Genomic DNA, 49,995 nt, shown 5'->3' with positions numbered 1-49,995 from the left:
TCGGTTATCGATGTGCGTGTGGTAACCACACCGATACCGGAGGTCCTCACCTATTTCCTCACGCCACGCCGTTCACAACCTGCCTGGCCATTACACCTAGTCGCCGAATACGCCGATGTCTGGAACAGCGTCACCGAGGACGCTGAACTCTTGAAGCACAAGATGGAGGTCCTGCAGCGGCACTGCGACACTGCCGGACGCGACCCCGCCGAGATCCGCAAGACCGTAGGCCTCGGCCATCACACCGAACCCTTCACCGACACAGCGGCATTCATGCGCACCATGGAGAGCTACGCCGCCCTCGGCGTCGACATGGTCAACATCGGCGTGTTCCCCGACGTCGCGGATCCCGTGGGATACGTTGCCCGCCTCGGCGATCAGATCATCCCCCAGCTGTCGTCACTGAGTTGACGACACAGCCCGGTATCCCCTGAATCGTCCGCACCCCCGGCGACCCAAGCTGCAAGGAAGGAAATCCTTGCCATGCGCTTGACCTCTCCCGGCGAGTCCGCAGGCCGTGTTCGTTGAATCACCCCGCTCTTGGTGGGGTGCTTTGTGATCGTACTGGAGCTTCTCGACGGCCTCGGGGAGAAGTCATCGAGGTACTCGTGCGGACGCTCGGTGTTGAACCAGACCACCCACTCGGCGGTGGCCAGCTCGACCTGGTTGACGTCGCGCCACGGGCCTTGCCGGCGGATCGCCTCGTTCTTGAACGACCCAACGGTCGTCTCGCAGCTGCCCACCCGTCAACGCTCGCTGCCATGCCGGGGCAGGGGTAGGGCCCGGCACGTCGGCGCCTTTGGGACGTTGGCGCGCCGGCGACAGCACTCGCGGGGAGGTTCGACGGTAAAGCCATCATCGTCCTGCGCACCCGCTGGTTTCCTCGCTTGCCGAACGGAGACGGCTCACCGCCGGCCTCTCGAAGCAAAGCCGATGCGCAGGCGAGTGTGGTTGAGCGTCAAGGGAAGCGGTTGGGCGGGATCGAGCAGGACGTTCGTGCCGTCCGGATGCCGATCACCCAGCAATGCCGCGAGGAAGGTGACGCCGAGTCGTAGCGCAAGGTCGGCCCCTGGGCATCGTTGAGGTCCATGGCTGAAGAAGTTGAATGACCAGGATCTGTCTGCAGCATGGTCGACCCACGCGGTGGGCTCGAAGCGGTCGGCATAGGGGATGCGAGACTTATCGCGGTGATTGAAGGTGTTGACGATCATGACCTGCGTTCCTTCAGGAACCGTGCGTCCGTTCCACTCGATGTCGCGGGTAAGGGTTCGTGCCAAGACGGGAGTGCTGGGCCACAAACGCATGGCCTCACACAAGCAGCCCGTGAGGTAGCTGCGGCTGTCGCCGGCGTCGACCCGCATGTGCGCTGCCGAGAGCATGTCGGGGTGATTGGCCAACAGCGCCAGGCAGCGCCAGAGATTGATGGCCAGCGTGTCTCCCATGGCGAACAACCAGTGAATTACCTGATGAGTGGGATGTGTTTCCTCGGTGACGGGTATCCGGTGGAAGAGTCCGACGAGGCTGCCCGCTTCCCCGACGTGGACGTAGTGATGCAACGACTCGAAGAACCGCCCGTATAGCTCGGGATCGCCTTTGCCGGGTGGGTTGGCCTTGCTCATCAGCGTGGCCAGTTGGGTCGAGATGTCGTCGTCGTGCATTGCCACGTCACCGAGGATGATTCGCCGCGCCATGCGCTGCACCAGGGCGTTGAACTGGTGCCAGTCGACCTCGCGGGGAATTGCGACGGCTGCGTCTGCCGCCACGGTGCGGATGCGGCCTTGAATGGTGGTGTCGGCCGCAGCAGTGGACAACACGGCGTCGGTGAACCGGCGGCGATCCGACCAGTGCTCACCGCGAGAGATGGTCAGTGCGTGGGGTTGGAACTTCTCCATGCCCGACCGTTTCGGCTCGGGGTCCGAGGCGAAGGGTTCTGGCGCGTGAGACAGCGCAAACTGGATTTGGTCGGGGCCAAAGACCAGCAGCGTCTTCTTGCCGGCGACGCTCACCCACATCGGTCCGTCGCCGTAGCGGCTTTGCAGTGCCGCAAGCAGGCGGTGAGCGCGATGGGGAACGCCGATCCCGTCGAGCAGGACGCTCACCGCAGGCCGGCGGCGGAATAGGCCTTCGGCGAGATTCGGCAAGGCCACCAGCGCCGTGAATCGCCCGCTCTCCGAGCGAGATGCCTGCCGAAGCTCGCCGGGCTGTGTCATTCGACGAATCTAGGCCGAAAGGGGCCCGTGACGGTTGTGCGGCGATACAAGAGTCGGCGGCCCGCGGTTGTGCCCACCACCAACGACGCCGGATAGCGGCGCGTGTGCGCCGGCGCAAGAACCCGCAAGTGCCCACTCGAGCCCTTCGTGCGCCGCCACAGCTTTCACACATGGTCGATTCACCCCATGGTCAGGGCTCGGTTCCGCATCACCCACCACCCCCGGTCAACTACACCCGTTGTGCGTCAACACAACGCGCACAGCACCGGTGTTGGTACGGGTTCCATTGTGGCGGCGCACGTGGGTGCCCACGCTAGTGATCATGACTTCTCCAGGTAGCAAGACCATCGTGTTGATCCATGGACTGTGGATGACGCCATTGGCGTGGGAAGGCTGGGTGGCGCGCTACGAAGCCCAGGGATACACCGTCCTGACCCCCGGCTACCCCGGCGTCGGCGAGGGCACCGCCGGCGTCCAGGCCCTGCGCGAGGATCCCTCGCCGTTGGCCGATCTCGGTGTGCGCGACGTCCTCGATCACCTCACCAAGGTCATCGGCGCCCTACCGGCGCCCCCCATCGTCATGGGCCACTCCTTCGGCGGTACCTTCGCGCAGATGCTGCTCGGCGCCGGTTACGGCAGCGCCGGCGTGTCCGTCGACGGCGCAGCCGTCAAGGGAATCAAGGCGCTTCCCTTCAGTGAGATCCGGGCGACGTTCCCGGTGCTCAAGAATCCCGCCAATCTGCACCGCGCCGTGCCGATCACCCCCGAGCAATTCCATTACGCCTTCACCAACAGCCTCACCCAGGCCGAGTCCCAAGCAGCCTATGACCGGTACGCGGTGCCGGTCCCGGCCCGCATTCTGTTTCAGGGTGGCCTGGCGAACTTCACTCACGACGCGGCCACGACCTATGACTTCGCCAACGACGACCGCGCCCCGCTGTTGTTCATCGCCGGCAGCAAGGACCACATCCTGCCTCCCCCGGTTCAGCACGAGAACTCTGAGAAGAACGCCAAACACTCCACCGCCATCACCGCCTACAAACTCTTCGAGGGCCGTGACCACTTCACCTGCGGCGCGCCGGGATGGGAGGCAGTCGCCGATTTCGCCTTGAACTGGGCGCTCAACCCCCGTGCCGGCGAACTCGACTGACCCCGACATTGCAACGAAAGCGAGTGCCCCTTCATGACCACTGTGCGTGAGGCCATCCTCGACCTGTGCCGCGCCCACGGGTTGACGACGTGGTTCGGCAACCCGGGCTCTTCGGAACTGGCGTTGCTGGAGGACTTTCCGTCCGATCTCCGGTACTTCCTCGGCTTGCAGGAGATGATTCCGGTCGGCATGGCCGATGCCTACGCCCAGATCACCCGCCGACCGGCTCTGGTCAACCTGCACACCGCTCCGGGTATGGGCAACGCCCAAGGACAGCTGTACAACGCCTATGTCAACAAGACCCCGTTGATCGTCACCGCGGGAAACCAGCGGCGCAGCATGCAGAATCAGTACTGCTTGCTCACCAACCACGAACCGACCGTCACGCCGCGCCCGTTCGTCAAGTGGGCCGCCGAGCCGGCCACTGCCAGCGAAGCGCCTGCCGTCCTGGCACGCGCCATCCACCTGGCCACCACACCGCCGATGGGACCGGTGTTCGTCTCACTGCCCATGGACGACATGCCGATCGAATTGACCGACGCGCAAGCCGCCGAGACCGCCGTGGTGCGTGAGCGCACGGTCATTCGCGCCGCCGGTTTTCCACCGGAGCTGGCTGCCCAGATCGGCGCGCAGCTCTCCAACGCCGCCTCCCCCGCCATCATCGTCGGCGGCGACGTCGACCGTTATGAGGCAACGGATTTGGTCGTCGGGCTGGCCGAACGGACCCAGTCCAGCGTCTACACCGCCCCGCTGACCGGCTGGAGCGGATTCCCCGAGAATCACCCGCTTTACCAAGGTGCGCTCCCACCGGGTGCCGGGTGGATATCGCAGATCCTGGAGGGGCACGATCTGATCCTTGCGATCGGCACGTCGGTCTTTCGGTACTACCCATTGGTACCCGGGCCCTACCTGCCCGCGGGGGCGCAGCTCGTCCACATCACCAACGACCCCGACGAGGCCGCACGCGCGCCCGTCGGTGATGCCATCGTCGCCGACGTGCGCAGCGCCGCCTCGGCGCTGCTGGCCGCGGCCGAGCCAACACAGCGGCCCGCACCGGCGCCGCGTCCCGCCGCTCCCGAGGTCGAGCCGGGTCAAGCGCCGCTCAAACCCGAAGCACTGTGGGCCGCGGTGAACCGCGCCGCCAACCCGAATGCCTTGTGGGTCAGCGAAGCCGGCAGCAACGAGGTGGCCATGACCCACAGCATCCGCCCCAGCCGACCGATGTCGCATCTGTCCGCCGCCGGCGGCGGGCTGGGCTGGGGACTCCCGGCCGCGGTCGGCGCACAATTGGCCGCGCCGGACCGTCCCGTCGTAGCCCTGATGGGTGACGGATCGATGCACTATGCGATCACCGCCTTGTGGACCGCGGCCCGCTACGACATCCCGATCACCGTCGTGGTGGCGTCCAACGCCGAATACGGCGTCGTCAAACAATTCGGCGTCTGGGAGAAGACACCGGAGGTGCCCGGACTCGACATCCCCGGCCTCAACATCGTCGAGACGGCCACCAGCTACGGCGTGGACGCCCACGAAGCGCACACCACCGACGAGGTCACCGAACTGGTCGGGGCCGGCATCGCCGACCGCAGCCGACCCACCCTGATCAACGCCCGTACCCAGAAGGTACCGCTGGGCTTCAGCGGCTAACGGCGCTCTCCGACTGACGTCCCCCCGACACCGAAGGACCCCTCCATGGACGAAGACCTCGTATCCGCATTCACCGCCGCCGTGAGCGGCCCGGACGCCGTCGTCACCAACTCGGCCGAATTAGTCGACAACGCCAAGGACTACTGGGGTTTCGGGGAACAGCCCGGTCTGCTGGTGCGACCACGCACCCGCGACGAGGTCGTCGCCGTCGTGCGCGTCGCCGCCAGGCACGAGGTCTCATTGGTCACCCGAGCCGCCGCCTCCAACTGCAGCGCCGGTGTCATGGCCGGACCGGACCTGGTGATGATCGATCTCCGAGGTATGAATCAGGTCCTCGACATCAACCCAACGGCGCGCACCGCCCGTGTGCAGCCCGGCGTCGTCAACTTCGATCTACAACAGCAGCTCGCCCCGCACGGTCTGGTGTTCTCCCCCGACCCGGTCTCAGCCCACCTGGCCACCGTCGGCGGCAACATCATCGAAAACGCTGGCGGCCCACACGCCCTCAAATATGGAGTCACCTACAACCACGTCCTGCGCGCCGAGGCCGTACTCGCCGACGGCACCGTCATCGAACTGCACGCCACCGACGACGGACCCGACCTGCTGGGCGTGCTGATCGGCTCCGAAGGCACACTGGCGATCCTGACCGAGGCCACCGTCGCGCTGCGACCGATTGCACCGATCACCCGTAGCCTGATGGGCAGCTTCGCCACCGCCCAACGAGCAGCCCAGACCATCGCCGCGATCATCCAGACCGGTACGGTGCCCGCAGCCGTGGAGTGGCTCGACCGCGCCGGCATCAACGGCCTGCAACAATTCACCGACACCGGCTATCCCACCGACGTGGACGCCATCGTGCTCGTCGACGTCGACGGCACCGCCGAGGAGGTCGAGCGTGACGGTGCGATCGTCGAGAGCGTGCTGCGCGAGCACGCCATCGAGGTTCGTCGGGCCGACGACGACGACGCCCGCGCCAAGCTGTGGTACGGCCGCCTGCACGCCCCGGATGCCGTGTTGCATAGCGGCAAGGGCTTCTTCATCGGCGACGTCACCGTCCCACGCCAACACATCCCCGAGATGCAGCAAGCGATTCAGGACGCCGCCAAACGGCATTCCGACGAATTGTCGTTCATCATGGTCGCCGGCCACGCCGGTGACGGTGACCTGCATCCGACCACGTTCTTCGACCAGGACAATCCCCACGCTGCGGCCGCGCTGGAGGCGGCCAACAACGAGATCATCGAAGCAGCACTGAGTCTGGGCGGAACCATCACCGGGGAACACGGTGTCGGCACCGAGAAGCGCCAATTCATGACCAAGAGGTTCACCCCGGTCGAGATCGCCGCCCGACGCGCGATCAAACGGGCCTTCGACCCGACCCAGCAATTCAACCCCGGAATCATGTTGCCCGACCTCTCACCTGCAGAACCCGCCGTGAACGACTTCGAAGCAGCCGTCAGTGCAGCCCTGGCAGCACACACCGGGGCACCGACCGGCCCGACCACCGCGACGGCGACGGTTCCCGCCACCGACACCACGGTGGACGTCAACACCGCCAACTTGAATCTGGTCGTGGGAGCCGCAGTCACACTGGCCGATCTGCTCACCCAGCTCAGCGACCGCGGGGTGAGCTGCCCCGCCATCCCCACCACGACCACCGACCGCACCGTCGGCGAGGTGATCGCCACCGCCACCGGGGAGGAACGCCTTGCGATACGCCACGCGCTCCTGGGTCTGGACGTCGTACTGCCCGACGGGCAGGCCCACGCCCGCTTCGGTGGCCAGAACATGAAGGACGTCGCCGGCTACGACACCAAACGCCTGTTCATCGGAAGCCGTGGCATCTTCGGCACGATCACCAGCGCCGTGTTCAAGATCTCGGTCATCCACCAACCCGCCACCTAGGCCCTGCAGCGCACCTCGGCGACCCGCCGATCCGAACACGGGCCCGACCACGACGAAGGGATCCATGACGACCAGCGCCATCGACGGCCGACGATGGGTGACGGCCTGGCAATCCCCACCGACGGACGCCGCCACACCCGGTGATGCCAGTTTGACACCGCTGCTCGCCGGACCGTTTGGACAAGTACAGAGTTTCCGGGCCGTGCTGTCCCCTCTGGGGGCCGGGCATCAGATCCGAATCCATCTGTCCAACCGCTTCGGCGCGGCGCCGGTGACGTTGACGTCGGTATCGGTGGCTCAGCGCCTGCGCGGGCCGGTCATCGACCCGGCCACCAGCGTGCCCGTTCTCTTCAGCGGCGGCCCCACCGTCACGATCGGCGCCGGACTCGACGTCTTTAGCGACGGCGTCGACTTCTCCGTGGCGCCCTTCGACGACATCGCTGTCACCCTCGACGTCGCCGAACCCGGCAACATTCCCACCCATCACTTCACCGCTCGCCAGACCTCATATGCCACCGTGCCCGGGGTACGTCCCGGAGTCGACGCCGCCGCGTTCACACAAACCACGACGCTTCGGCCCTACGTCATCGGCCTGGACGTTCTGTCGGACGAAGCGTCGGCCGTCGTGACCCTGGGTGATTCCATCACCGACGGCTTTCAGGGCCCGGCCTCGCTGCTGCCCCAGGACACGTCCACCATCGACCTCAATCAGCGCTACCCGGACTATCTCAAGCGTCGCATCGACGCAGCTGGCCTACCGTTCTTCGTCGCCAACGCCGGGATCAGCGGAAACAGGGTGTGCACCGACGGGGACGTTCCCGCTCTCGGCCCGGCCGCAGGCAGGCGCCTCGACACCGACGTCTTGGCACAATGCGCCGTCGGCACCGTCATCTGGTTGGAGGGCATCAACGACATCGGACTCACCCACGGGCTGACCGTCGACGACTTGGCCGCGGGCTACACCTCCGTCATTGGCAGATTGCACGACCGCGGCCTGACGGTGCTGCAGGGAACACTGACCCCCTCGGGGGGCAACTCGCGGCCCAGCTACGGTGCGCTCGGTCAAGATCTACGCCGCGCGGTGAACCACTGGATTCGGACCCAGAGCCCCGCGGACGCGGTCGTCGACTTCGAAGCCGCGGTCGCCGACCCAGCCAACCCCGATCACCTCGACGCGCGTTACGACGGCGGAGACGGCCTGCACCTCAACCCGTTTGGCTATCAGCGCCTTGCCGAAGCCGTCGACCTCGACCTGCTCACCGGCGCTCCGTGACGCCGCGCCACCACAGCTCAGACGGGCCGCCCAGCGCTGCGCGGGGTTGTGGTGGCGCTTCGAGGCGAGTCCGTGTGCCACCGTGCCCGGTTCACGGAGCCCGGGGATGACGACCACGACATGGGTTGCCGTCGCGGCGTTCTGCATCTCCCTCTCGACGTTGATCGCCAACGTCGCGCTCACCTGGCTGAAGTGGCCGCGCATCGTCGTCGAAGTCGCCGCGCGCCACGACGGCGCCTCCGACGAGGACGCCTCAGATCTGCTGCGACACTTCGCGGGTGAGGTCTTCCTGCTGACAGTGGTCAACAATGGGTCCGAGCCGGTCACGGTCAAGAGCGTCGGCCTCGTGGCCGCCGGACCTGCGGCACACCGTGTCGATTATCTTCACACCTGGCGCGGCCCGAGCACCGAACGGCTCCCCCGTGCCCACGGTGTCGAGGAGTTGGTGATGCCGTGGCGGATCACCGGTCACGAATGCCACGTCTTCGAATACGGCACCGACATCCTCGACGAACTCCCCCGAGGTGTGCTCTACCGCGGGTACGCCACTAGATACCAGGCCTTCCGACTGTGGCCGAACCACCCGCTGGTCCGCGAAACACGCTCCAAACAAACCGTGACGCGACGCTACCGCGACTAACCGGACAGATCACCGCGGCATCCCAATGCGCTGTCACCGACGCTGGCAAGCGCAACACCCCAATGACCGCACCGCCAGGTCTGATCCGACCCGTCCGACAAAACATCCCAATCCAACTCGCAGTAGATCGTCACGGTTGTACAGGAAGACAACGAAGCCGGTGCTGCGCTGTAATCGTGACAGCACTTGCCTGCCCACTGGACAGCCACCGACCGCCGTCGTTTCATAAGAGCTGGCCGTTCAGGGCGGACGGCGCTCACGGGGACGTGTCACGAAAGGCGGAAGGCCCAGATGCATCAAGAACGACGAATGGCACCCGCGCCGGAACGCTCCCCACGGGCGCACGCTCAAACGCCCCCACTCAGATGACACCGTGTTCGGCGGCCGCCAAGGGTGGAAGCTCCCGGAGCGCCTCCGCAGATGACTGCGTCGGCGTCATGTCGCGCGCTCACCTCCACCCGATACACGGCGAGCGACGATGACCATGCAGGGCGAGGGACTTCTTGCTTCCCCTCAGGAAAGCGACGAGCAGGACGAGCTACGTTCGGTCAGCGCGACATTGGCTCGACACGAAGAAATGATCGCGTCGAACATGGCCTCGGCGGTACGCACCCAAGTCGACTGCTATCGCCACGATTACTCCCTGAGTTATGAGACGTTGCTGGACGGTTGCCGCTCCACGGTCCGCTTCGTCACCAGCGGCATTCTCGGGGACCAGTCGATGTCGACGAGCAGCGCATCGGCCATCGGTGAACAACGGGCCAGGGCCGGAATTCCCTTGCACGGCATGGTTGCAGCCAGCCGTGTTTCCTACAACGAGATCCTGCAATCGCTGCACGCGGCCCTCGCCAGCCACCACGGGCTCACACAGAACGTGCCCCTGGTGGCAATGCAACGCATCGGGCACGCCCATTACCTCTACGTCGACAGCGCCGTGCTCGCCCATCGACAGCGGACCCTTCTGCAGGCCGTCGATGACGAGGCGGAGCGTGCGGCGCTGGTCGAAGCGCTCTTCCTCGGCAGGGCCTCACCGGGACGCAGCCTGTGGGAGATCGCCGAAATGCTCCGCATCCCCCGCCGAGGACCGTACGTCGTCGTGGCAGCCCGACATCCCGATCTCGGCGAAGGGTACGCGGCTGACCTGTCCTCGCGCCTGCGAGGGCTCGACGTCTACTCCGTGTGGCGACGCACCCCCGACTTCCTCGTCGGCATCGTCTGCGTCCCCTCCACGGCAGCTCGCACGCTCCTGCTGGGCGCGCTGCCGAAGTGGGCACCGCATGGCGCGGGCGTCAGCCACGACATCGACGACCTGGTCGACGTGCCTACGGCGTTGCACTACGCGCGCATCGTGGCAGCGCGGGCCACCAAGGACGAGCCGGTCGTCGTCGCCGGAAATGCCGCACTGGAAATTGCCGCCCTGGTCGATCCGCAGATCAGTCGGCGCCTCGCCATCCGCGTTCTTGGAGCCCTCAACGACCTCCCCACCGACGAGCGCGACGCGCTGCACCGAACCTTCACGACGTGGACGACACACGGTGGATCGATTCCCGAAACCGCCGGAGCCTTGTTCTGCCACCCCAACACGGTGCGCTATCGATTGCAGCGCATCGAACAGCTCACCGGCCGATCAGTACGGGCCCCCATCGAACTGGCCGAACTCTGCCTGGCCTTCGAAGTCGCCGCGAAGCTGCCGCTGACACCGTGACGTGATTCGGGCATGATGTCACCGGGGTCGCCTGGCCACCCTGCGTCGGCCGTTTCTTCCCATGTCGCACAACCGAACTCACAGGTCAAAACGGGAGCTGCCCGATAGCGTCTCGATGCCGTGTCCTTCCGGGGTGTGTGCGTGCACCTCGAACGCCAAACACAGCTCGGCAAGTTGCTTGGGCACGGCCAACGATCGCCCGGTCCGCTCTTCGATCCGACGCAAGCGATGACGGACCGTGTTGGGGTGCACGTACAGCGCGGCCGCCGCCGCGGTGAACGAGCCGCCGGTGTCCAGCCAGACGCGAAAGGTGTCGAGCAGGATCTTGCGTTCGGCATTGGCCATGTCGTCGAAACCGCCGAGGATGAGCGCGGCGGCCTTGCGCGCCACATCGCGGGCAGACACCGCGGCAACCGCCAACACCGAATCCTCGAAGACGGTCACCACACCATCCCCGCGGGCCTGCATCGCGGTGCGCGCATAACGCAGATTCTCCGCCGTCAGACTCAGGTCGCCGAAAAGTGGACTCATTCCGACCCGGCTGACGGCGACGACTTTCAGCACCTCGACCAGCAGGGCGTGATCTGCCCGAGACGCGATGTGAACGATGCCCACATGGACATCGGGCAGCAGTCGCCATGCCGAAAAGATGCTTCGGTCTCCCAACGCCGCAGCCACGTTGGGCAAGGCCTCTCGACCGACCTCAGCACATTCGGCGGCTACCACGACATATTCTCCGGTCAGAGGTAGGCCAAGCTGCTCGGCGACCTCCCACAAACTGATGTGGTCGAACACCCGCCCTTCGATCAACGCTTCCGTCAGCGCCGCCCGCTCCGATGCATCAGCAACTGCTCGCTGGACCGCCTGCTCCCGATACGCCGCCGTCATTGCGTCGGTGTAAGCATCTTGGACGTCCCACAACACGGCAGTGACCGCCAAGACCTCCCCAGAGCTGATGTCGGGGTGCGACGCCGCGAGCTCACTCATCTCCGCCCACAACGCGTGCACCGAGACGCGGTACGCCGCCATCACCGCCGACAGCGGAACGCCGGCATCGGCACGCCGCACACCGGTCGCCGTGGGCGCGGCGGTGTCGAGCGGCGCTCCGGTGCTCAAGCTAGAGAACAACATCCGAAAGTTATCGGTGACGCTGGCCAACAGATCCGCGTCAGTGACCACGGTCGTCTCGCGATAAAATGCGACGCTGCCGAGAATCGTGTCGGTTACCTCTCGGGCCAACTCGATAGTCCGCAGCTCCAAGATTCGTCCGATCCGCGTGACCGCGGCCGATGCTGGGTCTGTCATAAGAATCATGGTGCCGCTCATCACTGGAAAACGATGCGAGACACAGCTGGCAGACCGAACCTGTTGCCGGTCGCGTATCGGCCGACGAAGAATTCCACCAGCGTTGCGCCAGGGAGCGTGCACATCGCCCAGCGCACGCCCACAGGTGACAGCACGACGTCGGATCTCCTACGACTCGACTACTCGTCGTCCCACATGGTTGTCCAATCTGATCCAAATATGGACACATCAAGGTCTCCGGACTCGGCGGGGCGGTTCAGCTGCCCGATGCGCCGTGTGCTTGACGCCGAACCGAGCGACCGGTTGTCAGGCAAGGTGGGGCTTGCCGATCGCCTGGTGATAGGTCGTGCCGTCGCTCATCCCTATCAACCGGGCGAAGAGGGGCTTGGAGAGTGCCAAGGCGACGAAGTCTCCGACGCGCGGTGAGACGGCTTCGCCGAGCAGCAGCAGATTGGCCACGCGCGGCAAGACAACGCGGGGTGTTCCGCGACGCGCGGCTGACACGACTGCGCGCCCGACCTGATCGGGGGTTAGTGGGGTCATGTGCCGAAACGGCAGCGGCATCTCCTTCTCGTCCACCGCACGGAGGAGGTCTGTGGCGATGAGTGCGGGCTGAACGACCGACACTCTGATGCCGGTGCCAGCCAACTCTTGACGCAGTGCGTCTGACAGGGCCACCACGCCGTGCATGGTGATCCCGTAGGAGCCGAAACGCTCGAACGACTTGCCCCCCATGACTGAGGACATGTTGACGATGGCACCCGATCCTTGCTGCCGCATGAAGGGCAGGACATGCCGGCTGACCCTGATCATCCCGAAGAGGCTGGCCTGCATCGTCTGATGAACGTCGTCTTCGAAGGTCTCCGACTCGACACCGCTAACCTTGCCGATGCCGGCGTTGTTCACCAAGACGTCGATGCGCCCGAATCGCTTGTGCGCCGCACTCACTAGCTGCTGCACCGAGTGTTCCGACGTAACGTCGGCGGTCACCGAGATCGCCTCGGTGCCGAGGCGATGCACCTCCTCCTCGACTTGCGCCAGCCGATCGGCCGAGCGGGCCGCGAGTACCAGCTTGGCGCCCTCCCGGGCGAAGGCCAATGCGACACCCCGACCGATCCCCTGGGATGCGCCTGTCACGATCACCACTTTGTTCTTCGAGTCTTCAGCCATTGGGTTTCCGTTCTCTCAGTCAATGCTCGTGCGACCGGTGCCGCGGCCACGAAACGTTCGGCGTTCCCTCGGTGGGTGGCGGTGTTCTCGGTTCGAGTCCCAGCTTGACACCGCAGGTCTGCGGGTCATCGGCCTCGTGCAGGGGTGTGCGCGCCGCGACTACTTGTGTGCACGGGTGCAACACCTTTGGCTGGGCGGCTGACTCTGCTGCGAGCGCTGGGAACACCCGCCGCCGTGAGACCCGCAGAACGAGGAGTGGCCGATCGTCTCGATCTCGCGTGGGTCATCGGACACCTGGTTGGATTTAGGTGCGTGTGCCGATGGCGCTGTGGATGGCGCGTACGGCGCTGGCGCCTTCGCCGACGGCCGCGGCCACACGTTTGGCAGATCCGAGGCGCACGTCGCCGGCGGCGAAGACGTTGGGGATGCTGGTTTCGAAGGGCAGTGGGTCGCGCCCGAGGGTATGCCAAGTAGCGCCGAGCTGGTCGGAGTCAAGCCGTAGGTCGGTCCGGACGGAACCTGCTTCGTCGAGTTGAACGTCGTGAAGCCAACGAGTTTCGGGTTCTGCGCCGATGAAGCAGAACAGGCCGCGGCACGCTCGCCGGGCGGTGGTGCCTGCCACGGTGTCGGTCAGGGTGATGCGTCGTAGCGCGGTGTCTCCGTCGAGCCCGGTGACCTCGGCGTTGACCATGATCGTGACTAGCGGGTGAGCGCGAAGCCGGGTGAGCAGATAGGTCGACATTCCCAGCGCGGCGTCAGCGCCCCGGATGGCTAGGGTGACCGCACTTCCGCGGGCGGCCAGGAAGAGTGCGGCCTGTCCGGCGGAGTTAGCACCGCCGATCACGGTCACGGGTTCCACTCCACAGGCACGGGCTTCGAGTTCGGTTGCGGCGTAGTAGATTCCGGCGCCCTCGAAGTCGTCCCAGCGCGGGAGTGGAAGTCGCTTGTAGCGCACTCCGGTGGCGATGAGAGCTGAGCGCGACACGATCTCGGCGCCGTCGTCGAGCGTGAGGATCAGGTGGCAACCATCGGTGCCCAGGTTCACGACTTTGCACGGGCTCGCCAGTTTGGCACCGAATTTCATGGCTTGCAGTGCGGCGCGTTGGGTGAGTTCGTGCCCGCTGATCCCCGATGGGAAGCCCAGGTAGTTTTCGATGCGGGAGCTGGCTGCGGCCTGTCCCCCGATGCCGACTGAGTCCAGCACCACCGTGGAGAGACCCTCGGACGCGCCGTACATGGCGGCCGCGAGCCCCGCGGGCCCGGACCCGATGACGGTCACGTCGACCAGGGCGGTCTTGGTTCGGCGGTAGCTCAGTCCGAGCAAGTCGGCCAGAAGTCCGGGGGTGGCGCGTTCGACGACTCGTTGCGGAGTGATGAGGGCGGGCAGCGCCGAGGGCGAGAGATGTGTCGACTCGATCAACGACGCGCCGGCGGGGCTGTCGACGTCGAACCATTGGTGCGGTAGCCGCTGGCGGGCGGCGAACGTCCGCAGAGCCAGGCTCGCTGAGGACAACTCGCTGCCCAGGATCGTCAACGTGCGCGCGGCGGCGTTGGCGCGCAGCAGATCACGTCGCGTCAGGAAGGTGCGCAGGAGGATGTCGGAGAGTTCTGGATCGTCGGCCATCAGATCACGGAAGCGTGCCCGGCTGAGGCGGTGAATGCGGCCGGCTTCGGTGACGCGGGCAGTCAGGTAGGCGGTCTGCCCGGTCAGGAAGTTGAGCTCACCGAGGAATCCTCTCGGGCCGTAGCGCGCGACGACCGCTTCGGGGTCCTCCTCGGAGGCGGGGGTGAGGATCTCGATCCAACCGGATTCGATGACCACCAGGTCGTAGTCGATGTCACCGGGACGAAACACCACCTCGCCGACGGTGACGTTTTCGGCGACCGCGTAGGCCGCGAGACGCGCCAGCTGGGCTGTGGTGAGCTGGCCCGGCGTCTCCGCGGCGTCCGGCATGTGGCGTCTCCCTAGGACTGGCGGTCGCACCTCAACTGTGCGGAACCGCGGTAGTCACTGAGGCTAGGGACGAGCCCAATGAGTACGCGCCGAGCCTGTGAAGTCGTGCACGTCATGACGATTCCCGTGCACATTCAGACGCGTAGACCACGGCACCTACGTTCCATGCCGTTGTCACCAGGTCTTCACGTCTGCGGCGATTGCCTCGGCCACCGCGGCTGCCCGGGCCGGGTCGAAGCGTGCAGTGATCATCAATCCCATCTGCGCCGCACTCAGGAGTTCGGCCTTGACCTCGCTGTTCTGAATGCCGTCGACCGCTTTGAGCGCATGGAGGAGGGCCCGGTGCCGACGATCGCGATATGCCCGAACCGCCTCGGTGGCCGTCGCGCCGAGGATGGTCAGCTCCGAAGCGGTGTTGGCCATGAGACACCCCCGCGACGCCACCGACACCGGCCCGCGCAGATGATGAGCCAGGGCGAGGAAGTAGGCGATTATTTCGTCGCGTCCGGCCCCGTCGGCTTCCAGCGGTTCGATGATCGGCCACATGAAGTCGTCGCAGTAGCTTGCGACGGCGCGGTCGAATAGCCCCATTTTGCTGCCGTAGGCCTGGTAGAGACTGGAGCGGCTCAGTCCGGTTGCTACCTCCAGATCGGCCAGCGAGGTCGAAGCGTAGCCGCGTTCCCAGAAGACGTCTCGTGCGGCACGGGCCACCCCCAGGTCGTCGAACTGTCGGCGCCGTCCCATGGTCATTTACTCGATCCTAGCGGTTCGGTTGACAATGTGAACCGATCGGTCCAGTATAACCATCAGAACTGATCGGTTCAGAAATTTATGGAGGTCGACAGGCCATGTCGCTCATCGTCGACACCCGCCAAATCCCAGCAAACGATCGGGCTGAGGCCGTCACCCAGGTCGTCCACGACACCTTGGTCGCTGTGGACATCGAGTTCGCCGAGGGCCTTCCCGTCACCGCGGCCGGCACCATTCACGAGCTGGGTGACCTGAAGAACTTCTCGGTGCAGTCCAATGCGCTCACCGTGGAACGCACTCCTAGTCAGGCCCGTGACGACTTGCGTCCGAGCGTGTTCCTCGGAGTTCAACGCTCCGGAACTAGCATCGTGGTCCAGCACGGCCGCGAGGCGCTGCTGCGGCCGGGTGAACTGGTGCTCTGGGACACGACGTCGCCGTACACGCTGTTCGACCCCGACGGGATTCGGCATCATTTCTTCCGGCTGCCGATCGAGCGTCTGGCGTTGCCGCACGATCTGATCACCCAGCTGTGCGCGGTCACCCTGAGCCCAGGGCACCCCGTCGCCGATCTCGCTGCGACCTACTACCGGCGCCTCGCGGCCCGCCTTGACGTCTTCGACCTTCCCGACGCCGACGCGATCGCCGCGCCCAGCATCGAACTGGTCCGGGCGTTGATCACCACCCACCTCGATGCCACCGAGTTGGGTAAGGACGCGATGCACGCAACCCTGCAAGTGCGGATCCTGGAGTACCTGCGCGCGCACCTGCACGATCCCGACCTCAACGCCACGCAGGTCGCCGCCGAACATCACATATCAGTGCGGCAGCTCTACAAGGTTCTCGGCGCCGCCGGGGTGACCCTGGGTGACTGGATCCGCGCCGAACGCCTGGCAGGCTGCCGACGCGACCTGGCCAACCCGGCGACGCACGCCACCTCCATCGCCTCGATTGCGCGGCGCTGGGGGTTCACCGATGCGTCGAGCTTCGCACGGATGTTCCGCACCGCCTACGGCATCTCCCCACGCCAATGGCGCGACACCCGGGGCCACGCGCAGCGCTGACTGAGGCGGCGCGCCGACCAGGCCCTTGCCCACCACGTTGCCGCCGAACACCCTGCGGCACAACCGAACTGATGCCTGCGCCCGATAGCGGCGCGCCGGGCAGTGGCCTACGGGCGGTATCACCAACTCGCGACGTCGGCGGCGATGGTCTCGGCCAGATTTGCCGCCGGAATCGGGTCATAGCGCGCCGAAATCATTAGACCAATCATGGCTGCAGCCAGAACTTCGGCCTTCTGGTCGGTGTCGTCGATGCGATCGGCGAGCGGGGCAAGGCAACGCGCGAAGGCGCGATAGACGCGATCACGGAAATCGCGGACCACCTTCGCTGTCGGTTCGTCGAGCACGTTCAGTTCTGAGGCGGTGTTGGCGATCATGCAGCCGCGGGCGGCAACGTCGTACGGGGAGTCCCTTAGATGTCGCGCGAGCGCCGAGAAGTATTCGACGACCTCGTCGCGGCCAGCCCCCTCAGCCTCCATGGGCACCACGAGGGGCCAGATCACGTCGTCGCAGTAGCTGGCCAACGCACGGCCAAACAGGCCCTGCTTGCTGCCGTAGGTCTGATAGAGGCTGGACCGGCTCAGGCCGGTCGCCGCTTGCAGGTCGGCCAGGGACGTCGATGCGTACCCCCGCTCCCAAAACAGATCGCGGGCGGCCCGTACGACGCTGGCGTCGTCGAACTGTTTGGGGCGCCCAACGGCCATGGCCCTACCGTCGCCCATACTGAGGAGGCCGGCCCACCGCCTCACTCTACCCGCGCAGACTCATCGGTTCCCTTCGAAAGGAGAGCGGGAACGCTTCGACGACCGGTCGATGCCGCCGCGCAGGGCTTGGGCGCCGCACTTCACCCCACGGCTCGGGCAGAACATTCGTGCGCTGGGCGGTCCCCGCGGTGGCGTCAGGGTCGAGTGCTTCCACGATCTCTAACCGCGGGCACTGCGTGTTCGGCTGCTGTGCGGTCGTTACATCGTCATGTCGTTTCCGGTGTGGCATCGGGCACGACCGGCTATTCGGCACCGTCGACGGTCGGTGGACTGATTCGTGATTGATCGCGCCATTCCCGCGGTGAGAGCCCGAAGCTGGTGCGGAACATGCGGGCGAAACTCGACGGATCGGTGAAGCCCCACTGACGGGCGATCCCGGCGATGGAGGACCGCTGCGCGGCGGGTCGGCTCAGGTGATCGCGGCAGGCCTTGAGTCGCTGGGCGCGGATCCAGTCACCCAAGGTGATGTCGGCGGCGCCGAGCACCTTGTAGAGCTGGCGCACGGAGATGTGGTGTTCGTGGGCGATCTGGTAAGCGCTCAAATCGGGGTCGCCGAGGTGGGCGCGGATGTATTCGAGGATCCGAAGCTGCAGCGTGGCGTGCGCCGACTCCTTGGCATCGACGCCTTCGGCGTCGATATGGGTGCTGATCACGGCCCGGAGAAGTTCGACGCTCGGCGCGCCCATCCGCTCACTAGTGGCGATTTCCAGCGCACGGAGGTCTGACACCAAGCGGTAGAAGTACGCGGCCGCCAACTCGGCGACGGGATGGCCTGGGCACAGTTTGGTGGCAGTGATCTGTCGGATGACAGTGTGCGGCAGCGCCAGGTCGGCACTACGAACCAGGACTTGGCCGTTGCAATAGCCCTCTTCGTCCAGAATCGTGTAGGGCGAATCGGACCGGTAGACGACCAGGTCCCCACGTCCGAGGGCGACTTCGCGATCGTCCTGGATAAGCAGGCTCTCGCCACGCATCTGGAGGGCGAGCATCACGCTCGGTGGATAGTCGTCCTCGGTGCGCCTGCTGGTGCGGCTGACGTCGACGGAATTGGTGTGGTAGCGCGACAGCCGCATCGCTCCCACGTCGATGACCGCGCCCAGCACGAGTGGATCATTGCCGCCATAATCGGTGTCGACCGGGATGACGTCCTTACGGCCCTGTTCGGCGATCGCTTCGCGCCGATCTTCGGCGGGAATCAGACGGGAGTCGATCGTCTTCAGTTCTGGCATCGACGGACCCCTCGAACGGTTGTCACCAGCGGGACGCGAATCGCCAGCGATTCAGCGTATTGCCCGTGAGCAAAGCGCAATCCGCAGCGCGCCACACTTCCACCGGTCGCACCGTGCACAGCGCGCATGCCACTATGCACAGTGTGCACAGTCTCGCGCCGCTGCCGGTGGTTGATTGCTGACCCGTTCGGTAGGTCTGTTCGCCAGCCCGGGCTCACAAGGTCCCCGTTCGCAAGTCGGCGCTTCCTTTGAGGATCGCGCTGTCCAGCGTCCAGTTCTCTGGTTGAACGCGGTCCCACAAACTGCCCTTTCCGAGATCGCGGCCTCGTTGGTCTTCGCGTCGGAACCATTGTTCGGCGCTGCGGATGCGGGTGGGGTGGATCTCGTCGAGCAGTGCGTAGTCGCGGGTGATAATGCCGTACTTCCACAGGTTCCAGAATCCGGTGAAGTTGTCTCGAAAGGTCATGGTGGCCTTGTCGTCGGGGTCGGCGTTGTACCCGGCGGGCTGATCCGCCAGGCCTTCGAGGGGGCCGTTCCAGTAGTCCTCGAGGCTGGTGTCGACGTAGCGGGCGGGGTGGCCAGTGACGGTGGTGAAGGCTTCGGCGATCTCGACATAGGTCAGATCGGCGATGGCGACTTCCAAGTTGACACCGTTGGACCGTTCGGGGTGATCGAAGATCCAGCGTGCGTAGTATCCGCAATCTTCCAGTGAGACATGGGGAACCGCGCCGTCGCCCAGTGGTACCCGCCAGGTCGCCACCCCGTCTTCGATGGTGGGTGTCATCGCGGTCAGCGGCGAGACCACCATCTCCATGTAGGGGCCGGAGGTGAACACCGCCGCGCCCATCCGGTCACTGTTGTCCTGGTTCTGGAACAGGATCCACTCCCCCATGCGGCCCTTGCCGTCGTAGTGACCGCTGCGGAAGGTGGAGTCGTACCCCGATTTCTTCAGGCCGTAGTCCAGGTTACCGTAAACGAAGAACCTGATGCCTTCCTCGATCGCGATCTCGTAACTGCGTATGGCCCAGTAGGTTTCGGTCTTCTCACCGGTGTTGAAGCCGTCGATGTTGACGTAGGCGCCGTCGCAGCCGCGAAAGCCGGCCCTCAGGACGGCCTCGTCGGCGAAGGAGCCCTCCACCAGGGTCACGTTGCCCAGGGCGAGCAGGGCTTGGGCGCGGGGCGAGGTCGCGTCGCGGGTCAGGACGCGCACGGAGTACTTCTTGTCGGCGACGAGCGCGGCGACGATGGGCATCCCTTGGGCTCCGGTGCCCCCGATGAAGAAGATCGAGGAGGTGGTGTGGGTGGTGGTCATGGTGGTCGGCTCCTGGCAGTGCGGAGGTGGATGGTGTGGGTGGCGGAAAGGTCTAGATCCGCAAGCGGCGTCTGATCCGCGCGAACCGGGCTGATCGCCGCCCGAACGGGTAGGAGGTCGTCGGGCGCTCGACGTCGTCGGCGTCAGGGGTGGCCGTGCCGGCGCAGGTGCAGTGTCTCCCGCCGTCGGGGCACCGTTCGTCGCCGAGTGCGGGGCGTCGCCACTGATGTCGACGGTCGGTGTCCTTGCGCATCAGATCCTCACCCAGCGGGTCCTCTGGCTGCGGTGAGCAGCTCGTGGCTTCGACGCTAAGTCGCCGCGGACGGGCTGGATATGGCGCCGCCCCGGTCGTGCACGCTGTGCACGGGGTCGTGCGCGAGGTGGCCCGTGGTCGGCCCGACATCAGTGAATTCACCGGCTGTCACAACAGTTTCAGGACACGGAGATCGCTGACGTATTTGTCGATCAGCGCTGCGGTGAGGTGGGGGATGTCCCCGTCGGCGCCGATTCCCGCTGCGCGAACCGCGCCGCGGTAGACCGCGGTCGGGGCGGTGGCGCCCAGCAGCGGTGGCTGCGGGACGCGATACACCTCCAGCAGCGGCAACGCGGATTGTTGGCGGGTGCGGTCGGGCAGGGCTTTGAGTGCGGTCTGGAAGCGGGAGAACCAGTCCGGGTGGGAGTCGATGCGCACGATGGGGTGACCGGCGTCGACGAGCCAGTCGACGAAGACGTCCAGGGAGATCCCGTCGTCGTGGGGGTTCATCACGTCATAGGAGGTGAAGCCGGTCCTCGCGGCGCGACCCAGGACGGTGATCGATTCGGCGACGAAGTCCGCGGGCAGTCCCGGATAGTGGGCGCGCTGACGGTGGCCGTCGGCGTCGGTCTGATAGAACGAGGCTGGCGCGATGCCAGTCTTGAGCACACTGAAGATCAGCCGGGTGAAGGCGTCGGGGACGTTGAGCTGACCGACCAGGGTGCTGTGGGCAAGGATCTCATCGGAGCGGAACACCGCGACCGGCACACCGCACAGGTCGTGGGCCTCGCGCAGGAGCACTTCACCGGCCCATTTGCTGTTGCCGTAGCCGCTGGCGTATCCGCCGTCGAGGGCACGTACGGCACTAATGGTCCGGATGTCGCCGTCCTCTTCGAATACTGCGGGGTCGACGGTCATCGACACCGACACCGTCGAGAGGTAGGTGATGGGTGTGATGCGGGCCGTGATGGCCAGGCGGATGATCTCGGCGGTGCCCACGACGTTGGGTCCGAACATTTGTCGGTAGGGCAGCACGTGGTTGACCAAGGCGCCAGAGTGCACGATGAGGTCGACGCGGTCGGCGAGGCGGTGCCAGGTCGTCTGGTCCAGGCCGAGATGGGGTTCGCCGAGGTCGCCGGCGACGACGTCGAGGTGCTTGTCGGCGAGCGCACGGAACTCGTCGAGCAGGTGCGGATCGCCGCTGTCGAAGGCGGCCTCCAGCCGTGCTCGGGCGGTGTCGGCGTCGGCCCCTCGGATGACGACGATCAGGGTGCCCCCGGTCACCTCGAAGCGGCGCAGCCATTCCAAGGCCAGGAAACGACCGAGGTAGCCGTTGGCTCCGGTGAGCAGAACGGTGTGGGGGTCTGCGGTGCTTGTGTGGGGCAACGTCTTTGCCGCGTCGAGTGTGGCGGTGTCGAGGAACTTGTCCAGGGTCAGGTCGGCGGCGTGGACCTCGGTGGCGTCGGGGTCGTGCACCGTGGCGAAGGTGGGCCGCCGGGTCTGGGCGGTTTTCTCCTCGGAGATGTAGCGGGCCAGTGTCGACAGGTCGGCGGCCGGGCCGATGATGACACCGACGGGCACCTCGACGCCGAACACGTCGGCGAGCAGGTTGGAAAACGTCAGCGCCGACAGCGAATCGCCGCCCAGGTCGACGAAGTGGGCGTCGGGTTCGACGTCCTCGGCGGCGGTCTCGAGCAGGGCCCGGGCGGCTTGGACGACGGTGTCGACAACGGGTTGGTCGGCGGCGGCGTCGCGCAGGGCGCGTAGTTCGTCGACGCGGGCGTCGGCGAGGTCGGTGTAGAGCTGTTCGAGGCGTTCACCGTAGTGCGCCTTCAGTTGTGGTCGCAGAAGTTTCCCGACACCGGTGAGCAGACCGTTGGCGGTGCTGAACGGCACGGTCTCGACCAGGACGTCGGCGGGTACCTCGTAGGACTGCAGTTCGGCGGCGACGGCGCTGCGTTGCAGCGCCGTGCGCAGCGCCGCCTTCAGTCCGTCGAGATCACCGGCGTAACTGCGCTGCGCGTCGGCGGTGGGGACGACGACGGCCAGCAGGTAGGCGCGTTCACTGTTCCCGTAGACGAAGATCTGCTGGATCAGTGGGGCTCCGGAGAAGATGGTCTCCAGGCGTGAGACGGCCACGAACTCGCCTTGGGACAGTTTCATCACGTTGTTGCGGCGGTCCAGGTAGGTCAGCTGGTCGGGTTCGATCTCGGCCACGACATCCCCGGTGTGGTAGTACCCGTCGGCGTCGAACACCTCGGCGGTGACGTCGGGGCGTTTGTAGTAACCGGGTGTGGCGGTCTCCGACCGCACCAGTAGTTCTCCCCGCGGGTAGGGCTTGTCGGTGCGGAAGTACCCGAGTTCGGGGACGTCGACGAGCTTGTAGTCGATGACCGGTGGGCGCAGAATCGCCCCGTCGGCGCTGATGCCGCCCACCTCGGTCATGCCGTAACCGTCGACGAGGTGGACCTCGAGTCGGCTTTCGAGGAAGTCCTTCATCTCTGCTGACAGCGGCGCGGTCGCGACGAATCCGCCCATCAGCCGCCCTCCCAGGATGTGTTCGCGCAGCTCGGTGGCGGCTTCGCCCTCGGCGAGGTGGACCTCGAGGCCGGCGTCGACGCGGCGGTCGACCCCTCCTCGGTATTGCTGGAAGAGCAGGTCGACGACCCTGGGCACCAGTGCCATGTCGGTGGGCCGCACCAGCGTGAAGTCCTCGAACAAGGTGGACAGGTCGGGTTTGGCGACGAAGTAGCTGGTGCCGCCGGCGACGAACGCCGATCCCAGGGCCAGCCGACCACCGAGGTGGTTGAGCGGCATGAAGTTGACGTTGATGACCGGGGTGCGGGCGGTGTCGGCGAAGGACTGCGTCCACATCATCTTCACCATCGCCTCGGTGTACATCGCGCCCTTGGGGGTGCCGGTGCTGCCCGAGGTGTAGAAGATGACGGCCAGTCGCTGGTCGGTGTCTGCGGTGTAGAGCTCCACCGGGGGCAACGCCGCGCCGCGTTCGGCGTCGGCCGACAGCGTGCCGATGGCGGTGGTCATGCCGGCATCCTGCAGGCGTTGCCGCGCCCGTTCGAGCTTGTCGCGGTGCTCGTCGAGTTGGGGGTGAGCATCCATGACCACCACCCGACGCAGCGTGGGACTGCCCAGCGCGGCTTCTACGGCCAGGTCCAGGTAGGCCGCGGCGACGGCGAGCACACGGGGTTCCACCTCGGCGATGATCGGACTGAGCGCGGCGACTGAGGCGTTGTGCTGCAACGGAACCGACACCAAGCCGAGGTAGGCGCAGACCAGGTCAACGGTCAGGTAGTTCGGGCTGGAGAAACCCACGGTGACCACGAAGTCTCCGGCGCAGACGGGGTTGGTGGGGTTCTTGCTCCAGGCGGTGGCGACGGCGGTCACCCGGTCCCACAGTTCGCGGTAGGTGATGGTGTCGAACTGCGGCAGCAGCCGGCTGTCCACGCGGCCGGTGGCTTCGTCGGTGAAGATTTCGTGGCGGCGCTGCCCGAGTGCGGGTCGTTCGGCGTAGCCGTCGACCAGGGCCGCCAGTGTCGGGGCCAGCCGAAGACCGGGACGTCGGGCCGCGTCAAAAACCTCCGGAATGCGTTGTGCGGCAGCGAATTGCGGATCGGAGGCGGTGAGGTCGGCGATGCGGCGGGCCTGGCGGCGCAGCCGGTTCGCCTCGGCGTCGGTTGGTGCGGCGGTAGGGGTCGTCATCGGTCGGTGCTGCCGGCGAGCAGTACTGCTGCGGCGTCCACGCCCAGCAGGGACAGCAGGTCGCTCACCTTGCGATCCAGGCCGTGGCCGATCTCGGTGATTCGGGGATCGCGCAGACTGGCGAACAGGGTGCTGGGTCGGTCCAGGGAGAATGTCGCCTCGCCGTGGTCACCCTCGTGGACCAGAATGCGCAGCGGCGCGTACAGCAGTGCCAGCGGGTCGTGGCGGAACATCTGTTCGGCGACGACGTGGTTGCCGAGCAGGTACTCCGTCGCCCGGGCGCGGTGTCCGGCGGCGGCCATCAGGGGTCCGGCGTCGATGGAGGTGAAGATCATCAGCCCGTGGGGAGCGTTGGCGTTCACCGCGGCGCGCACGTCGTCCCAGGATCCGCCGCCTGCGGTGATGCGCGCGACGACGGCGCTGTCGAAGACCGGAGCCAACGATTCGAACGCGTCGCAGAAGCGGTCGAAGGGCATCCCGGTGGGGATGTCGAGCCGGGACACGACGTGTTCGGTGGTGGTCGCGGTGCGGGACATGGGTGGCCTCCGTGAAGTGCTGGGCGAGGTGGGCGGGGTGTGCGACGCGCGGGTGGGCGGCGTCAGTGCAGGTGGCTCTCCCAGTCCAGCGGTACCGCACCCTGGGGCCCGGGAGTGGGTTGTGATCGTGGGTGCGTGGTGGGTGGCCGCAGCTGGGGGCCCTCGACGTACTGTCCCTGGGGGTAGTCCCAGAACCAGTCCTCGTCGGGTTCGTAGGACTGGGCGACGGGGTGAGCGTGGGTGTGGGCGTGGCGGGAGGCGTGTTGGCTTGGTGAGGTGTCGCAGCACCCCACGTGCCCGCACGCCGCGCAGCGGCGTAGGTGCAGCCACCAGCCGTTGCCGGCCAGACATTCGACGCACCCGTCGCCGCTGGGCGCCGGGCCGAGGTCGGCGACCGCCGCTTCGGCAGCGGGGCCGTGCGTGAGGTGCTCGGAGAGCGTGTCTGGTGTCGGCTCGGACGGGACAACCGGATTCTCCATGGTCGTGTCTTCCTCATTGCCGGGGCGTGTCGATGTCGTTGACTTCCAGGCTATTTCGGTGTCGGGAGTCCCGGTGTCCTCCGTAGGCCGGTCGTGCACGTCAGGCACAGCAGTGAGCACGTGCTGAGGCTCGCCCGGGGGCTGTCACCGTGCGTCGGGGTTCTCCAACACCAGCGCCACGCCTTGTCCGGACCCGACACACACTCCGATGACGCCGTAGCGTGCGTGTCGTTCGCGCAGTTCGGTGGCCAGCGTCAGGACGTAGCGGGTTCCGGTGGCACCGAAGGGATGTCCGATGGCCACCGCACCGCCGTTGGGTGTCAGCTTGTCATCGGGTATGACGAACCCGCCCAGCTGATGTGGCAGTTCGCGGAGCACGCCGAGGGCTTGGGCGCTGAACGCTTCGTGCACCTCCCACACGTCGACCTCCTCGGGGGTCAGTCCGGCGCGACGCAGGGCCGAGGGGATCGCCCAGGCGGGGGCCAACCCCATAAAGAGGGGGTCGATGCCGTGCACCGCCGAGGACACGATCCGCGCCAGCGGCGCGATGCCGAGTTCGGCGGCCCGCTGCTGGGAGGCGAGCACGATGGCGCTGGCCCCGTCGGTCAGGGGCGTGGAGTTGGCGGCGGTCATCTGGGTGGTGCCGGGTTGCGCGGACAGGGAGGCCAGGTTTTCGGCGGTGGTGTCGTCGCGGATGAATTCGTCGTGCTCGAAGAGCCTTTCGGGGGTCTTCTTCGTCGCCGGGATCCTCACCGCCATGATCTCCTTGGCCAACCGACCGGAATCACGGGCGGCCTTGGCGTTGCGCTGGGACCGCAGGGCGAAGGTGTCGATTTCTTCGCGGGTCAGGCCGTACCGGTCGGCGACGTTCTGCGCGGTCTCGATCATCGAGATGTAGGCGTTGCGAGCCAGCAGCGCCGGGTGGGGTGGACCACTGGCGCCGGCCCACATCGTGTCGAGCATCAACACCGGCCCGCGGGGGCTGAATGCCGCGTCGCCCTTCATCAACGCCCAGCCCGACCGTGACATCGATTCCACTCCGCAGGCGATGCCGACGCCGAGATCGCCGGCCTTGATGGCGTGCGCCACCGCGATGGTGGCCGAGAGCGACGATCCGCAGAACCGGTTCACGGTGGCGGCGGCGACGCTGTCGGGGAACCCGGCGGCCAGCGCAGCCCATCGGGCCACGTCGCCGAGCCCTTCGTGGGCGGGGTTCACGCACCCGGCCATGACGTCCTCCACGGCGCCGGGGTCGACACCGACCCTGTCGCAGGCGCCCGTCATGGCCATGCCGAGCAGGTCGTCGGTGCGGATGTGGGACAACGTACTTCCGTAGCGCGCGAATGGTGTTCGCACACCGCCGAGGATGAATGCCTCTGTCATCGTTGCCGCCTCCTGATCGTGAGTCGTGGGTGCTGGGTGGTGTTGCCGAGGGCGTGGATCGAGGCGAACACCGCGATGGCGGCGACGAAGGCGGTCGCAGCCGTGGCGATGATCCACGTCGCGTAGCCCGCGCCGACCCACTCGGTGGCGCCCAGTGCGCGGATGGTGAGGTTGCTCGAGGCCGCCACTGGAAAGGTGAACGCCCAGAATCCTTTGTTGAAGGCCAACGTGCGGTATTCGGCGACCAGGACGAGCTGCACGACGAGCATGAGGGCGAGCACGCCGAGCAGCAGATTCTCCACTGTGTCCAGGGCGGCGCCGTCGAGCAGGAACCATGCGATGCCGGCGGTGGCGGGTGCTGAAAGCAGCACCGCCAGGGTCGGTTTCACACGGTCGGGCAGGGACGCTCCGGTGAACAGCCGGTTGAAGATGAGGGTGCCGATCGCCAGCCAGAAGAACAACCCGATGCCGAACGCGCCCAGGGCGGCGTGGTGCCAGCCGTTGAAGGACAGCCCGATGCTGGCGATGAAGGGCCCGGCGACGGTGGGCAGGAAGTATCCCGGGTGCAGCGCCTCGGCGGGGAGGTTGCCCAGTAGCCAGTGGGCCAGCAGTTGGGTGATCAGGTAGGCCAATGCGGCCACGAACACCGCCACCACGTACCGCGCGGCGGGCAGATACTGCACGTAGTGGGAGGAGACGAGCAAGCCGACAACCGGCAGGTAGGCGGCGAACGGTCCGATGACCGAATGGGTGCGGTCGACGGTGAACCCGCCGCGCGTGCGGCTGCGAGTCAGCAGGTAGGCCACCGACAGGGCCAACCAGGCCGCGGCGCTGACGGCGAACAACGCCTCCGCGGGCCAGCCCGGGGCGGTTCGTGTCTCCCGCACTGCTTGCCACATTCCGGCCGCACCTGACACACCCAGCGGTATCGCGAACAAGCTGAGCAGGTCACTGGGCAGTGGGTGCGATGCGGGGGTCGCACGCACTGCGCCTCGATCCACGGGGTGGACTCCGTCACCGCCGGATCCGGCAGCATCTGCGATGCCCGTGGGGGTCGTGTCCTCCCCGGGCCCCGTCACATCCCGCACCGGCGTAGCGGGTTCGCCAGGGCCCGGCGTGCGGTCACGGTGGGTGTGCCGGTGGCGCACGGATGGTCTCCTCGTCGTGAGCCGTCACTCGTGACTGCGGCCTCGTAGGTCGGGCGCGCGGCCCGCCACCACCGCGGCGTGACCGCGGGTCGGTGGTGGCGGGCTGGCGGTCGGGCGGGGCTCAGAAACCCTTGTGGGCCAGCCACTGCAACGCGACGTCGGCGACGTCCTTCCATCCGTTGTCGATGGTCAGGGAATGTCCCTTGCCCTCGAACTCGTGGAAGTCGGTGACCGAGGGCCCCTTGGCGTAAAGGGCGACGACTTCCTTGGTGACCTTGAGGGGCACGACGTGATCCTCGGTGCCCGAGGTGAGCAACAGTGGGCCGCGGTCGGCGACGTGAACGTCGACGGTGGCCGCGGAGTGGCGGGAGAAGTTGGCGCCGGCCTCCTCGAACAGCGGACGTCCCGCACCGGGAATGGCCCACTTGTCGTGCAGCGTGTCGGATTCCTCTTCGGTGAGGGTGTTGCCGAACGCGTAGTGGAACTGCTTGGCGGTGAGCGCGACGGCGCGATGACGATTGGCGGGGTTGCCCAGGACGGGGAACGCCGACTTCAGTTGCGCGATGGGCAGCGCCTTGGCGCCCTTGATGGCGGCGGGGTCGATGGCCACGGCCGCAGCCGCATGCCCGGTGGCCAACAATTCCTGGGCGATCAGACCGCCGAAGGAGTGCCCGACGATGATCGGTTTGACTGCGGGTGTGCCGATGATGGCCGCGTAGTGGTCGACGATGTCGGCGATGCCGATGTCGTTCATCGCCTCGGGATTGGCCCGAGTCTCCTCCACGGTGGGCGAGTCACCGGGCCATCCCGGCGCCGACACCGAATAGCCGTTGTGGGCGAACAGGTCCAACCACGGCTGCCACGCGCTGGAATGAATCCACAGTCCGTGAATGAAGATGACCGGATGGGCCTTGGTGGGTGAGGTCATGAGATGCCTTTCGGGTGAGGTGACCGGTTCGGTCATGTGTTGCAGCAGAACTGATTTCGGAGATGTGTGCGGTCAGGGGATCGGCGTGGCGGACTGTCGGGGCGCGAACTGGTCGAGGTGCAGGCGGACGAAGTCCTGGATGTTCATCGGCGCGACGCCGGTGATGTCCTGCACGGTCGTGTTGGTGGGCTCGAAGACGCCGTTGATCAGGTCGTTGGCGACCGCACCGATGTGCTGGGCGAAGAACGACCCCAGATACGGGATGTCGGTGACGATGGCCTGGAACTCCGCGATCGGCATCGGGTAGTAGGCGATGCTGCGTCCGAGGACCTCGCCGACGGCCTCGGCGATGCCCTTGCCGGTCATCACCTCGGGCCCGTTGAGGTAGTACACCTGGCCGGCATGCGGCGCCGGATCAGTGAGGATGGTGGCGATCACCCGGCCCTGGTCCTGGGAGGAGATGGGGGAGAATTTGCCGTCGCCGAACGGCAACGCCAGCACGTTGGCGTCGACGATGCGGTCCACCTGCCCGGCGTAGAGCAGCCAGTCGGCGAAGAGGCTGGACCGCAGATGGGTGGCCGGCACCTCGGCGCGTTCGAAGATCTGCTCGCTGATCCAATGATTGAGCGAGGCATGACTCTTCGCCTCACGTCGGGCAGGGCGCTGCGACATGTTGACGATGGCGCCGACACCGGCCTCGGTGGCCGCTTGCGCGAAGTATGCGGTGGCGTCGATGAGCCCGGGGTGCACCGGGTAGACGAAGTAGGCGGCGTCCACGCCGTCCATGGCCGCGGCCACGCTGTTCATGTCGAGGAGGTCACCGGTGACGATCTCGGCGCCCAACGCGCGCAGGGGATCCGAGCGGGCGTCGTCGTTGTGGACCAGTGCGCGCACCGACACGTCGCCTTCGTACAGCGATTGGATCGCGGCCAGGCCGGTCGCGCCGGTCGCTCCTGTCACCAGTACCCGGGTCATCCCTTGGTCCGATCGTTGTCACTGCGGAGGTGGCGGCGTTCGGGCTCACCCTGGTGGTTGTCGGGTGCCCGCTGGGCGCCACCCGATGCTGGGTCAAACATGTTGCCGTTGACTGTCATTCGTCCATCCCCTCTCGGCGGGTTGCAAGCCGCCGCTGCCTGCAGGGCTCTGACTTGACGGTAAGTCGAGCGGGGCCCGATGACCCCCGCTGCGGTCGAATCGTGCGCAGGGCGCACGAGACCGAGCACGGGGTGAGGCACGGTGAACTCGCCTGCACCACGGGAGTCATGGTTGCGGCGTCCACCGCGAAACCCCCCTCGACGCTGGGAAACTCGAGAACTCCGACTCCACCGTCGGGGACGTGACCGTGATGACGGGCGGGTGGACGCGGACGTACTCCTCGACGCGGCCGTTCGGTCCCGCCGCCGTGGTGAAGATGCGTAGCAGCGCTGCGGCATCGGCCTGGCTGGCGTGCGCGCCCAGGGCCCGAAGTTTGTGCGTCCAGAACGCGGCGACGTCGATCGCGGTGGTGATGTCGTCGTCGGCGACGGCCATGGCCTCCGGCGGCACCCAGGTGTCCTCCCCCAGCGTGGCGCGCGCCCAGTCCGCCACACCGCGCAGCCGTGTCCGTGACAGTGCGATGTGGTAGAGCTGCGGGCCCCACGCCGTCGCCGGCGACGGATCCGACATCGCACTCTCGGCTTGGGAGTTGGCGACGACGTTGGCGTGGGCGGCCGATACCAGGTCGTGGGTGCGTATGTGGTCGGGGTGCCCGGAGAGGCCGTTGGGCGGGTAGGTCACCAACACGTCGGGTCGGTACATCCGGATCAGGCGGACCAGGCGAATCAGCATGGGGCGCATGGGGCGTGTACTGAATGCGGCATCACGATCCACGGCGGCCGCTTCGAGGCTGACGCCGGAGTCGGGGTAGCCGAGTGCGACGACGTCGTGAACGCCCAGGGCGGCTGCGGCGCGGTCGAGTTCTCCAGAGCGCGCAGCGGCGACGAGGCGCGGGTCGTGGCCGGGATCCCCGGGTTTGAGTCCGTCGGCGGTATCGCCTTGCCCGCCGTCGGTGCAAGTGACCAGCACGGTGCGCCACCCGCCGGCGCTGTATCGGGCCAGGGTGCCGCCGGTGAGGCTGGACTCGTCGTCGGGGTGGGCGTGCACCATCATCAGGACCGGCACCCGGTGGTGCCCGCAGGTCATCGGCATCCCCTTGGCGGCGTCGGGCGGCGATGCGCCGAGGGCGGCATCCTGCGTTGCCGGTGTCCGGTGCCGTTCACATGGACTGCAGGAGAGGGAGTTTCACGGCAGGTGACGTGACGGTGTCGCGGGTGGGTCATCGGTGCTCGGCGAGGAACTTGATTGCTGCCAGGTTGCGTGTCATGCCCTCGCGGAAGTTGCGTAGCCGGCCGGCGACGATCGCCGACTCTTGGTTGGGGCGCGACGCGATGGCCATGCTCACCCCAGATCGACCCGGTCCCATCTGCACCCACTGGGTCAACCGGGTTCCGCCGCCGTCGGGGCCGAGGGTGAACCGCCAGATCGCTCCGGGGTGCTCGACGTTGCCCACGGCCCAGGCGAACACCTGACCGGGTTCGTAGGCCACGACGTAGGACACCGTGGACCATTGCCCATCGCCGTGCTGGTTGTAGCCGCGGAACGCTGCGCCCACCGCCGGCCCCGTGGCCGGCTCGAGCCACTCCACCGAGCGCAGTTCGTCGCTGAGCGTGGGCATCAGTTCGATGTCGGCGACCAATGACCACACCACCTCAGGCGATGCGTCGATCCACGTCGACGCCTCGGTGGTCGGTTTGTCGGCATACCGCGTACGCGTCATGTCGTCGACGGCACGTCCTCCCTGGTCGTGGGACTGCGACAATCGGCCCCCGGCGCTGTCACGCCGGCACCCCGGACAACGTGAACGACGTCCCCACCGCGTTGGGGACGAACGCCCCTGGCAACGCGCCGGCCAGCCGGTGCTGGGCCTTCCAGCCCGTGCAGTGCGCCGGCACCAGCAGGTCCGGGGCCATGGCGGTGAACGCGGTGACCGTGGGTTCGATGACGGGTTCGAAGGCGGCGCCGCTGAGATGCAGACCTCCCAGGAAGGCGTGCAGTCGATCCACGCCGGTCAGGCGCATGGCGTGGCGGGCGATGTTCACCGCGCCGGCGTGCCCGCATCCGGTCAGTACGACCAGTCCGCGGCCCTTGAGGTGAACCACCAGTGCTTGTTCGTCGAGGATCAGCGGGTCGGGTTCCCAGAGTCCGTCGCGCCACGCCTCGTGGCCGGGCATGCCGCGCTCGAAGTCGGTGGTGCGGTCGACCTCGCCGGTGATCAGGATCGAATCGTCCATCAGCAGTGAGGGTTGGCGCCGCTCGATGACCTCCAGGCCCTCAGCCTCCAGTCCCCGTCGGGTCAGAGTCGGCATTTGCCAATGCATGTCGTTGGGCAGCGCGACACGTCGGCGGCTCCAGACCAACGGATGCACGATCAGCGGCATGCCGTTGCGGCGCCGAAGCCTGGCCAGGCCGGGGAACCCGCCGGCGTGGTCGAAGTGTCCGTGGCTGAGCACGACCACTTCGATCGCCGCCGCGTCCAGGCCGAGGCGCTCGAAGTTGGCCGCCATACCGTCCGGGGACACCCCGGTGTCGAAGAGGACAGTGTGCGAGGTGTTTCCGCGCCGAGTGGTGACCAAGGCGGAGAAACCGTGTTCGGCGATCAATCCCGGTGCGGTGCAGCCTTGGGTGAACTGCGGCGCCGCGACGGTCGGTGTTGCGGGGAACGTCGTTCGGTGGGCAATGGCGGTGTCCCCGAGCAGCGCGTCGTAGGCGTTGTCCATCAGGGTGGTGACGACGACTTCGTCGACCGGCTCCAACTCGATGGGGTCGACCGCGGCACCCCCGGCGACGCGCGGCTGGGAGGCGGTCGCCTCGGTGTGTGATCCGCAGCCGTCACACATCGGTGGGGTCGGGACGTAGCACAGCTGGCCCGGTGACCGTCTCGATCCGCCCGGTGGCGACGTCGTAGACCATGCCGCTGACCCGGAACGCCCCCGGGATGTGCGGCGATGCCCGCAGGGCGGCGACGTCGCCCTCGATGGCCGCGCGCGGATCACCGACGTGCTTGTCGCTCAGCGAGGTTGGGTCGATGTCGAAGATGGCGGCGAGCTTGTCGGGCGGGTCTTGCAGCCGCAGGATCCCGCAGTCGGTGTGCTGCAACACGATCAGATCCCAACCCGGGCCCAGCGCCCCGCCCAGGGTCTTGGTCAACGTCACCAACAGTGCGATCTCGGCGATGACGTCGGGGGTGACCCGGCCGCCGATGTTGCGGATCACCGCGACCTCCCCGAGCTGCACGCCCAGCACTTGTGCAGGGTCGACCCGTGGGTCGACGCAGCCGATCAGCAGCGTCTTCAATTGCGGCACGATCTTCAACCCGGCGGTGAACTCGGTCTCGGCGAAGTGGGTGTTGCGGTCGGTCAGGTTCTCGATGGTGCTCATAGTCCGTGGCTCCCTTGGATGGCGGTGTGTCAGGCGGTGGGCTTGTGGGCGAATTCAGCGCTGTGGGCGCGGGCGAAGTCCTGAACGCTCATCGGGGCGCTGCCGGTGAGCTGTTGCACGGTGTCGTTGGTCTCCGAGAGCAGGCCGTCGTTGAGTTCGGCGACCACCGCGCCGATGTGCTGGGCGAAGAAGTCCGACAACTCGGGGATCGTCGCGGCGACGGCCTGGAAGTCTTCGATGGGAAACGGGAAGTAGGTGATCGGCCGACCCAGCCCTTCGCCCAGAGCGGCGGCGACTCCTTCTCCGTCCAGGACGGCGGGGCCGTTGAGCAGATATGTTTGCCCGGCGTGCCGGGCAGGATCGGACAAGACGGTGGCGATGACGCGACCCTGGTCATAGGCGGCGATCGGCGCGAACTTGCCGGTGCCGAACGGCAAAGCCAGGGTGTCGTTGTCGGTGACGCCCTGCACGGCGAACGGGTACAGCATCCACTCGGCGAACAACGTCGGGCGCAAGTGGGTCACGGGGACACCCGACCAATCGAACACCCGCTCGGCCATCCAATGATTCTGCGCCGCATGACTCTTCGAGTGCCTATGCGAGGTCCGCTGTGAGAGGTTCACGATGGCACCCACCCCAGACTCCTTCGCGGCTTGGGCGAAGTAGGCGGTCGCATCCAGTAGCCGCGGCTTGATCGGATAGACGAAGTAGGCCGCGTCGACCCCGTTCATGGCCGCATGGACGCTGTCGATGTCGAGCAGGTCTCCCACCACGATCTCGGCGCCCAGGTTGCGGAGCCGATCAGCACGGGAGTCGTCGCTGTGGACGAGGGCGCGCACAGCGTTACCGCTGCCCTTCAACGCTTCGACCGCGGCAAGACCGGTGGCACCGGTGGCACCGGTGACCAAGAGTTGTGCAGTAGCCATGACGAGCCTTTCTGTTGGGTCCGAATCCGGCGTTCCCACCGGTCGACTTGGCGCCGCCGTCGAACGCGCGGATGCACCGTTCTCCACGACCGGGCCGGCGCCACGCATCGTCGAGGTGAGCCGACGAATGCCGCTGAATCGGATGACCCGATGCTGGCACCCCAACTCCGCCGACACGATCACCGCGGCGCCGTCGTGCACGGCGGGACTACACCTGTGCACGCCACACACACCGCACACCGACTCCCCATGCAGAAGTCGAAATGCGGACCTCCCGGCGGTGGGCCCGGCACTACCCAGGCACCGGTGGAGGTGTCCTGCCGGTGAGGCGTCGGCCCTTGAGTGCGTTGGCGGCACGGCCAACGGTTCCGACGTCGCAACGGGGTGCGCGATGGCCTCAACGCGTGCATACCTCTGTGCCGGGGTTGCACATCGTCGCCGCACCGCGCCATCCGGTAGTAGCTTTCGCCGTATCCCCTCTACACCGCACGATGTGCGCCGCCGAAGTGATTACCTATTCTTCTCAACCAAATTGGAGACCCAACCCAATGGCCGCCCTCACACCCAGCACGACGACCTCACGGGTCTCACCGCGTCCATCGGCGACCGGTCACCGGTCATGACCGAGCGCCCACTACACCTCGTCACCGGCGTCGCCGCCGGCTTCAGCAGCGTCAGCCGCCTGGTCGCCGACGCCCTCCTCGCCAGTGGCGAGGCGGTGCGGGTCATGGTGCACCACGACGACGGCCGCGCCGACGCGCTACGCGACCGCGGCGCGCAGGTCGTGGTCGGCGATCTGACCGATCCCGCCGCAGTCACCACCGCCCTGCGCGGCGCGAATCGCGCCTTCTTCAACATGGCGGTCTCCGCGGACTACCTGGAGGCCGCCGCCGTGGTCACCGCGCTGGCCACCGAGCATGGCGAGTTGGACGTATTGGTCAACATGTCGCAGATGACGGTGTCGGAGATGACCTCGACCAGCACCGAGGAATCCAACCACCAACGGTGGCACTGGCTGGCCGAGCAGATGATGAACTGGTCGCCGGTTCCCACCGTCCACGTGCGACCCACCGTCTTCCTTGACAATCCGCTGTTCACGCTGCTGTCACGGCAATCGATCAGCGAACGCGGCGAACTGGTGCTTCCCTTCGGCGACGGCCGAACCTCACCGGTGGCAACCACCGACGTCGCCCGCGTCGTGGCAACCATCCTGAAAGACCCGACCGGGCACATCGGGAACGTCTACGAACTGACCGGCCCACAAGTCTTGGACGTGAACGGACTCGCCGAGCAATACGCCGCGGCACTGGGCCGTCCCGTCACAGCCGTGGACATGTCGCTTGACGACTTCCGCACCGCCATCACCTCACTGGGCATCTCCGTGCACATCACCGACCACATCGTCACCGTCGCAAAACTGCACCGCGCCAACCGATACGACCGTCTGACCGCTGACGTCGAGACCGTCACCGGGCAGCCCGCCGAATCGGTCGAGCACTACATCACCGAGCACCCCGACCTCTTCGGCTAGCGCGTCCACCACCACACGTGCCACGGCCACCGCCCCACCCCACAAACCCAAAAGGACACCACCCATGACTGCCTCCCAGATCCTCGTCACCGGAGCGAGCGGATCAACCGGCCGCGAGATCGTGCGCGCACTACAACACACCGACCACACCGTGCGAGCCATGGTGCACCGCGAAGACGCCCGCGCCGACACTCTGCGCGAACTGGGCGCCGAGGTCGTGCTCGGCGACCTCCTCGACGTCGACAGCGTTCGGGTCGCACTGGAGGGCGTCGACTCGGCCTACTTCGTCTATCCCATCGTCCCCGGAATCATCGACGGCACAACGTACTTCGCCCAGGCCGCCCACGAGGCCGGAGTCAGGGCCATCGTCAACATGTCCCAGGGCACCTGCAGGCGTGACTCGAAAAGCCATGCCTCACAGAACCATTGGATGGCCCAACAGGTCTTCGACTGGGCGGAGGTCCCCGTGACCCACATCCGACCCAACCTGTTCGCCGAATGGCTGCTCTACCCCTTCACCCTATGGCCGCTCATCGGCGATGACATTCTCACCCTGCCCTTCGGCGACGCCCACTTCGCGCCACTGACCGCATTCGACCAGGGCCGCGTCATCGCCACCATTTTGGCCAACCCTGCCCCCCACGCCGGGAAGGCCTACCAACTCGACGGGCCCACCGACATGGACGGCACCGCCATCGCCGAGGCCCTCACCGAGGTCCTCGGGCGCGCCATCCGCTATGCCCCCATGTCGGTCGAAGAATTCAGTGCCTTCGTCACACCCATCCCAATCCTGGGCGAGTACTTCGCCCAGCACATCGGCGGCGTCATCGAGGACCTCCACAACGGCCTGTGGGTGTCCAAGACCAACACCGTCGAGGAACTCACCGGCACACCGCCCATGGACCTCAAGCAGTTCATCGACGAACACCGCGACGACTTCGCCTCGACGAAAGCACCGACTGCGTCGTCGTGACACACCTCGGTTGACATGGTCGTCGGGTCGGCCGAGCATGTGCGAACACTGACGCCCAGGAGGGGCCGTGCCATGCTGACGGATTCGACACCCGCACCGTCGCCGACCCGCCACGACGGGCCCACCGGGCGGTGAGCGTGGTCTTCGACACTACGACGATCCCCGAGGCCGACCGCGTCGACGTTGTCCACGCGATGGTCCGGCGAACGTGATGCGGACGGGACATCCCTCGGCGCGTGTCCCCGCGTGAGTGGTGCGGCATGAACCGTGTTGTGGGTGGCCGGTAGCACCCGCCGAACACCATCGATTATGGCCACGCCGTGCACGCCTCGGTGCCCCGCGTGCAGGACCGCCCGCGGCGCGGGTTCTAGCCTCCTGCAGGCGATTACCGTCGAGGGGGTCCCATCAGCGACCGAGGGGAACGACCACGCTCATGACCTACACCGAACACGACGTCGCCGGCCGGATCACCGCCATGCTCGATTCCGGTCAGTCCGAGGGATACTTCACACCCGAGCAGACCGGACTCCTCGACCAATATCACGCCGGCGGCGTCGGCGCCGTCGACAAGCTCATTCCCAGTCTGGCCATCTCACCCGGCGACGTGGTGATCGACGTCGGGTCCGGATTTGGCGGGCCGGCGCGACGCATCGCCGAACAGACATCTGCCACCGTAGTGGGTGTCGACATCACCGCCGGCTACGTCGAGGCCGCCCAGACACTCACCATGCGAATGGGTTACGGCGATCAGGTGCGCTTCCAGCATGCCGACATCACCGCCTTGTCTGCCGACCACATGTTGGAACTGGGCGTTGAACGGCCGTTCGACGCCGCGATCACGATGCACGTCCAAATGAACGTCGCGGACAAGCACCGGTGGTTTTCGGCGGTCGCGCGGCTTCTCGCACCCAGGGCGCGCCTCGCGGTCTGGGAGGTGTGCGCCACGGCCGGGCAGCAGCCACCGTGGCCGATGCCATGGTCGCTCGACGGGACCGACAGCTTCCTCAGCACCCCTCACGAACTCGAACAGGCGATCCGCTCAGCAGGTTTCACCACCCTGGCGTGGGTGGACGAGACCGCGTGGGTCAACGACTGGTCCGCCGCAACCCTCGGCGACGGCGCAGCCCGGCCGGAACTCATCTTGCCGATGATCATCGAGGACGGCATGACCCGGGTGATGAACTTCAGCACCGCACTGCGCGACGGAACACTCACGGTGATGCGGGGCGCATTCATCAAAGCCGTACCCTCCACCACGGCAACTCCCACTCAGCCCGCCTAAACCTGTCCATGCGCCGCCCCACACCAGCTCCCTACCCCGGGCGCCGCGATTGCTCACCCAAACTCCGACCCCGCCCTCCCCATCTGACACCAAGGAGATCTGCATGCCTCCCCCACCATCACCACCATTGGCCGTCAACGTCTTTACTGCACCCGAGAAGACTCTCGCCGGTGCCCCGCCCTACCCCTTCGGCCCGCCGCTGAGCTGGGACCCCATCACCGCAACGCTGATCTATGGCGAGACGGACGCGGTCCTGGTCGACGCTCTCACCACGACCGCAGAAGCCACCGCCCTCGCCGACTGGATCGCGCTACACCACCGCACACTCACCACGATCTATCTCACACACGGACATTTCGACCACTTCTACGGCCTCAGCGTCTTGTTGCAACGATTTCCGAACGCCGAAGCGATCGCCACACCAGAATCAGTCCAGCTGATGCGCGATCAACTCACACCGCAGTGGCACGGCTTCGCCACCGCGCTCTTCCCAGACCAACTTCCCGCCCAACTCGTTGCGGCCCAACCGTTCACGGGAGACACCTTCACCCTCGAAGGTCACGACATCAACATCGTCAAACAGGGGCGCACCGACACCGTGGACACCACCTCCATCCACGTTCCCGCAATCGACCTCGTCGTCGGCGGCGACGTCGTCTACAACCAATGCCACATGTTCGTCGGCGACACCACACCCGAATCGCGCGCCAATTGGATCGCCGCACTCGACCGTCTCGAGGCGTTGAATCCCGCGACGGTCGTCGCCGGCCACAAGAAGACCGGCGCCCCCGACACCCCGGACGCCCTGGCTGCCTCCAAGGAGTATTTGGCCGACTTCGATCGACTAGTCAAGCGAGGCAACAGCGAACAGCACGTCTACGACGAAATGATCAGCCTCTACCCGAACTGGGTCAGCCCGCAGTCCTGGCTCATGTTTCACTTCCCCGAACTCAAGAGGACGGCCCAATGACGCTGCGGGAGCATCTGATCGGTGCATGGAAACTCACCTACTACGCCGAAAAACTCGGCCCCGACGGGCCGATCACCTACCCGCACGGTGAGAAACCGACCGGTCTCATCATGTACACACCAGACGGCTACATGTCCGCTCAAGTCATGACCCCAGACCGGCCCGCCTACGACAACCCGACGGCCGCGGGTGGTACCGAGGACCAACGCGCCGCGGCCGCGGCCGGGTACCTTGCCTACAGCGGCAGCTACTCGGTCGACGAACTCACCGGAGTCATTCACCACCACGTGCTCGTCTCATTGATGCCCAACTGGATCGGCGGCACGCAACTGCGGCACAGCCGACTCGCCGAGCACCAACTCACCTTGACCGCACAATCAGCAGCACCAGGCGAATCGACGTCTCTCCTGTCGACACTGCAATGGACAAAGACGGGACAAGAATCAGCCCGCGTTGCACACGCATAAGATTCACCGCGCAGGCTTGACCCCGCCGCGACACCGCCTCGGGGACACGCCATCACCACAGTGCAAGCGCCAAGTCGACGCTTTTGAGACTGGCGTCCAGCGCGGTCTGGATGAGGGTGACACCGCGGTACTCACGTCTCGCGTCCTCGACGAACCAGAGGCAGTCCCCAGCACTCAATCGGTGGCCGGATGGGTGCGAGAAGCGCTGAGCCGGGCCGTTGAGCGGTAACGAACGCAACCGGCCCGGGTGGCGATGAAGCTCGCACCTGCGGCGAACTGACGCCGTACTTCGACGGGCTGGTACGGGTACTAGCGTACATGTCTAGGCCACCGCCACACATTGATACTGCTCCCGACGAGGAGATCAGGCCGGGCAACGGTGGCACGGTTGCCGCTGCAGCTCGACGCCTAAATTGCTCTCCTGCTCAATCGATCCCGTCGATTCCACGGAGAAGCGACGGGCTTAATTGTGCGCTCTCCCTGCACCTTCTGCGGAAGCTTTCTCCAAATCTTTCTCGCGCTGCGTGCCTCAGAGACGCGCTGGCCGTCGCGACAGTGCCCGCAAAACAGGTTGCGAATGCCAGGCAGACTCTGGGAATCCGCCCGAGGATGGCGGATCGTCCATAAGTTGCCGAATGCTTCGAAATGATCCGCCATATTTGACCGGAACCTACAACGATGTCTGGGGTTTGGACAAACGTACCGGGATCCTACAACCGACCTTGACATATTCCGGCTCATGTCGTAATCATGAGACATGAACCCTATTGTGTCTCAAACGGCCGAGGCCCGCTTCGAACTCGCCACCGCTGAGACCTGGGGTAATCGCTGGCCGATGTACCAGGCCCTGCGCGACCTCGACCCCGTCCACCACGTCGTGCCGGAGAACCCCGGTCACGACTACTGGGTGCTGTCCCGGCACGCCGACGTCTTCGCCGCCGCGCGCGACCACGAGACGTTCTCCTCGGCCCAGGGCCTCACCGTGAACTACGGTGAGCTAGAACTCATTGGACTGCAGGACAATCCGCCGATGGTGATGCAAGACCCACCGACGCACACCGAGTTTCGCAAGCTCGTGTCCCGAGGATTCACACCCCGACAGGTCGAGACCGTCGAGCCCAAGGTGCGGGAGTTGGTCGTCGAGCGCATCGAGCGACTGCTCGCCAACGGTGGCGGCGACATCGTCGCCGAGCTGTTCAAGCCGCTGCCGTCGATGGTCGTCGCGCACTACCTCGGCGTGCCCGAGCACGACCGCGACCAGTTCGACGGCTGGACCGAAGCGATCGTCGCGGCCAACACCGCGCCCGGCGGCATCGCCGCGGCCACGATGGCGACGTTCGGCGATGCGCTGGGCGACATGATGGCCTACTTCAGCGAACTCATCGAGCGGCGCCGGCGTGAACCCGGGGACGACACCGTTTCTCACTTGCTGGCCGCAGGGGTCGGTGCGGACGGCGATTTCGCAGGCACCCTGTCGGTGCTGGCCTTCACCTTCACGATGGTCACCGGCGGCAACGACACCACGACCGGCATGCTCGGCGGGTCGATGCCGCTACTATCCCAACGCCCCGACCAACGGCAGTTGCTCATCGACCATCCCGAGCTGATCACCGAGGCAGTCGACGAACTGCTACGGCTGACTTCACCGGTGCAGGGTCTGGCGCGCACCACCACCCGCGTCGTCGAACTGTACGGCAAGACCATCCCGGCCGGACGCAAGGTGCTGCTGCTGTATGGCTCGGCCAACCGTGACGAACGCCAATACGGCGCAAACGCAGGCGAACTCGACGTCGCCCGAAGGCCGCGCAACATCCTTACGTTCAGTCATGGCGCCCACCACTGCCTCGGCGCGGCCGCCGCGCGCATGCAGGCCCGCGTGACACTGACCGAATTGCTATTGCGCTGTCCCGATTTCGAGGTCGACGAGGCCGGCATCGTCTGGGCAGGCGGCAGTTATGTGCGACGCCCGCTGTCGGTGCCGTTCCGGGCGCGCGGCTGATGGCGGGCGACTGGTTGAGTTCGCGTCGAGCGGAGGTGGCCACCGACCGCATCCTCGATGCCGCCGGCGAACTGTTCGCCAACAACGGCGTCGGAGTCGTCGGAATGAACGACATCGCCCGTGCCGCAGGGTGTTCCAGGGCCACCCTCTACCGCTACTTCGAGAATCGCGAGGCGCTGCACACTGCATACGTGCACCGGGAGACCTACCGGCTGCACGAGCGGCTGACCGAACTCGTCAGCGGTATTCCCGATCCGCGGGAGCGGCTGCTGACCGGACTCACCACATCGATGACGCTGGTGCGCAAGAGCCCCGCACTGTCGTCGTGGTTCGCCACCGCCGACTCCCCCATCGGCGCGGAGATGGCCGAGCAGTCCGAGGTCATCCAGACGCTGACGTCGACCTTCCTGCTCTCCTTGCATCCCGAGGCCCCCGACGTCGTGCACCGCCGGGCCCGCTGGCTGGTGCGGGTGATGACGTCGCTGCTGATCTTCCCGGGCCGTGATGCCGACGACGAGCGCGCCATGCTCGAGGAGTTCGTCGTTCCGATGGTGTGCCCCAGCGAGAGTGAATCCGCCGACGGTTAGGCCGCCGGCTCGGTCACCCGACCCGGGGACATGATCGCCGACCGCCGTCAGCAGCCGGCTAGGTCCGCACCCGGGTCAGCCGGTGCAGCCCCCACGCCAGCGGCACCGTCACCAGCAGCGTCACCGCGAACAGCAGGAACATCGAACCCGTGTAGATCGGGAAGCGCAGGATCTCCACCATCACCAGCTCCATCGTGACGAGGTGGATCAGGAAGATCTCGTAGGAGATCTCGCCGAGGAAGACCATCGGCCTGGTCGCGAGCATCCGCGCATACCAGCTTCGCCCGCCGTCGCGGCCGGGCAGCGCCAGCGGGGCCACCAACAGCGTCGAGATCACCGCGTAGAACAGGCATTTGGCCAAACCCTCGCGGAGTTCGGCCGGCGAGGTGGTCGGGGCCCCCGCGATGGGCGTGGACGCAATCAGGTAGCTCGCCAGCGCCACCGGGATGCAGACCATGGCATACGCTCGCATGCCCGAGGGCGACAACGCCGCGAGCAGCATGCCGCCGAGGAACCACATCAGGTAGGTGGGCAGCCACAACGGCGCGCCGTCGGGCAGGAAGTGCGTGGTGTGCACCAGGATCAGCCAGGCCGGCGACACCGCCGCGAGCGCCACCAGCCCCAGGATCAACCGCCCCGGGGACCACCGCCGCCGGCACAGCACCACCAGCAGCAGGTAGGCCAGCAGCGGGAGCGCGACGTAGAACGCTGCCTCGACGGCCAGGCTCCACATCTGCGTCAGGCCCTGGTGCAGGTAGGAGAACAGGTAGTCGTCGGTGTAGATCTGCGTCAGAGTCAGGTTGCGCAGCAAGCCAATCCACGTGTGACCGGGGTTGGGCCCTGCCGTGCGGAAGTGATACAGCAGGTAGGCCGCCAGCACCGTGACGACGTAGGCGGGCATGATGCGCCGCACCCGGTGCCAGGCGTACCGGCCGACCGACGGCGGTGCCGAGCCGGTGACCGTCGCGCGCACCCACGGCGTGAACAACAGGAAACCCGACAGCACGAAGAAGATCGGCACGCCGATCTCCATCCGGGAGTACACGAGTCCGAGGAATCCGTGGGTGTACTTGCCCGTCGTGTACGCGGCGTGGGTCAGCATCACCAGGATCGCGGCGACCGCGCGGATACCCGTGAGGGCGGCGACGCGGCCAGAGCTCACCGACTCCAGGCCGCCAACGTCAGGGTCCTCCGGCCGGGTCACTTCGACTTGTGATGGTGACTCGGGCCCGATCGGTCGGATTGCAGGTTGATCAGGACACCGGAGATCCGGGTGTGCTCGAGCTTCTTCAGCGTCTCGCGGGACAGCTGCGCAGGCAGCTCGACGAGCGAGTGGTCCATCTTGATGGTGATGTGGCCGAAGTCGCTGCGGTGCAGCCCGCCCTCGTTGGCGATGGCGCCGACGATGGAACCGGGACCGACCTTGTGCCGCTTGCCAACGGCGATGCGGTAGGTCGCCAGATCGCCGCGCACGTTGTCGCGACGCTTGCGGGGCGGCCCGTCCTCGCGGTCCGGGCGTTCCCGGCGCTTCTCCGGCGGCGGCTCGGTCATCAGGAACTCACCGCCACCGCGGCTCTGCAGCGCCAGGGCCGCAGCGATCTCGACCGTCGGCACGTTGTGGTCGCGCTCGTAGTCCTCGATGAGCCTGCGGAACAACTCGATCCCCGGCGCGCTGAGCGCCTCGGTGATCGACTCGCGGAACTTCTCCACCCGCTGGGCGTTGACGTCGTCGACCGACGGCAGCTGCGACTCGACGAGCTTCTGCCGCGTCACCCGCTCGATCGAGTTCAGCAGATGCCGCTCCCGCGGCGTGACGAACAACAGCGCGGTGCCCGAACGCCCGGCCCGCCCGGTGCGCCCGATGCGGTGCACGTAGGACTCCGGGTCGTGCGGGATGTCGTAGTTCAGCACGTGCGAGATGCGATCCACGTCGAGCCCGCGCGCCGCCACGTCGGTGGCGATCAGGATGTCGATCGAGCCGTCCTTGAGCTGGGAGATGGTGCGCTCCCGCACGGCCTGGGCGATGTCACCGTTGATCGCAGCCGCCGCGAAGCCCCTGGCGCGCAGCTTCTCTGCGACTTCCTCGGTGGCCTGCTTGGTGCGAACGAAGACGATCATCGCCTCGAAGGGCTCGACCTCCAGCAACCGGGTCAGCGCATCCATCTTTCGCGGACCTGCCACCTGGATGTAGCGCTGGGTGATGTTCTCGGCCGTAGCGGTCTTCGACTTGACCGTCACCTGGACCGGATCGTGCAGGTACTTCGAGGTGATCTTGCGGATCGCCGGCGGCATGGTGGCCGAGAACAGCGCCACCTGCTTGTACTCGGGCGTCTCGGACAGGATCCGCTCGACGTCCTCGGCGAAGCCCATCTGCAGCATCTCGTCGGCCTCGTCGAGCACCATGTAGTCCAGGTGCGAGACGTCCAGGCTGCCCTTCTCCAGATGGTCGATCACCCGGCCCGGCGTGCCGACCACGATCTGGGCGCCACGCTTGAGCCCGGCCAGCTGCGGGCCGTAGGACGAGCCGCCGTAGACCGGCAGCACGTTCACCGGAAGGTGCGCGCCGTAGCGGCTGAAGGCCTCGGCGACCTGCAGTGCCAGCTCGCGGGTCGGGGCCAGCACCAGCGCCTGAGTGGTGCGGCTGGAGGTATCGATGCGCGACAGGATCGGGATGGCGAACGCCGCGGTCTTGCCCGTTCCGGTCTGCGCCAGCCCGACGACGTCGGAGCCGGCGAGCATCGGCGGGATCGTGGCGGCTTGGATGGCTGACGGCGACTCGTAACCGACGTCGACGAGGGCCTGCAGCACGGCCGGGTGAATCTGCAGGTCAGCAAAGGTAAGGTCGGCGCTCGTCGCGTCGGTTTCGGTAGACGTCATCGAGTTGGCAGTCTACGGGTAGTACCCGGTGCTGCAGCCCCGATGGCGTCGAGAGCGGTACGGTGGCCCCTCGTGTGGTGCCGGTGGTCGTTCGCAACCCTGGCCGCGGCGGCTGCGTTGGCCGGTTGCGGAGCCAGTGACTCGACAGTCTCCAAGACCCCCGAACCGACCGTCGCACCTGCGCAGACGGCGCCTCCCGCACCCGCTCCCACGGTGGCGTCCGGGCCGTCGGCCACCTCGGCGCCGGCCGATCCGTGTGCCATCAACCTCGGGGCGCCCGAGATCGCCAAGGCGGTCTCCGAGCTGCCGCGCGACCCGCGCAGCGGACAACCCTGGAGCCCCGAGCCGCTGGCGGGCAACTACAACGAGTGCGCCCAACTGTCGGCGATCGTGATCAAGGCCAACACCAACGCGGGCAACCCGAACACCAGGGCAGTGCTGTTCCACCTCGGCAAGGTCATCCCTACGGGTGTGCCGGACACCTATGGCTTCAACGGGATCGACGAGACCGCCACCACGGGTGACACCGTCGCGCTGATGTACCAGAACGAGACCAGCGGGCTCAAGAACGTCGTCCGGTTCCGCTGGAACGGCAACGGCGTGGAGCTGGTCGGCAATACGGGTTAGCGCGGCGCGGGCGGGGCTGTCGCACCGCTGACCTACAGTGGCGTGGGTGTTCCTGACCGAGGGAGCCGACCCCCAAGTCGTCTATAGCGCTTCGGATCTCGCCGCCGCCGCGCGCTGCGAGTATGCGTTGCTGAGGTCCTTCGACGCGCTCCTGGGCTGGGGCCCGCGGACCGGCGCCGACGACGAGCTCCTGGCCCGCACCGCCACCCTCGGCGGTGAGCACGAACGCCGTCACCTCGACGAGCTGCGCGATACCGCCGACACCGTCGTGATCGGCAAGCCGAAGTACACCGTCGCCGGCCTGACGGCGGCGGCCGCGGCCACCCGCTCGGCGATCGACCGCCGCGCCGGCGTCGTCTACCAGGCCGCGATGTTCGACGGGCGCTTCGTCGGGTTCGCCGACTTCCTCATCCTGGCCGGTGACCGGTATCGATTGCGCGACACCAAGCTGGCCCGCTCGGTGAAGGTGGAGGCGCTGCTGCAGCTGGCCGCCTACGCCGACACCCTGGCCCACAGCGGCGTTCCGGTCGCCGACGACGTCGAACTGGTCCTCGGCGACGGCACCGTAGCCGCCTACCGCGTCGAGGACCTGCTGCCGGTCTACCTGCCCCGGCGGGCCGCGCTGGAGCGCCTGCTCGACGAGCACCGCGCCGGGGGCCGCCCGGTCCGCTGGGACGACGTGCACGTCCGCGCCTGCTTCCACTGCCAGGAATGCAGCCGCGAGGTGCGCGCCCACGACGACCTGCTGCTGCTCGCCGGCATGCGGGTCAGCCAGCGCGCCCGCCTGCTGGACGCCGGCATCACCACGGTGCACGACCTGGCCGCGCACGACGGCGCGGTCCCCGAGCTGCCGGCCCGAACCGTCAAGGCACTCGTCGCGCAGGCCCGGCTGCAGGTCGCCGATCGGGTCGTCGAGAACGGCAGCGCCAAGCCGCCGTACGAGGTGGTCGACGCGCAGCCCCTCATGGTGCTGCCCGACGCCGACAAGGGCGACCTGTTCTTCGACTTCGAGGGCGACCCGCTGTGGACGCTGAACGGGCGCGAGTGGGGACTCGAATACCTGTGGGGCGTGCTGACGGTGACCGATGAGTTCACGCCGTACTGGGCCCACGACCGTCCCAGTGAGCGCCAGGCCCTCGTCGACTTCCTGATCCTGGTGCGCAAGCGGCTGAAGAAGCACCCCGGCATGCACGTCTACCATTACGCCGCCTACGAGAAGAGCACGCTGCTGCGGCTGGCCGGCCGCTATGGCGTCGGCGAGAACGAGGTCGACGACCTGCTGCGCAACGGCGTGCTGGTCGACCTGTATCCGCTGGTCCGCAAGAGCGTCCGCGTCGGCACCGAGAACTACAGCATCAAGTCGCTCGAACCGCTGTACATGGGCAACGAGCTGCGCGCGGGCGAGGTGACCACCGCGACCGACTCGATCACGCAGTACGCCCGCTTCTGCGCGCTGCGCGACGAGGGCATGGACGACGAGGCGGCGATGGTGCTCAAGGAGATCGAGGACTACAACCGCTACGACTGCCGATCCACGCGACGGCTGCGCGATTGGCTGATGGCCAAGGCCATCGAGTCGGAGGTGCCACCCCGCGGGCCGCAACCCATCCGGGCCGTCGAGGCGCAGGCCCCGGTCGACGTGGCCGACGCCACCGAGCGGCGCCTGCTGAGCTTCGCCGGTGACGGCATCGAGGAACGCACCGCCGAGCAGACTGCCGTGGCGATGATCGCGGCGGCGCGGGGTTATCACCGGCGGGAGGACAAGCCGTTCTGGTGGGCGCACTTCGATCGCGTCAACAACCCCGTCGACGAATGGGCCAACGACGGCGACGTCTTCATCGCCGAGCGCCACGAGATCGTCACCGACTGGCACCAGCCGCCGCGGGCCCGCAAACCCCAGCGGCACGTGCGGTTGTTCGGCGAGATCGCTACCGGTGAACTCGGCCGGAACGTGTACGCGCTCTATCAACCGCCCGCCCCGCCCGGGTTCGCCGACGACCCGGACCGGCGCGGATTCACCAGCGTCGAGGTGATCGAGTGCGACGACCCCGAGGCGCCGACACAGGCGGTCATCGTCGAGCGGCAACCGAAGGACGGCGAGGCCTATGACCAGGTGCCGTTCGCGCTGACGCCCGGCCCGCCGATCAACACCAAACCGCTGCAGGACTCCATCGAGGCGACCGCCGCACGGGTCGCCGCGGGATTGCCGAACCTGCCCGCCGACGCGATCACCGACATCCTGCTGCGCAGGCCGCCGCGCACCGTCAGCGGCCGACCGCTGCCCCGCACCGACGACGTCGCCGACGACATCGCCGCCGCGTTGCTCGACCTGGACTCGTCGTACCTGGCCGTGCATGGACCACCCGGGACCGGCAAGACCTTCACCTCGGCGCGGGTGATCGCCCGGCTGGTGAACGAGCACGGTTGGCGCGTCGGGGTGGTGGCACAGGCGCACGCCGTCGTCGAGAACCTCTTCCGCGACGTCCTGCGCGCCGGCGTGGACGGGTCGCGGGTGGCCAAGAAGCTCAACGCCGTCAACGACGGCTGGACCGACATCACCAACCCGCAGTTCGCCGGCTTCATCGCCGAGCACGACGGTTGCGTCGTGGGGGGCACGGGCTGGGACTTCGCCAACGACGGCAAGATCCCGCGCGGCGCGCTGGACCTGCTGGTGGTCGAGGAGGCCGGTCAGTACAGCGTGGCCAACACCATCGCCGTCGCCAGCGCAGCGAGAAACCTTCTGCTGCTTGGCGATCCGCAGCAGCTGCCGCAGGTGAGTCAGGGCAGCCATCCCGAACCGGTCGACGAGTCGGCGCTGAGCTGGCTGGTGCAGGGCAGCCCAACCCTCCCCCCGGAACGCGGGTACTTCCTGGAGCTGACCTATCGCATGCACCCCGCGGTGTGCGGCCCAGTCTCGCGCCTGTCCTACGACGGCCGGCTGCACTCCAAGGAGGACGTCAGCTCGGCGCGCAGGCTCGCGGGCGTCGCACCCGGCGTGCGGACGCTGGCGGTCCCGCACGACGGCAACTCGACCGACAGCCCCGAGGAGGCCGACGCAATCGTCGCCGAGATCACGGGATTGCTCGGCCGGTCGTGGACCGACGAGCACGGCACGGTTCCCTTGGCGCCGCAGCACGTGCTGGTGGTGACGCCCTACAACGCCCAGGTGGTCACACTGCGACGCCGCCTGGACGCCGCGGGCCTGGACGACGTCGAAGTCGGCACCGTCGACAAGTTCCAGGGCAGGCAGGCGCCGGTGGTGCTCGTGTCGATGACCGCCTCGTCCGCCGACGACGTACCGCGCGGAATCTCGTTCCTGCTCAACCGGAATCGCCTCAACGTCGCGGTCAGCCGGGCGAAGTACGCCGCGATCGTGGTCCGCTCCACACTGCTGACCGACTACCTGCCCTCGACGCCGGCCGGCCTCGTCGACCTCGGCGCGTTCCTGTCGCTGACGTCGTGTGATACACCGACCCGGTGAGTGAATCGCTGATCGACCTCCTCGCCGAGATCGTCGGCGGCAGATACGTCAGCACCGACCCCGACGTCTTGGCCGGCCGCTGCGTGGACTACACGGGCCGCTATCGGGGGCGGGCGACGGCGCTGGTCCGGCCCGGTACCGACGACGAGGTGGCCACCGTGCTGCGGGCCTGCCGCGGTGCGGGCGCCCGCGTCACCGTGCAGGGCGGCCGGACGTCGCTGGTGGCGGGAACGGTCCCCGAGCACGACGACGTGCTGCTGTCCACCGAACGGCTGGCGACCGTCGGCGAGGTGGACGCCGTCGAACGCCGGGTCCGCGCCGGGGCAGGAGCGACGCTGGCCGCGGTGCAGCGCGCCGCCCGCGATGCCGGGCTGGTCTTCGGCGTCGACCTCGCGGCCCGTGACTCCGCGACCGTCGGCGGCATGGCCTCGACCAACGCCGGGGGCCTGCGCACGGTCCGCTACGGGAACATGGGCGAACAGGTCCTCGGGCTCGAGGTCGCGCTTCCCGACGGGTCGGTGGTCCGCCGGCATAGCGAGGTGCGCAGCGACAACACCGGCTACGACCTGGCGTCACTGTTCGTCGGGGCCGAGGGCACCCTCGGCGTGATCACCGCGCTGGATCTGCGGCTGCATCCCACCCCGGCCCAACGGGTTACGGCGATCGCGGGATTCGACGACCTCGATGCCGCCGTCGCGACGGCCCGCGAGCTGCGCGACGCCGACGGCATCGCCGCGCTGGAATTGATCGACGCCCGAGCCAGCGTGCTGACCGCCGAGCATCTCGGCGTCGGCGCGGCGGCCGACGGGGCGTGGCAGGTGCTGATCGAGCTGGCCGGCGACGTCGACCAGACCGAACAGCTGGCCGACGCGCTGGAGCGGGCCGACCTCGCCGGTGAGCCCGCGGTCGGTGTCGACACCGCCACCCAGTATCGACTCTGGCAGGTGCGCGAGGCCATCGCCGACGTGCTCGGCAGCCACGGGCCGCCGCTGAAGTTCGACGTCTCCCTGCCGCTGTCGCGGATCGCCGAATTCGAGGACGCAGCAACCGCATTGGTGGCCGATCACGCCCCGCGGGCGATCCCGGTCCTGTTCGGTCACCTCGGCGAGGGCAATCTGCACCTGAACCTGGTGCGTTGCACCCTCGATGCCGAAGGCGAGCACGCGCTGTACTCGGCCATGATGGCGCTGATCGCCGACTGCGGCGGAAACGTCAGCTCCGAGCACGGCGTCGGGACCCGCAAGCGGGACTACCTGTCGATGTCGCGCACCGACGCC

The 49,995-nt window shown here is 67.0% G+C and carries 40 protein-coding genes and 1 pseudogene (1 of these 41 cut by a window edge); 18 read left to right on the top strand and 23 right to left on the bottom strand.

The window, feature by feature from the left end; genetic code table 11:
• The first annotated feature begins 150 nt into the window (after positions 1-150).
• Positions 151-411, top strand: coding sequence for a hypothetical protein (locus SBI80_RS24215; protein WP_318977388.1), 261 nt, complete (start codon positions 151-153; stop codon positions 409-411).
• A gap of 138 nt (positions 412-549) precedes the next feature.
• Here the strand turns inward: SBI80_RS24215 and SBI80_RS24210 are convergent.
• Positions 550-731: pseudogene (locus SBI80_RS24210) on the bottom strand (integrase core domain-containing protein); the annotation flags it as partial.
• A gap of 174 nt (positions 732-905) precedes the next feature.
• Positions 906-2,210: a cytochrome P450 gene (locus tag SBI80_RS24205; RefSeq protein WP_318977387.1), complete on the bottom strand. Its 1,305-nt coding sequence runs from the start codon at positions 2,208-2,210 to the stop codon at positions 906-908.
• A gap of 322 nt (positions 2,211-2,532) precedes the next feature.
• On the opposite strand from SBI80_RS24205, the gene SBI80_RS24200 reads away from it, so the two are divergent.
• The 6 genes from SBI80_RS24200 to SBI80_RS24175 all read left to right on the top strand — a co-directional run bounded on the left by SBI80_RS24200 (position 2,533) and on the right by SBI80_RS24175 (position 10,533).
• Positions 2,533-3,360: an alpha/beta hydrolase gene (locus tag SBI80_RS24200; RefSeq protein WP_318977386.1), complete on the top strand. Its 828-nt coding sequence runs from the start codon at positions 2,533-2,535 to the stop codon at positions 3,358-3,360.
• A 33-nt stretch (positions 3,361-3,393) separates the two neighbouring features.
• A complete protein-coding gene (gene mdlC / locus SBI80_RS24195; protein ID WP_318977385.1) occupies positions 3,394-5,007 on the top strand; it encodes a benzoylformate decarboxylase in 1,614 nt (537 codons plus the stop codon).
• A 45-nt stretch (positions 5,008-5,052) separates the two neighbouring features.
• A complete protein-coding gene (locus tag SBI80_RS24190) occupies positions 5,053-6,915 on the top strand; it encodes an FAD-binding oxidoreductase (protein ID WP_318977384.1) in 1,863 nt (620 codons plus the stop codon).
• A gap of 64 nt (positions 6,916-6,979) precedes the next feature.
• Positions 6,980-8,188 carry a GDSL-type esterase/lipase family protein gene (locus SBI80_RS24185; protein ID WP_318977383.1) on the top strand — a complete coding sequence of 403 codons (1,209 nt, stop codon included), beginning with the start codon at positions 6,980-6,982 and terminating at the stop codon, positions 8,186-8,188.
• A 106-nt stretch (positions 8,189-8,294) separates the two neighbouring features.
• Entirely contained in the window at positions 8,295-8,828 is a 534-nt protein-coding gene (locus tag SBI80_RS24180; RefSeq protein ID WP_318977382.1) for a hypothetical protein, read from the top strand.
• 577 nt (positions 8,829-9,405) lie between these two features.
• On the top strand, positions 9,406-10,533 hold the full coding sequence (locus tag SBI80_RS24175; protein ID WP_318977381.1) for a PucR family transcriptional regulator: 1,128 nt from the start codon (positions 9,406-9,408) through the stop codon (positions 10,531-10,533).
• A gap of 78 nt (positions 10,534-10,611) precedes the next feature.
• Here SBI80_RS24175 and SBI80_RS24170 read toward each other — a convergent pair whose 3' ends face one another.
• The 4 genes from SBI80_RS24170 to SBI80_RS24155 form a co-directional block, all read right to left on the bottom strand.
• Positions 10,612-11,859: a PucR family transcriptional regulator gene (locus SBI80_RS24170; RefSeq protein WP_318977380.1), complete on the bottom strand. Its 1,248-nt coding sequence runs from the start codon at positions 11,857-11,859 to the stop codon at positions 10,612-10,614.
• 285 nt (positions 11,860-12,144) lie between these two features.
• Entirely contained in the window at positions 12,145-13,008 is an 864-nt protein-coding gene (locus SBI80_RS24165; RefSeq protein ID WP_318977379.1) for an SDR family NAD(P)-dependent oxidoreductase, read from the bottom strand.
• A gap of 304 nt (positions 13,009-13,312) precedes the next feature.
• Positions 13,313-14,962: an FAD-dependent oxidoreductase gene (locus tag SBI80_RS24160; protein WP_318977378.1), complete on the bottom strand. Its 1,650-nt coding sequence runs from the start codon at positions 14,960-14,962 to the stop codon at positions 13,313-13,315.
• A 174-nt stretch (positions 14,963-15,136) separates the two neighbouring features.
• Positions 15,137-15,712, bottom strand: a complete 576-nt coding sequence (locus tag SBI80_RS24155; protein WP_318977377.1) for a TetR/AcrR family transcriptional regulator — start codon at positions 15,710-15,712, stop codon at positions 15,137-15,139.
• Between the two features lie 98 nt (positions 15,713-15,810).
• On the opposite strand from SBI80_RS24155, the gene SBI80_RS24150 reads away from it, so the two are divergent.
• Positions 15,811-16,773 carry a helix-turn-helix domain-containing protein gene (locus SBI80_RS24150; RefSeq protein ID WP_318977376.1) on the top strand — a complete coding sequence of 321 codons (963 nt, stop codon included), beginning with the start codon at positions 15,811-15,813 and terminating at the stop codon, positions 16,771-16,773.
• Between the two features lie 119 nt (positions 16,774-16,892).
• On the opposite strand, the gene SBI80_RS24145 is transcribed toward SBI80_RS24150, so the two are convergent.
• From SBI80_RS24145 to SBI80_RS24075, 15 genes are all read right to left on the bottom strand, one after another.
• The gene (locus tag SBI80_RS24145; RefSeq protein WP_318977375.1) at positions 16,893-17,474 is read right to left on the bottom strand and encodes a TetR/AcrR family transcriptional regulator; all 582 of its coding nucleotides are present in this window, start codon (positions 17,472-17,474) and stop codon (positions 16,893-16,895) included.
• A 302-nt stretch (positions 17,475-17,776) separates the two neighbouring features.
• Positions 17,777-18,763 (bottom strand): helix-turn-helix domain-containing protein, encoded by a 987-nt coding sequence (locus SBI80_RS24140; RefSeq protein WP_318977374.1) that lies wholly within the window; start codon positions 18,761-18,763, stop codon positions 17,777-17,779.
• A gap of 214 nt (positions 18,764-18,977) precedes the next feature.
• Positions 18,978-20,075 (bottom strand): NmrA family NAD(P)-binding protein, encoded by a 1,098-nt coding sequence (locus SBI80_RS24135; RefSeq protein WP_318977373.1) that lies wholly within the window; start codon positions 20,073-20,075, stop codon positions 18,978-18,980.
• A gap of 421 nt (positions 20,076-20,496) precedes the next feature.
• Positions 20,497-24,048: a carboxylic acid reductase gene (gene car, locus SBI80_RS24130; protein WP_318977372.1), complete on the bottom strand. Its 3,552-nt coding sequence runs from the start codon at positions 24,046-24,048 to the stop codon at positions 20,497-20,499.
• Positions 24,045-24,584, bottom strand: a complete 540-nt coding sequence (locus SBI80_RS24125) for a DUF302 domain-containing protein (RefSeq protein ID WP_318977371.1) — start codon at positions 24,582-24,584, stop codon at positions 24,045-24,047. Before SBI80_RS24125 ends, car begins: the two co-directional genes overlap by 4 nt.
• Positions 24,585-24,646: 62 nt before the next feature.
• Positions 24,647-25,063 carry a UBP-type zinc finger domain-containing protein gene (locus SBI80_RS24120; RefSeq protein ID WP_318977370.1) on the bottom strand — a complete coding sequence of 139 codons (417 nt, stop codon included), beginning with the start codon at positions 25,061-25,063 and terminating at the stop codon, positions 24,647-24,649.
• A gap of 144 nt (positions 25,064-25,207) precedes the next feature.
• Positions 25,208-26,446, bottom strand: a complete 1,239-nt coding sequence (locus SBI80_RS24115) for a thiolase family protein (protein ID WP_318977369.1) — start codon at positions 26,444-26,446, stop codon at positions 25,208-25,210.
• Positions 26,443-27,432, bottom strand: a complete 990-nt coding sequence (locus SBI80_RS24110) for an SLAC1 family transporter (protein ID WP_318977368.1) — start codon at positions 27,430-27,432, stop codon at positions 26,443-26,445. Before SBI80_RS24110 ends, SBI80_RS24115 begins: the two co-directional genes overlap by 4 nt.
• A gap of 283 nt (positions 27,433-27,715) precedes the next feature.
• Positions 27,716-28,558 (bottom strand): alpha/beta hydrolase, encoded by an 843-nt coding sequence (locus tag SBI80_RS24105; protein WP_318977367.1) that lies wholly within the window; start codon positions 28,556-28,558, stop codon positions 27,716-27,718.
• A 36-nt stretch (positions 28,559-28,594) separates the two neighbouring features.
• Positions 28,595-29,497, bottom strand: coding sequence for an NmrA family NAD(P)-binding protein (locus SBI80_RS24100; protein WP_318977366.1), 903 nt, complete (start codon positions 29,495-29,497; stop codon positions 28,595-28,597).
• Between the two features lie 285 nt (positions 29,498-29,782).
• Complete coding sequence (locus SBI80_RS24095; RefSeq protein WP_318977365.1) at positions 29,783-30,703, bottom strand: PIG-L family deacetylase; 921 nt, start codon at positions 30,701-30,703, stop codon at positions 29,783-29,785.
• 133 nt (positions 30,704-30,836) lie between these two features.
• Complete coding sequence (locus tag SBI80_RS24090; protein ID WP_318977364.1) at positions 30,837-31,337, bottom strand: SRPBCC family protein; 501 nt, start codon at positions 31,335-31,337, stop codon at positions 30,837-30,839.
• Positions 31,338-31,395: 58 nt separating this feature from the next.
• On the bottom strand, positions 31,396-32,457 hold the full coding sequence (locus SBI80_RS24085; protein ID WP_318977363.1) for an MBL fold metallo-hydrolase: 1,062 nt from the start codon (positions 32,455-32,457) through the stop codon (positions 31,396-31,398).
• Complete coding sequence (locus SBI80_RS24080) at positions 32,450-32,998, bottom strand: carbonic anhydrase (protein ID WP_318977362.1); 549 nt, start codon at positions 32,996-32,998, stop codon at positions 32,450-32,452. The genes SBI80_RS24085 and SBI80_RS24080 overlap by 8 nt, the downstream gene beginning before the upstream one ends.
• Positions 32,999-33,027: 29 nt before the next feature.
• Positions 33,028-33,924 (bottom strand): NmrA family NAD(P)-binding protein, encoded by an 897-nt coding sequence (locus SBI80_RS24075; RefSeq protein WP_318977361.1) that lies wholly within the window; start codon positions 33,922-33,924, stop codon positions 33,028-33,030.
• A 619-nt stretch (positions 33,925-34,543) separates the two neighbouring features.
• Here SBI80_RS24075 and SBI80_RS24070 point away from each other — a divergent pair.
• From SBI80_RS24070 to SBI80_RS24040, 7 genes are all read left to right on the top strand, one after another.
• Positions 34,544-35,455, top strand: coding sequence for an NmrA family NAD(P)-binding protein (locus SBI80_RS24070; protein ID WP_318977360.1), 912 nt, complete (start codon positions 34,544-34,546; stop codon positions 35,453-35,455).
• A gap of 64 nt (positions 35,456-35,519) precedes the next feature.
• Positions 35,520-36,428 carry an NmrA family NAD(P)-binding protein gene (locus SBI80_RS24065; RefSeq protein WP_318977359.1) on the top strand — a complete coding sequence of 303 codons (909 nt, stop codon included), beginning with the start codon at positions 35,520-35,522 and terminating at the stop codon, positions 36,426-36,428.
• 433 nt (positions 36,429-36,861) lie between these two features.
• Positions 36,862-37,710 (top strand): SAM-dependent methyltransferase, encoded by an 849-nt coding sequence (locus SBI80_RS24060; RefSeq protein WP_318977358.1) that lies wholly within the window; start codon positions 36,862-36,864, stop codon positions 37,708-37,710.
• 103 nt (positions 37,711-37,813) lie between these two features.
• The gene (locus SBI80_RS24055) at positions 37,814-38,680 is read left to right on the top strand and encodes an MBL fold metallo-hydrolase (protein WP_318977357.1); all 867 of its coding nucleotides are present in this window, start codon (positions 37,814-37,816) and stop codon (positions 38,678-38,680) included.
• A complete protein-coding gene (locus SBI80_RS24050; RefSeq protein ID WP_318977356.1) occupies positions 38,677-39,147 on the top strand; it encodes a lipocalin-like domain-containing protein in 471 nt (156 codons plus the stop codon). Before SBI80_RS24055 ends, SBI80_RS24050 begins: the two co-directional genes overlap by 4 nt.
• 835 nt (positions 39,148-39,982) lie before the next feature.
• Positions 39,983-41,146 (top strand): cytochrome P450, encoded by a 1,164-nt coding sequence (locus SBI80_RS24045; protein ID WP_413232801.1) that lies wholly within the window; start codon positions 39,983-39,985, stop codon positions 41,144-41,146.
• Positions 41,146-41,733 (top strand): TetR/AcrR family transcriptional regulator, encoded by a 588-nt coding sequence (locus tag SBI80_RS24040; protein WP_318977354.1) that lies wholly within the window; start codon positions 41,146-41,148, stop codon positions 41,731-41,733. Before SBI80_RS24045 ends, SBI80_RS24040 begins: the two co-directional genes overlap by 1 nt.
• A 58-nt stretch (positions 41,734-41,791) precedes the next feature.
• Here the strand turns inward: SBI80_RS24040 and SBI80_RS24035 are convergent, their stop codons facing one another.
• Both SBI80_RS24035 and SBI80_RS24030 read right to left on the bottom strand, forming a co-directional pair.
• Positions 41,792-42,895, bottom strand: coding sequence for an acyltransferase family protein (locus tag SBI80_RS24035; protein WP_318977353.1), 1,104 nt, complete (start codon positions 42,893-42,895; stop codon positions 41,792-41,794).
• 38 nt (positions 42,896-42,933) lie between these two features.
• Entirely contained in the window at positions 42,934-44,610 is a 1,677-nt protein-coding gene (locus SBI80_RS24030; RefSeq protein WP_318977352.1) for a DEAD/DEAH box helicase, read from the bottom strand.
• A gap of 42 nt (positions 44,611-44,652) precedes the next feature.
• Here SBI80_RS24030 and SBI80_RS24025 point away from each other — a divergent pair, with 42 nt between their 5' ends.
• The 3 genes in view from SBI80_RS24025 to SBI80_RS24015 are tightly spaced (at most 46 nt apart) and all read left to right on the top strand, a layout consistent with a single transcriptional unit that may run on beyond the window.
• On the top strand, positions 44,653-45,237 hold the full coding sequence (locus SBI80_RS24025) for an LppP/LprE family lipoprotein (RefSeq protein WP_413232799.1): 585 nt from the start codon (positions 44,653-44,655) through the stop codon (positions 45,235-45,237).
• A gap of 46 nt (positions 45,238-45,283) precedes the next feature.
• Positions 45,284-48,718: a TM0106 family RecB-like putative nuclease gene (locus tag SBI80_RS24020; RefSeq protein WP_318977350.1), complete on the top strand. Its 3,435-nt coding sequence runs from the start codon at positions 45,284-45,286 to the stop codon at positions 48,716-48,718.
• Positions 48,715-49,995: the 5' portion of an FAD-binding oxidoreductase gene (locus tag SBI80_RS24015; RefSeq protein WP_318977349.1), read on the top strand. 78 nt of this gene lie beyond the right edge of the window; only the first 1,281 of its 1,359 coding nucleotides appear in the window; the start codon lies at positions 48,715-48,717; its stop codon lies beyond the right edge, outside the window. Before SBI80_RS24020 ends, SBI80_RS24015 begins: the two co-directional genes overlap by 4 nt.

This window comes from Mycolicibacterium sichuanense, from assembly GCF_033741125.1.
In the GTDB taxonomy this organism is placed as follows: domain Bacteria; phylum Actinomycetota; class Actinomycetes; order Mycobacteriales; family Mycobacteriaceae; genus Mycobacterium.
Note: the sequence above shows the minus strand (reverse complement) of the source record. Positions and strands in the feature narration are given on the sequence as shown.

Excerpts from the sequence above, each read along its gene's own strand:
- SBI80_RS24085 (WP_318977363.1), bottom strand. The coding sequence starts at position 32,457 with ATGTGTGACGGCTGCGGATCACACACCGAGGCGACCGCCTCCCAGCCG.
- SBI80_RS24160 (WP_318977378.1), bottom strand. The coding sequence starts at position 14,962 with ATGCCGGACGCCGCGGAGACGCCGGGCCAGCTCACCACAGCCCAGCTG.
- SBI80_RS24105 (WP_318977367.1), bottom strand. The coding sequence starts at position 28,558 with ATGACCGAACCGGTCACCTCACCCGAAAGGCATCTCATGACCTCACCC.
- SBI80_RS24185 (WP_318977383.1), top strand. The coding sequence starts at position 6,980 with ATGACGACCAGCGCCATCGACGGCCGACGATGGGTGACGGCCTGGCAA.
- SBI80_RS24040 (WP_318977354.1), top strand. The coding sequence starts at position 41,146 with ATGGCGGGCGACTGGTTGAGTTCGCGTCGAGCGGAGGTGGCCACCGAC.
- SBI80_RS24095 (WP_318977365.1), bottom strand. The coding sequence starts at position 30,703 with ATGACCTGCGGGCACCACCGGGTGCCGGTCCTGATGATGGTGCACGCC.
- SBI80_RS24070 (WP_318977360.1), top strand. The coding sequence starts at position 34,544 with ATGACCGAGCGCCCACTACACCTCGTCACCGGCGTCGCCGCCGGCTTC.
- SBI80_RS24050 (WP_318977356.1), top strand. The coding sequence starts at position 38,677 with ATGACGCTGCGGGAGCATCTGATCGGTGCATGGAAACTCACCTACTAC.
- SBI80_RS24055 (WP_318977357.1), top strand. The coding sequence starts at position 37,814 with ATGCCTCCCCCACCATCACCACCATTGGCCGTCAACGTCTTTACTGCA.
- SBI80_RS24190 (WP_318977384.1), top strand. The coding sequence starts at position 5,053 with ATGGACGAAGACCTCGTATCCGCATTCACCGCCGCCGTGAGCGGCCCG.
- SBI80_RS24140 (WP_318977374.1), bottom strand. The coding sequence starts at position 18,763 with ATGCCAGAACTGAAGACGATCGACTCCCGTCTGATTCCCGCCGAAGAT.
- SBI80_RS24170 (WP_318977380.1), bottom strand. The coding sequence starts at position 11,859 with ATGAGCGGCACCATGATTCTTATGACAGACCCAGCATCGGCCGCGGTC.
- SBI80_RS24090 (WP_318977364.1), bottom strand. The coding sequence starts at position 31,337 with ATGACGCGTACGCGGTATGCCGACAAACCGACCACCGAGGCGTCGACG.
- SBI80_RS24115 (WP_318977369.1), bottom strand. The coding sequence starts at position 26,446 with ATGACAGAGGCATTCATCCTCGGCGGTGTGCGAACACCATTCGCGCGC.
- SBI80_RS24065 (WP_318977359.1), top strand. The coding sequence starts at position 35,520 with ATGACTGCCTCCCAGATCCTCGTCACCGGAGCGAGCGGATCAACCGGC.
- SBI80_RS24205 (WP_318977387.1), bottom strand. The coding sequence starts at position 2,210 with ATGACACAGCCCGGCGAGCTTCGGCAGGCATCTCGCTCGGAGAGCGGG.
- SBI80_RS24135 (WP_318977373.1), bottom strand. The coding sequence starts at position 20,075 with ATGACCACCACCCACACCACCTCCTCGATCTTCTTCATCGGGGGCACC.
- SBI80_RS24100 (WP_318977366.1), bottom strand. The coding sequence starts at position 29,497 with ATGACCCGGGTACTGGTGACAGGAGCGACCGGCGCGACCGGCCTGGCC.
- SBI80_RS24060 (WP_318977358.1), top strand. The coding sequence starts at position 36,862 with ATGACCTACACCGAACACGACGTCGCCGGCCGGATCACCGCCATGCTC.
- car (WP_318977372.1), bottom strand. The coding sequence starts at position 24,048 with ATGACGACCCCTACCGCCGCACCAACCGACGCCGAGGCGAACCGGCTG.
- SBI80_RS24045 (WP_413232801.1), top strand. The coding sequence starts at position 39,983 with ATGTACCAGGCCCTGCGCGACCTCGACCCCGTCCACCACGTCGTGCCG.
- SBI80_RS24120 (WP_318977370.1), bottom strand. The coding sequence starts at position 25,063 with ATGGAGAATCCGGTTGTCCCGTCCGAGCCGACACCAGACACGCTCTCC.
- mdlC (WP_318977385.1), top strand. The coding sequence starts at position 3,394 with ATGACCACTGTGCGTGAGGCCATCCTCGACCTGTGCCGCGCCCACGGG.
- SBI80_RS24075 (WP_318977361.1), bottom strand. The coding sequence starts at position 33,924 with ATGGCTACTGCACAACTCTTGGTCACCGGTGCCACCGGTGCCACCGGT.
- SBI80_RS24030 (WP_318977352.1), bottom strand. The coding sequence starts at position 44,610 with ATGACGTCTACCGAAACCGACGCGACGAGCGCCGACCTTACCTTTGCT.
- SBI80_RS24145 (WP_318977375.1), bottom strand. The coding sequence starts at position 17,474 with ATGGCCGTTGGGCGCCCCAAACAGTTCGACGACGCCAGCGTCGTACGG.
- SBI80_RS24165 (WP_318977379.1), bottom strand. The coding sequence starts at position 13,008 with ATGGCTGAAGACTCGAAGAACAAAGTGGTGATCGTGACAGGCGCATCC.
- SBI80_RS24180 (WP_318977382.1), top strand. The coding sequence starts at position 8,295 with ATGACGACCACGACATGGGTTGCCGTCGCGGCGTTCTGCATCTCCCTC.
- SBI80_RS24080 (WP_318977362.1), bottom strand. The coding sequence starts at position 32,998 with ATGAGCACCATCGAGAACCTGACCGACCGCAACACCCACTTCGCCGAG.
- SBI80_RS24025 (WP_413232799.1), top strand. The coding sequence starts at position 44,653 with ATGGCGTCGAGAGCGGTACGGTGGCCCCTCGTGTGGTGCCGGTGGTCG.
- SBI80_RS24125 (WP_318977371.1), bottom strand. The coding sequence starts at position 24,584 with ATGTCCCGCACCGCGACCACCACCGAACACGTCGTGTCCCGGCTCGAC.
- SBI80_RS24200 (WP_318977386.1), top strand. The coding sequence starts at position 2,533 with ATGACTTCTCCAGGTAGCAAGACCATCGTGTTGATCCATGGACTGTGG.
- SBI80_RS24150 (WP_318977376.1), top strand. The coding sequence starts at position 15,811 with ATGTCGCTCATCGTCGACACCCGCCAAATCCCAGCAAACGATCGGGCT.
- SBI80_RS24175 (WP_318977381.1), top strand. The coding sequence starts at position 9,406 with ATGATCGCGTCGAACATGGCCTCGGCGGTACGCACCCAAGTCGACTGC.
- SBI80_RS24155 (WP_318977377.1), bottom strand. The coding sequence starts at position 15,712 with ATGACCATGGGACGGCGCCGACAGTTCGACGACCTGGGGGTGGCCCGT.